This window comes from Bacillus sp. ISL-47, assembly GCF_018613175.1.
In the GTDB taxonomy this organism is placed as follows: Bacteria; Bacillota; Bacilli; order Bacillales; family Cytobacillaceae; genus Cytobacillus.
Genome location: NZ_JAGGQS010000019.1, coordinates 1 through 57050, shown reverse-complemented (window position 1 = coordinate 57050; position 57050 = coordinate 1). Strand labels below are relative to the sequence as shown.

The following is a 57050-nucleotide window of genomic DNA, read 5'->3' as shown; positions in this document are numbered from 1 at the left end:
AAGTTGTGGAAAATTTAGAAAAATTAGAATGTATCATTAAATATATCGGGTTTCGAAGTATTTTTCTACCCTTTTTTATGTGAATTTTCCACTTTTTTAAAAACCTCCTTTAATTGAGTTATATTCCAATCCAATTCCCATATTAAAAATTGCTTTAAAGATCGGTAAAAAGGCTTATATTCTTTAATATGATCTAGATAAACCCTTTGGTTAACCAGGGTGTTGATTTTTGCTGCAGCCATTAGCTTTCCATGGACTTCTGACACTCCTCGTTGTTCTATGCCAGCGGGGTCTCTCATGATTACGCTATTCCCGCAGAATTCTGAATAAGCACTGCATGAAGGAATAATGCATAATTCCACCTTCCGGCTGCAATTCATACAGAGCATAATCAAGCATTTGCAATACCACGGTTTTGCAAAAAAAAAGACCAGGCATTTGCCTGATCACTTATATTTACTGCTCGTTTTTCTTCATCTCATCCAGTACACGGTTGACACGCTTTTCGAGCATTTTCATACCGCTTCCGCCAGCCTGGAAGTGACGAAGGTTGCCGTCCTTATCAAAAACATAATAAGCCGGCACATATTGATTTTCAAAAGCTTCAGTCAGTTTATGTTCACTGTCCACAAAAATAGGCTGTGAAATATTATGCTCTGAAGCTGTTTTCTTAATAACTTCAAGATCTAAGTCGTCCTCGGAGCGAGGCATGTGCACGGCCACTACATTTAATTGGTCTTTATATTGATCACGGAATTCATTTACTTGTGGCATCGCCTCTTTGCACAAATGGCAGCTCACAGACCAGAAATGGATAAGTGTTGGCTTTTCACCAATTAACTGTTCCTTAGTCACTTCTCCATTAAGCCATTCTGTTGCGCCAGCCAGCTCCGGCATGGGTTCACGCAGTTTCATCGCAATTCCTCCTCTTTTGTTTGATTACGTAATTACATTAAAGCTTCTAGTGCAAGAAAAGACCTAACAATCGTTAGGTCTTTCCTATTTAAATTATAAAATTCCAATATTATAAAGTTTTTTGGCCTGGTTTCCAGTTAGCTGGGCAAAGTCCGCCAGTTTGAAGAGCTTGCAGCACACGTAAAGTTTCATCTACGTCACGGCCAATATTGTTGTGGTTAACAACAGAGTACATCAATTCGCCCTCAGGGTTAATGATGTATAGTCCGCGAAGAGCTACACCTTCTTCTTCAATTAAAACACCATAGTCGCGGGATACAACATGATTAGTATCAGCTGCTAATGGATACTTTAATTCTCCAAGACCATTGTCTTTGCGGTCTGTATTAATCCATGCCAAGTGAGTGTGGATTGTATCTGTAGATACACCAATTACTTCTGCATCTAGATCTTCAAACTCATCGTAGCGATCAGACATAGCAGTAATTTCAGTAGGACATACAAAAGTGAAGTCCATTGGGTAGAAGAATAGAACTGTCCACTTATCGTTTTTCATGTTCTCTTCAAGACTTACTTTTCCAAATTCCTTATTAGCCATTACTGCGTCCATTTCGAAACGTGGTGCTTGTTTACCTACCATACGTTCTGGCATGCATAATCCCTCCAATATGTTTTTTAAATGAGAATTTCTTATGTACATTCTCACTTGCCTTTTCCAATCACATAAATAATTATAGTTGTTTCAAATTCCCGAGTCAACATAAATTATAATTATTTTAAAAAGATATCAATTATAATTTACACTTTCAAAAGCCCATTAAATGTTTTGCCCTTATTCTTTCAAATTAAACCTACATTAAGATTGTCCAGTTGGTATATTTTCCATTTAAGTTTAACAAATCTTCACAAAATAATAAAATGAAATGCATTTCGTAAAATTGCTGGAACCCCAGGCGAGGTTGCATATAAAACAGCAGTACGATAAAATAATGACTTTAATCAAACTGAAAGGAAGTGGTGAAGTGGAGAAAATAAATTTCTCGCAGATCAATTGGGAAGCAATTCTAATTGAAGCAGGCATAATCCTGTTTAAACTTGCAGCCATCTATATTGCGTTTCTACTAGTAAAAGCCGCAGGAAACAAAATCATACATAAAAGTTTTGATGGTATTAGCAAAAAGGAAAAAGTGTCTCCAGGCAGATCGAAAACTCTTGAGAGTCTTGCTAAAAATATCTTTTCATACGTACTTATCTTTATTTTTATTGTAACGGTTCTGCAAATATTTGGAATTGAAGCGACTGCTATTCTGGCTGGAGCAGGTGTAGTTGGATTGGCGATTGGATTTGGTGCGCAAGGTCTGGTAAGCGATGTTGTAACAGGTTTTTTCATCCTTTTGGAGAGGCAGATGGATGTTGGTGACTATGTTACCACAGGAAGCTACTCTGGAATTGTAGAACAAATTGGTCTAAAAACAACACAGGTTCGCGGATTTGATGGTACATTGCATTTTATTCCCAACCGTGAAGTAACCAGCCTGAGCAATCACTCACGCGGGAATATGCGAGCTCTCGTTGATATTGGTATTTCCTATAATGACAATATTGACGAAGCTATCGCTGTTCTTCAGAAAACATGCGACAAAATCGCTGCTGAGAACCAGTCGATTGTAGAAGGTCCGAATGTAATTGGCGTGCAAACTTTAGGTTCATCAGATGTCGTATTAAGGGTCATTGCCAAAACGGAAAACATGGAACAGTGGGCTGTTGAGCGGGAGCTTAGAAAAACACTAAAAGAAGCTTTAGACGAACATGGCATTGAGATTCCATTTCCACATCAAGTTCTTATACAGAAGCAAGCAGGTACGGAGCGAGAAAACGGGTAACTTTTAAAAAAAGTAGTGCTGGTTCTGTGAATTCTTTGAAAAAAGGATTCATAGAATCAGCCTTTTTGTTAAATATGGAAGTTCATCTCGGATGTTTCTCTTTGCAGAAATAATTTCTGCTTTAAACAATCAGATTTTGTCTTCTAAATTATACTGCCAACGTTTTAGCAAGTTTATTTGTTATTTTTACCATTTTATTCGCTAATTTTGTACTTTTCGTTGCTAAAATGCCGGATTTGTTAGCTAAAATTCTAGATTTATTTGATAGTTTTCATTGTTATTCGCTAAGTTCACAATTAAGGACGTTTCTCCTGCCGAAATAGGGATGCCTGCAGCAGGCATCCCCTATCGATTATCCTTTATATTTCAAATAAGATGCAATAAACTCGATTGCTTTTTCGATCGCCTGTTCATTTGGATTTAACTTGGAATGGTGAAGCCCATATTCCGAATCGACTCCAAGCCAAAACATAAATCCTGGAATTTCTTCGAGCATATAGCCGAAATCCTCTCCAGTCATTGCTTCCCGGCATTCAATAACATTCATGTCAGTATTGGCGCGGGTAAAATCCATGAATTCTCTCGTTAAGCTTTCCTCATTGTATACTTGGTGATACATGCTGCCAAAATCAATTGCAGTTTCACACTCATACCCTACCTCAATACCTTTTATAAGAGCCTGTACTCTGCTTTTTACTTTTTCCATGGATTCAGGTGACAAAGTACGGATGGTTCCTTCAAGTCTTGCTCTTTCAGCGATTATATTTTGTACAGTACCGCCCGTGATTTTTCCAATTGTAATGACTGCACTGTCAAGCGGGTCCACATTTCTCGAAACAACTGACTGCAGCTGGCTAACCAAGGCGCAGGCTGCTACGACCATATCGTTTGTATGATGCGGATATGCTGCATGGCCGCCCTTTCCTTTTAAATCGATAAATAGTTCGGATGTATTGGCGAACAGCAACCCCTCTCTTAAGGCAATCGTTCCTACAGGATACTCTGGAGCAATATGCAAAGCGAAAACCATGTCAGGCTTCCACTCCTGCATAATATTCGTTTTCAGCATAGGCTCTGCACCGCCAGGCCCTTCTTCCGCCGGCTGAAAAACAAATAGCAAGTCATCGTTGATACGGTCCTTTGTAAATCTAGTGATCAGCCCTAAAGCAATCGTCATATGGAAATCATGTCCGCAGGCATGCATTTGCTCACTATGCTCCGATTTGAAAGGTAAGCCCGTTTCTTCAACAATTGGCAGTCCATCAATATCAGCTCGGTATCCAATCATCTTAGAGGGATTTTTGCCGCTTATTTTTACAAAAATACCTGTTTTCCATGTCTTAATTTCCATGTTTTCTTGCGGGAGAGAATATAAATAGTTTAATAAAAATTGCTGTGTTTTAAATTCCTGAAACCCCAATTCGGGTATTTTATGTAGTTCACGTCGTATCTCCGTAAAAGGATTTATCGCACCCATGCCAGCTTCCCCCTTCTTCTATTCAAGAAAAAGCGCGGATATGAGATCCACGCTTTTTTGAGTTATGCCATTATAGTTGACGAAGTTCCTGCTTGATTTCTGTTTTGGACTTTGTCTTTTCATCAATTTCTTTAATAACGCGTGCCGGTGTTCCTGCAACAACTGTATATGGAGCTACATCATCAATAACAATTGCGCCTGCAGCAACAACAGCCCCCTTACCTACAGTTACTCCCTCAAGAACAACTGCGTTAGCACCGATAACAACATCGTCTTCAACGACAACAGGCTTTGCTGAAGGAGGCTCGATCACGCCTGCCAATACTGTCCCTGCTCCAATGTGACAATTTTTCCCAACAGTAGCTCTACCGCCAAGAACAACGTTCATATCGATCATTGTGCCTTCGCCGACTACAGCTCCGATATTAATGGATGCACCCATCATAATCACCGCATTATCGCCAATTTCAACCTGATCGCGGATAATCGCACCCGGCTCAATGCGCGCTTTAATATTTTTCATATCAAGCAAAGGAATTGCAGAGTTTCTGCGGTCGTTTTCAATCACATACTCTTCAATTTTTGATTGGCTGGATTCAATTGCCTGGCTAATTTCAGCCCATTCTCCAAATACAACCCCAGTATTTCCGTTTAAAAAAGTTTTAGCAGAAGGCCCGAAGTCAATCCCTTCTAAATCACCCTTTACATAAACCTTTACAGGTGTTGATTTTGTACTGTTTTGGATAAATGAAATAATTTCGTTAGCATCCATCATTTTCATATTAAAAGTCCTCCTCTATGTATAACTTTACAACTAGCATTACTTTAACAAACAAAAGCATTGAAAACAAGAAAAATAACATGGAATTTCGGTGTAACTACTATAGTAATCCTAACTATGCACTAATTCAGGCACATAGTTTGTACTAGGTACGTGTCAGCCATTTCAATTATTGCCTTTCCTCTTCAATATGCTCTTTGATTAATTCGACAAATGCCTGCACCTGTTTCAGCTGGAAGGCAGATTCATAGCCTAGCAGCCATGTATCACGCTTGATGGGCATATTATTTTCATCCAGCAAGGGAATCTTAAAAATATTTTTTTCTGCTCCATTCAAGGTAATAGCCGGAAGGATCGCATAGCCAATTCCATTAAAAGTCATCTGTTTGCATGTCTCGATTTGATCGACCACAATCGTTCGTTTCGGAGAAGTTTTAAACTGCCTTAACCACCAGTCCTGTATTTCCTGGTAGTAGTTTGAATCACTCTTAAACTGAATAAAGGGACGGTCCGTTTCAAGAACCTGTTCAGGCCTTGTAATTTCTGTATCTACAAGGTATAGGCTATCCTTGAATAGAGGGATCTTAATTCCCTTCCAGTCAGGCGTGCCGCGGATGATTCCTATATGCACCTGATCATCATAAAGAGATTTTAAGATTTCACTGCTCCAGCCGGTTATCAGAGAAATTTTCGCTTGTGGATAGCGACTGACGAATTTCTTAAGTACCTGCGGCAGCCAATTTTGGCCTACGATTGAAGCAACGGCTATTTTCAAGGTTCCATGAACTTCTGAATTAAGGGCTGTGATTGATTCCCTCACTTTTTCTTCCTTGGTAAGGACTTCATTGACAAATTGTATGACAAGTTCACCGGCTGGAGTAAGGGATAAGCCTTTCTGGGACCGGATGAAAAGCCTGCTTCCCCATTCTTTTTCAATATTCACGAGCCGCTGGGAAAGAGCCGGCTGGGAAACAAATAATCTTTCAGCCGCTTTTCTCATATTCATTTCCTGAGCCAATACTGATAAAAGGTGAAACTCAGTAAGTGAAGACATTTCTATCCCCCTTCATAACTTTTTCTTATAGTATATCTTAATTTTAATCGAATTTCATTATCAAAAGAACCCGAATAAAATAATATCAGGAACAGGAGGTGGAGGAAAAATGGAGCTTTTCATTTTTACCATAATTGGATTTATTGCGACATTTATTGGTACATTGGCAGGCAGCGGAGGATTGATTGGCATGCCCTCATTATTAATGCTGGGTGTACCAATCCATACGGCGATAGCTTCAGCTAAGTTCTCTAATATTTTCAGCTCATTTTCCAGCTTCCTTGTACTCCTTAAGGAAAAAAAGATCACTTTTGCATCTGCTGCCAAGACTGCTCCCTTTGCATGGAGTGGAGGAATTTCAGGAGGGCTGCTGGCAAATACGATTTCAGAAAAAACGATGACACTCATTGCTGTGACATTGCTTTGTTTTGCTCTCATTCTTACCATTATAAAAAAACCATCCGAAAAGGCAGGGGCTGAAAATACAAAAGGTACCTACCCTTACCTGTATGGAATCGGCGTCTATGACGGCATGTTCGGCCCTGGGCAAGGAACATTGCTGATGTTGATGTACTTAAATAGGGGCTTTTCCTACTTAAAAGCTGTGGCCTTTACCCGTTTCCAAACCTTTGTCAGCTGTTCAGGGTCCATTTTTTCATATGTAGCTGCCGGCAATTTCAATATCTGCATTGCCATTTTCCTTGCCATCGGATCCATCATTGGGGCCCAAACAGCAGTCAGATTGGCAAACAAAGTATCTGTTGGAATACTCAAAATGCTTTTGCATACCATTACAATCCTTTTAATCATCCAGCTTTTAATAAAAATCTTCTAAAACAAAAAGCCCTGCAGCAGCAGAGCTTTTTGAGGCAGAGAAGCATATTCTAAGCAGCTGTTTTCTTTTCGTTTTTTGGCAGCGCAATGACCAATATAAAACTAATAACAGCAAACAATAAAACAGCATAGTAAACCGAGTGCAGCGAGAATGTCAGCCCATTTTGCAGAACCTCTTTAACTCCCTCATCCATACTATTTCTTGCTTGTTCATTTAAAAGCACATTCGCAGAATCAAGAGATAATTCAGCATCAATATTTTCACCATTTTTCTGGATAAATGACTTTATCTGGCTATTCAAAATTCCACCTAATAATGCTGCTCCAATGGTGTTGCCAAGATTTCTCATAAACATATTGGCGGCAGTGGCTATCCCCCTTTGCTTCCATTCAACCGTGCTTTGAATGGAGACAATGAAGGCAGTACTGGTTAAGCCCATACCTGCACCGACAAGAAAGCTGCCGGCTGCTGCCCATATCGGCCCTGCTTCAGGAGTAAGCGTAACAAATACAATGCTGCCTAAAATAAGAAATACCCCGCCCAATATTGACGTAGTTCTGAAACCAATCTTCAACAGCAGTTTCCCTGCAGCTGCTGCAGCTATGGGCCAGCCGATTGACATTGTTGTCAGTGTGAAACCAGCCACAATTGGCGACCTTTCCATAACGCCCTGGACGAACGCGGGCAGGAAACTGGATATTCCGATCAGCATAACACCAGTCGTCAAAGAGGCCAGGTTTGCAATCAGAATCGGCTTTTCTTTCCAAATGTTAAAAGGCATCATCGGTTCAGCCGCTTTTTTCTCCTGCAGGATAAATAATATAAATGAAATAACACTCACAGAAATCAGGCTGATTGCTTCAATTGAATTCCACGCCCAATTTGTACCTCCTTCTACAAGGACAAACATCAGCGAAGATATTGAAACAGTTAAAAGTACAGCCCCAGCATAGTCGATTTGATGCTTCTTTCTTTCAACGTTTTCATGCAGGAAGAGCCATAAGCCTGCAATAGCCATAATGCCAAGCGGTATGTTAACCCAAAATACATAACGCCAGCTTACATACTCAACAAGAAGGCCTCCGATTGCCGGGCCCATAATGGCTGAAATTCCCCAGACACTTGATAGATAGCCCTGCACCTGCGCCCTTTCCTCTTTTGTGTAAATATCTCCAACAATTGTAGTAGCAATCGGCATCACCGCACCTGCACCAAATCCCTGGATCAGGCGGAATATAATAAGCATGGTCATGGACTCGGCGAACCCGCATAAAATAGAGCCAATTAAAAAGATAATAATTCCAAACGTCAGAACAGGCTTACGCCCAAATAAGTCAGATAGCTTTCCGTAAATTAAAACAGTAACAGCATTCATTAGCAAGTATGCTGAAAATACCCAGCTGTATAAAGCAAATCCGCCCAAGTCACCCACAATAGCAGGCATAGCCGTTGATACGATGGTCGCCTCAATTGCACCCATGAACATGGCCAGCATAACTGAAGCAAGTACAAAAGGTTTTTTCGTTACTTTTTTCTTTCCGTCAGGCATTTTTTTATGTATGACCTGGCCCAAACATTTTCCCCTCCAACATGATAAGCAGAACGCCAAATGAGACTACATGCTGCCTGCAGTTAAAACAAATGCGTTTTCTTATCATTAAAAATAAAGCAAGCTCCCTCTATACGGGAGCTGAATAATTTTTATTTTTTATTTAATCTTCTGAGATGCTTATTCAACTGATCCAGTACAGTTCTTCGAGTTAGTATCCCCTCAAAATAGCCTTCCTTGTTTTCTACGCACAAAAAAGGATGATCAACTAAAAGAGCGATAGATTGCTGAATAGAGGCATCAATGTCAAGACGTGGAATCGTACGGTTCATAGACTCTTCCACTCGTTTTTTCTCCAGCATTTCAAATTCAATCCGCTCGAGGCCAAGAATTGAATCCATGATGATTGGAGTACTGATTAAACCTTGAAGTTTATAATGCGGATCAAGAACTGGAATGGCTGTATAGCCGCTTTTTGTCAATACCAAAAGCGCGTGCTCCAGGTTATTTCCTACCTGTACATGTGCTACCCGCTCTGAAGGAATCATGAAATCACTAATGTTAAATTCTAAAAATTCCTCGCTATGAAGACTAATCATCGCCGAAAACTCCCCAAAAAATAGTTATGAATCCTTTTTATTTTATCACAGTCTCCGGCAATATGCCCCCTTTTTACATAATCATCCTTTGCTGGTTTGAATGTCCTTAACCTCATAATGGCAATTGGGGCAGCGAAAGATTACATTCTGATTTGACTGGGCTGTCAGAACTCCATCAATTTCTTTTTCTGCCATACAGCTTGGACACTTAACAGTTGGCATCATCGTATCACCTCTTGGTCATATCCTGTTCTATATCTCAGCAGGGTATGTATGTTTTACTTTTTGCCTTTGTTTTCTTCAAGAATCTTTTTCATGTCTTCAAGTATTTTCCGGATCATGACTACTTCTTTTTTTGTATAGATTAAATCAGCAAGCATAAGAAGCACTGTAAAAAAAAGGCAGAATCATAAGCAAACTATACATATAGCACCTCTTGCCATTTGTTTTAGTTATTATATCATTCCCTAAAATTTTCCGGCAAAGATTTAGTAAAGAGCAAATTAAAAAGGAGCCCCTAAAAAGGCCCCTTATGTATGTGGAGAATTATTGAATCAAGTCGAAAATTTCGATGGTGATCATATCAATGTTGTCAAATTGATATCTTTTTGGCTTCTCTTTATCGTTATATACTTCCAATTCAAATGTTTCATTCTTTGGATGATAGGTAACCTGGCATTTCCTTTCGCCATTTACCTCAAAAAATCTCTGCATCGGCTCTCCGTTAGTTGATTGCTCCTGCAAGCTTTTTAAGCGTGTTAATATACCTTGAAGCTGTGACATGCTCTCTCTCCTTTCAAAACAAAACCCATAATCATACATTAAGGTTTCTCTTTTGGCATGTTTCTATCCTTACGAATTGAATTCAGAATATTCAACCTTGGCGCTTTACATACCAATATTAACAGAATAAAATAATGTCATGCGTTTGTACAAGCAAAAGCTTTATAAAGGGTGTGATTTTTTTTGAAAAAACCTGAAAAACTAGCTGAAAACCTTTATTTAATTGATGATCTTGATCTTTCATTGGAAAAACGTACCGGTACATATGTTTTAACCGAAGAAAAATTAACCTTGATTGAAACGTCTGCTAGCCCCTCAGTTCCCTACATTCTGGAAGGTCTGAAGCAGCTCCAATTCAAACCAGAGGAAGTAGCCTATATCATCGTTACTCATATTCATTTGGATCATGCAGGAGGTGCAGGCCTGCTCCTTACCCACTGTCCAAACGCTAAGTTGATTGTTCATCCAAAAGGGGCCAGGCATTTGTCTGACCCTTCCCGCCTAATTGCCGGCGCGAGGGCTGTTTACGGTGATAAATTTGATGAACTCTTCAATCCGATACTCCCTGTTCCGGAAGAAAAAATAATGATTAAAGAACATGAAGAAGAGCTTTCCATTGGAGCCGGATGCACCCTGAAATTTTTTAACTCCCCTGGCCATGCCAACCACCATTTCAGCATTTTCCACACGGCATTAAATGGGATGTTTACCGGGGATACTGCGGGTGTAACCTATCCTCAATTAGCAATGGAAGGCATTGAACTATATTTGCCATCAACTTCACCAAATCAATTTGATCCTGAAAAAATGCTGAACTCTATTTCAATGTATGAAAAAATGGATTTAGATTATATCTTTTTTGGACATTACGGGATAAGCCGAGATCCTAAGGAGGTATACAAGCAAATCCGGGAGTGGCTTGAAGTTTTTCTTGCGGCAGGCAAGATAGGGATGGCTGAAGGAAGTTCCTTTGAACAGCAAATGAATGCAGCAAGAGACATACTTGCCAGCCAAGTTAAGGAATATCTTGATGAGAAAGGCATACCCAATGACCATTCCGTCTATGAAATCCTTTCCGTTGACATGGAAGTATGCTCAATGGGGCTAATAGATTATCTTCAAAAGCAAAATGATTGATTACTCAAGAAAATTGAATTAAGATGATAATTACTAAACCAGGGGAGGATGTTAAGTTGGAGGAAATAATCTTGTATACACAGCCGGACTGCCCACCCTGTGAAATAACTAAAATGTTCTTAAAAGAGTATGGATTTTCTTTCACAATAAAAGATATAAAAAAAGATGCAGCTGCTCACAGAGAGTTGACCAAGCAATATAATTCCTTCTCCACCCCAACTATTGTTATCGGGGACATGGTCATTACAGGATTTGACCTGGAGAAACTCAAATCAGTTCTGCAAATTAAAGAATAAAAACAGAGCTTAAAAGCATACCATTGCTTTTAAGCTCTGTTCTTTTAATTAGAAGCCAGCTGCCCGTTTATTTCCTGATTTTCAAAAAGGGCCATAACTCCCTGCTTATCGTCTGTAAATAGCATGCTTCCTGACCGGAGGAATGCATCAAAAGGGTTTAATAGAAAGGTGATTTGGTATGCTGGCTTATTAAACCAAACCGGTTCAGCAGCTGTTTTAAATGAAGTTTGTTCCGATTCTTGCTGGGATTTCTCTACTTTTTCTAAGATGTTTTCAGGTACTTTATCACCTAAAAATTGGGCAACTTTCATTTTCCCTTTATTTTTTTCAAGCAATACCCCTTCATAATGGCTTTCATAGCCTACCGGACCTTCTTCGTTTTCCGGAAAATATTCAAATACATAAACCTTTTCTTTCTCTGTTACTATCTTGGTCTCTTCCGAATATGTAAAAAACGGAATATAAAAATTGGCGGCATCCGATCCGTAGATCATATATTTCCCATTTTCTGAAACAAGATTTTCTTCCAGGAATTGCTTTTTAGCTGCTCCCGAAAAATAAGGTGCAAGCAATTCATTAACATCCTCCAGGCTTCGCTCTTCCTCGCTTAATGATACTTGTGCCTGGAATGCATCCTGTAAAAATTTGTATACGTCTTCATTGTTTGAAAAGCCGCTCTCGGCGTTTGGATGGGAAGGCATCACTGCGAATATGGCTGCAAGAGTAAATAAAAATCCTAATAAGTGCTTGTACATTCCACTCTCCCTTTCTTTTATCGGTTCCTATTTGTTTATCCTCAATTTTACCAGCAAATGAATGACCTACCTGCTACTTTCGTTCCCGAAATTCCCTTATGTTTTGACAGGAACATTCTTTTCTTGCTTTAAATTTACCCGTATTGACAAAGAATTAACGTTTTAGGCGACAAAGTGAATTATAAACACCATGTAAATGTTACCAATTCATTTCACAAAAAAAGACCCTCTATTGGGTCTTTTACCAATTCCATGTTAGTGAAAAATAAATAACCATTGGAATAAGGATCAAAAAGAAAATAACATAAGTCAGCATGACAGGGTTTCGCAGATATGCATGTTTCTGCACCTTATCTGGAAGTTCCGTATCGATATCTCCTCTGACGGCTTTTCGTTCTTTTGCAACGAACAAGGTGTAAACCAGGGAATAGACTAATATCCCCATACAGATGAATACTATGATCAACATGTACATACTCATTTTTAATCTCTCCTCAAGGAAAGGTTCTACACTTACAATTCCTCAATAAGAGCCTGTTTATACTTGTTTATTTATCATCCTGCACACTTTATATTCCCTATAATAATCCATCATGCTCGTAAAGATAATTGTATGATAAATCCACAAATAAATAGTCGTCCGCATTTAGTGGAAACGAAAAGGTCCTTATTGTTTCCCCTGTTTCAATATCGGTATACAAATCAGAAAGAATGCCCTTTTTGTTTATTCTCATCTTCATGATATTTTCCAGAAAGTATGGGCGCCAGCTCCAATTTTTCTCGAGATATTCTTTCTGGAGGATCCATCCTCCGTCCTTCTTGAAAATATTTGCTGATTTCTGAAAACCATCTTCATCACAAATATAAAGGCGAAAGGCAGCTCCATCCAAAAGCTGGGCAAGATGTTCCAGACTTTCTTCATAATTGGTTATCTTACGGTTTTTACTTATAAAGTCATTAAGCTTTTCGTTAAACTCGAGTGTCACCTGGTGAAGCGATTCAAGCTTTTTCTTCTCATGGGTAATAAACTGATGGCATTCATTTTTTAGTTTTTCTTTTAGCAGATTTCTCTCGGTAAAATGTTCTGAAGGTTTTTGCAAATAATATCCCTGGTAGTAACGACCGCCATTTTTCCATGCATATTGCAGCTGATAAGTCATTTCTATATTCTCAAAAAGCAAGCTTGCGCCAATTTTTCTTGCAAGCATGGATAATGAATATAGAATATCGTTAAAATTATAAACTGAGGCCGTTGAACGCATTGAAATTAAGTCAACCTTCAATATGTCCGGAGCCAATTGTCCAATCCGGTCAAGATGGCTGCTTTCATTGCCAAGTTTATCTATTGCTAATTTAATTCCATAAGTCCTGTAATAATTTAAAAGATGATCGAGATGATCGATATCTCCTTTGTAATTTCTTTCTGTAATTTCCAGAACAATGCGGTCGAGGCTTATGCCTTTTTTTTCATACTCACGAAGCGTGTTCAGGAACTGTTCTCCATCATTATGCATAAGCAAATCTGCATCCCTGTTTACAAACAGCATAATATCTTTCTCAAGATTAATTGTTTTTTCTAAAGCCTTCCTCAGGATTTCGTAATCAACCTCAAGCCGAAATTCTTCAGGAATGCTTTCATCCTGAAAAAAGGGCCCCAGGCTGACTATACCCGCAGGTCCCCTATACCGTCCCAACACCTCATAACCAATGACACGATGCTCATCCGCACTGAATATTGGCTGGAAATAAGGAAAAACATTATCCAAATCTGTAAGAATATCCAACGCATCCATGTCCATTAGCCTCCCTATGTATATTAATGAATTATTATACCATATTCTCCTTCAGCATTTACTATTCAAAATACAGGTTCCACAAATTGATAAATCCGCTTGGTTTTCCATAAGGTTAACATTATATTGGAGTCCCCCTCTTCACATGCTAATACCAGGACATCAGAGAAAGAGGGTATTTCATGAGGAATTTCCTGTTTGTTTTCCTTCTTATTCCTTTGCTTGGATGCGGTCATTCCGAGCCAGTGAGTCCAACAGGCCAACAGGCTGACATATCCTCAAGTGAAGTGAAAGGCCGAACCCAAACACAGGCAAAGGAAGAACAGCCGCGAGTGCAAAAATTAACAGCCCAAAATACGGATGTGAAAGATACAAAACGGTCTGTCATGCTTGATGTTCCACTTATAAACCAGAATCCGGAATTAAAATACGGATGTGAAGTTACAAGCCTTACCATGGTCCTGCAATATGCAGGTATAAAAATAGGGAAAATGGATTTGTATAATCGTGTAAAAAAAGATAATGATCCGCTTATCCGTTACAAAAATGATATCGTAAAATGGGGAAACCCTGCCGAAGGATTTGTTGGTGATATGACTGGAAAACGTGCAGGTTATGCTGTATTCGATAAACCCATTGAGGAATTGGTAAATAAATACCTGCCTGGAAGAGCGGTTAATTTAACTGGCCAGGATTTTAATTCGGTCTTAAATCACGCTTCAAAAGGTTTTCCTGTAGTAGTCTGGACAACAGGCGATTACAGACTTCCAGACCGCTGGGAATCATGGACCCACGGCAGCCAAACGATTAAAACGCCATTGGACCTGCATGCTGTAGTCTTAGTTGGCTACGATGATAACTATGTTTATTTAAATGATCCGCTTTCCGGCAGAAAACAAGTAAAGGTTTCAAAAGAACGCTTTATTTCATCATGGAAAGCTTTAAGATCCAGAGCTGTCAGCTACCAATAGGATATGTAAACCGGCTGATTTAAATCAGCCGGTCTTAATGCTTTTCTTAAAATGGATATTGATTAAGCCACTGACCTCCATCCATCGTAATACATTCTCCGTTAACATACCCGGCATTCTCTGAGAACAGAAAGAAAGCCAATTCAGCAATTTCTTCAGGCTTGCCCAGTCTGCCAAGAGGTACACTTTGAAGTGTTCTCTTGGCAGCTTCTTCTGATTCCCAAAGTCTGTCTGCTCCGCCAGTTCTTTCTATTGGACCAGGAGCAATGGCATTAACTCTTATTCCGTACCTTCTGCCCCATTCAACAGCTAGAGTTCTTGTCATGGAAAGCACTCCTGCTTTGGCGGCTGCAGAGTGGATGACACCTGGACCGGCATCCCATGCGTATGTAGCAACCATATTTATAATGCTCCCTTTTATTCCATTTTCAATCCAGTATTTACCGACTTCACTTGAACAATAAAAGGTTCCGTTCAGGACAATATTAATAACTGAATTCCAGCCATTGACACTTAATTGCTCTGCAGGACAGATAAAGTTGCCGGCTGCATTATTAACTAAGAAATCAGCCTGTCCGAAGGTATTCAGCGTTTCGTTAAGCATGTGTTTCACATGTTCAATTTCACGTACATCCATTTGGACCGTCAGAACTTGTCCAGGGGATGTTTCAATTTCTGCTTTCGCCGCTTCAAGCCTTTCCGGATTTCGGCCGGTTATAACCACATTAGCTCCGGCTTCCGCAAACCTTTTAGCCATATATTTCCCCATTCCGCTTGAACCACCTGTCACAATAACCGTTTTATTTTTCAAAAGTATTCCCTCCCAGAAACTGAATAGTCATTCAGTTTATATTTTACCATTAATAGAGAGAATTTTCGAATTATTTATCGATTATTTCTTAGGTTTTACAGGAAAAAGAAGTAAATGAAGCAAAAGAGTTATTCCTTCTTTTTAATAGCATAGTTTGATAGTATTAGAAGGTACGGCTAAAAGAAGGCCAAGCCGGGCAATTGCCTTTAAGTTGGTATTTCGGAGCACAAAATTTCAATAGATAGGTTGGTAAATTAAATGCCGAAAAAAGTGTCCAGAAGATCCTTTTTAAAAAGAGCGCTCGGTTTTGCTGCTGCCGCTTTCGGTTTAAGTGCGGGAGGCTACTATTATGCACGTGATATAGAGACCCGGCTTTTGGATATTACAAACCATAAAATCCTTAATAATGCAATTCCGCAAGCTTTCAATAATGTTAAAATTGTCCAATTCAGCGATACACATCTCGGGTTTCATTATGACCTGAACCAGCTGGAAGAATTAATAGAAAAGATAAACAATATTAAGCCAGATATAATTTTTTTTACTGGTGACTTAATGGATGAGCCAAATAAGTATTCAGAAGCCAATCAAATAGCTCCTCTTCTGCAAAATCTAGAAGCACCCCTTGGCAAATTTGCTATTTACGGAAACCATGATCATGGCGGTTATGGATCTGACATCTATAAAACTATTATGGATGAAGCTGGTTTTATCCTCTTACTTAATGAAAATTATAAAATTGACGTTTCAGGAAGCAGCATTCATGTCATCGGCATTGATGATGCCATGCTGGGAAGGCCTGATATTAAGCTGGCTGTGGAAAATATTGAGGAGGACTCCTATAAAATTTTATTGTCACATGCTCCTGATTTGGCTGATGGCGCCTCTTCCTTCGGCATACATCTTCAACTAAGCGGACATAGCCATGGCGGTCAAATAAAAATTCCTTTCTTTGGAGCACTAGTAAAGCCGCCATATGCTGAAAGATATCACGAAGGTTTTTATAAGATCGGCAGCCAGGACCCCCTAACCCTCTATGTTAACAGAGGACTCGGCACTACGAGACTTCCCTTCCGATTTTTATCCCGCCCTGAAATGACAGTATTCACTCTGCACACTGATAAAGGGAACTAAAGAAGAAAAGCAGCTTTTTGGCGGCTTTTCTTTTTTAGTGGGTGCCTCCTCTCCTTATCATATTGTTTACAAGTTCCATGTTCTATTTTCCGAGCATATATTTGATTAGACCTTTAAAGAAGGGAATGATTTTTATTTATCATATTGTAAAGGCAGGTGAGACACTGGCGGTAATCGCAAGAAACTATCGCCGCTCTCTCAGTCAGCTGCTGGCAGCCAACCCTTCCATCGCAAATCCCAACCTTATCTTTCCTGGCCAGCAAATATTAATCCCAGGCCTTCCGAATCCCGATACCATTCCATATACCATCATCGTTTCTCGCGGAAAAAGAAATTTAACTCTTTTAAAAAACGGTGCTGTCCAAAAGGTATATCCAATCGCTGTAGGCAAAATGCTTACCCAAACGCCAATCGGTGAATTTGTAATTGTGAACCGAGAGCCTAACCCCGGTGGCCCTTTTGGTGTGATGTGGCTTTCCTTATCAAAATCCGGCTACGGGATCCATGGGACCAACAATCCTTCATCAATTGGTCAGTATGTTTCCAAGGGCTGTATTCGAATGTATAACGAAAATGTCTTAGAATTAGCCCGAATTGTTCCAAATGGTACGAGGGTACTGATTAGGCAGTAAATATTTTCTTTTATTAATGGCCTTGTTAACTTCCTGCCGGTTTCCACTCTAGGCGCTCGCATTCCAATCATCAGGGTGCCAATATCAACATTTGGCAAATTACATCTTCAAGCTTTCGTCGAAAATAGGCGAAGGCTTTTTAATATTTTGGTTGAAATTCCCTTCCGGTTAATATATCATAATGATATATCACATCGATACATCAACCCGATATATTGGAAAGGGGAATGATTCTTGTCTGTCGAGCACACATTACTTGCTGTTCTCAGTATTTGGCCCAGCACCGGCTATAACATTAAATCCGAATTCGAGCATAAAGCTGCAGGCCTTTATTGGGGGATGAGCTATGGGAGTATTTATCCGAAATTAAAAAAGCTGGAGGAAGATGGATTTATTTATACTCTGGAACAGGAGGAGGAAGGGCGGAAGAAAAAGCTGTATGAACTTACCCCCGAAGGCTGGGAAGAGTTTGAAAATTGGCTAAAAGCTCCACCCTCCTATCCTGTTATAAAAGATGAATTGCTTATGAAGATGTCGACCTGGCATGAGGATATGGATTATGATGACTTAATTAGCCATTTATTAAAAAGGAAAGAACAAACTGAAGACCTTCTCGAGTTCGTAAAAGAATGGCCGAAGAATGGATACTCCTATATAAGCAAGCTCGGTATACTTACGATCCGATTCATCGAAATGAGATTGGAAACAGAATTAAGATGGATTGAAGAATCTTTAGTGATATTAAAAAATGATGACCTTCCCGATGGCCAGGATCCCTATGGAAACACTGAAAAGCTGCTTGAACGGCGGAGAAGGGCAATTGGCGAAAAAAAGGAGAATGATCAATGAAAGCAGGCATTTTTCAACCTCTGAAATTAAGGCCTTTCCGTTCACTATTTGGGGCACAGCTTTTCTCCGATCTCGGAAACTGGCTGGATCTTATCGCTCTGCAGGTTATTGTTGCTTACCATTGGGGCCTGGACGAAACCGCTATCGCTTCAGTCATCATTGTCCTGGGACTGCCTTGGGTGATCATTGGTCCCTTTGCCAGTGTGTTCGTCGATCGATTACCCAAAAAAACTGTCATGATCGTTTGCCTTCTTTTCAGAGTTATATTTGTGGCAGGCTTATTTTTTGCTCCAAACCTTTATGTTTTGCTATTGTTTGTTTTCTTAAAAGGTACCGTGTCTGCCTTGTATGATCCTGCTAGGCAAAGTACCATCAGAATGATCGTCCCTGATAGCCTTCTTTCAGAGGCGGTCACTCTTAGCCAGCTTTCCGTTAACACCATGAAAATAGCAGGGCCTGCTTTGGGAGGAGGAATTATTGCTCTTTTTGGACCGAAAAGCCCCTTCTTATTTGAAGCAGCCGGCTTTTTAATAGCTGTTCTCTTTTTATTGTTTCTTCCTGATTTAAAAGAAATTGAGAGATTGGAGAAATCGGAACTTACAGGCCAACCTGAAAAAAGAAAATATTGGGGTGACTTTTCTGAGGGCATTAAGCATATCGCTCAAACTCCCCTTTTAAAAATATCAATTATTTTATCTTCGGCTGCTTTTTTTATCATCTTTCTATATGATGGGCTTTTTGTATTTATCGCCCAGCATCTGGGATTCAACGAAGGAAATTTCGGACTGCTTATAAGTGCAGTGGGATTTGGAAGTGTTGTGGGCTCACTCATATTGGGCCAGTGGACAAAATGGAACCGAAAACCGATTCATCTGATGGCTTCTTCTGCTGTTATTAGCGGCACCTTAATAATATCGGTTGGGCTGGGAGGCATGGGTATTCTTGAATTTCCCCAGCTAGTTTGGATACTAGGTGCATGTCTGCTTGGCCTGCTCGGTGCGGGTGAATCTGTTCCATATGGCTATGTTCTGCAGTCTGAAACCCCCAAGAACATAATGGGAAGAGTATCTGCTGCCGCTATGTCCTTGCAGACCTTTTCCATGCTGATTGCTCCTGCCGCGGGAGCGCTGCTTGCTAAATGGCTGGGAGTCCCTTTCGTTCTGATAGGAGCGGGGATGGCAACTATTTTATTGGGCTTATTTATGCTTCTGGCCATTATGAGAAAAGGAGCTCTCAGCCAGCCGCCCGAAGAAAAACAATTTCAGGCCTGAATCCTTTTAAAACCAACTGTATGGATACTCATGTTGGTTTTATGGAATAAAAGGGGTATAATAAGACTATACCCCCTTTACAATATGAAAGGAGCCATAAAATTGAATTCGGACAAGAAACAAAATCCCCATCTGCATCCAACGGTTGAAAACCTCTCACAAGCTATCTTCACCGTTAACCGCCATGCAAAAACAGCACCAAACCCTAAGTTTTTATATAAGCTCAAGCATGATGCGCTTCAAAAACTTATTAAAGAAGGGAAAGCCAGCAAGGTAGGCCTACACTACTCAGGCAATCCCAAAAACAGCCAGCAGCAGTCAGATGTGTTAGTGAAATGCGGAAATTATTCATTTCACTTGCCGCCCTCAAAGGAGGATTTTTCAAAACTACCACATCTTGGAAAACTTGATTCTTTTGTAAGAAATCCGAAAGCTTCTCTATCTCTAACCACTGCGAAAAAGCTGCTCATGACATATACGGGCTTAAAAGAACATAACAGCAAACCGCACCAGAAGAAACAGCACTATGAAAAACCTGTCTTTAAGAAGCTGGGCGAAAGTTATTTTTAAAAGCAAAAAGCTGGGGAAACCCAGCTTTTAATTGTATATAATCAATTTTTATAATGCATATTGATCAATAAAGTGAATCAGCTCAGCAATCTCCGGTTTGCTTACTTGTGCATCTGCACCTACCATTTGCCCTTTATGGCGGAGATCCTCCGTTATGAGGGAGGAAAAGATGATAACAGGAATACCGGAAAGCTGTGGATGATCTTTTATTTTCTTAGTAAGATGATGGCCATCCATTTGAGGCATTTCAATATCAGTTATCATTAGATGTACTTCCTTAGTGATATCACAACCAGTTTCTGCGAACGATACCAAATACTTATAAGCATCCTGCCCATTCTCAGAGAATTCAAGATTAGAAAAGCCGGCTTCATTCAAAGTATCATGCAGCAGCTTTCGAAGTAACGGCGAATCCTCTGCAACAACAAGCCTCTTATCAGACCTCTCTCTCTTGCCGAGCTTTTGCACCTTTTGTATGCTGATCCCCGAATCAGGATTAATCTCGGTAACCATTTTTTCAAAATCTAATAGGAGCACCATTTCCCCTTGAAGCATAATCACTCCGATAACTTGGCTGTTTGGCCCTTGATACATTTCAGAAGGCTTTTCAATCTGGTTCCATGAGATTCGATGGATTTGTGAAACATTATGTACATGAAAAACAATTTTTTGCTGATTAAATTCAGTGACTATAAACTTATCCTGCTGCGGATTTCCGGAAGGCTTCATGCCTAATGCAGCAGCTACATCAACAACTGGGAGAATTTCTCCCCTCAATTCCATAATCCCTTCAATGTGTCCATGAGAATGAGGTACCGGAATCACCTGCTCTGGATTAATAATTTCCTTTACTTTAATGACATTTATGCCAAATTTATTTCTGCCTATTGTAAATTCAACAATCTCCAATTCATTCGTTCCGCTCTCCAGTAAAATGCCTTTTTTCTGCTCCATTTCTTTCGCCCTTCCTATTTGTAATAAAAGCATTTTTCTCTATTAATATACCATGAATGGATATTTTTTCTTATAAAATGTTAATAGGTTAATAATACCCCTATGAAGGAAGACCTGTGTTTGCGTCCTTAAACCACAGGAAAAGAAGCTGCCAGGCAGAATTCTCTGTTTAAGCAGCTTCCTTTTTTCTCAGTACGGAGGATCGTTGAAAATATATTAAATCAATCCGGATGAATGGATTACTTAATGTGTTGGAAATTTGCCATCCTCTTTAATTCTGGAGTGAATAATTAATCCTATTAGCGTGAGAATCATTAAAGAGCCAAGAGCCATTCTGCTCGCCAGGTTTCCATAATCAGCAAAGATTAACGTGATGCTTCCATATATAAGCGGTCCAATGATTGAAGATACTTTTCCTGAAAACGCAAAAAGACCAAAAAATTGTCCTCTTTTATGATCAGGAGTCAATTCCACTATATACGTTCTTGTCGTAACCCACATAGATCCCAGAGCAATACCAAACATGCTGCCGGCTATCCAAAACATCAATTCATTTATAGAAGTAACAGCAATAGCAAGCGCAACCAGGAGAAGGACTCCCACATATTTAACAGCTTTGTTAGGCCCTTTCGCCTTTGTGATATATCCAAATACAAAGGAACCAATGATACTGGAAACAGTCGAAACGAGATAAAGCAAAATGAATTTTCCAGTAGTAAAGCCTACAATCGTTTTTGCATACACGGCCATCATGGCTATTGTTGTTGCAATAGCATCATTCAGGAAAAAGTAAGCAATCATAAAAGTAAAAATGGCTTTGTAATCTTTCATTTCTTTAAAAGTCTGCCAAATTTCCTTATAGCCTGATAAAAAGCTTTGTTTTTCTTTTACTTCAAGCGGCTTATCTTTAACAAGGAAAAATAGGGGCAATGAAAATAGAAGAAATAATACAGCTGTTGGTATAAACGCTTCATGAAAACCGTTATCCCCCACAAATAAATATACCGTCAGTCCTACAAGGGTTCCTATATACCCGACTGCAACCCCAAATCCAGAGATTAAAGGTATTTCCTGTTTTGTACCCAAATCTGATATCATCGCATCATAAAAGACCAAGCTTGAATGGTAAAAGAACTTTGCTATTACAAAGCATAAAATGACCAAGGCCAGATAAATTGGGAGCCCAAGGACTTTTCCGCTAAATTGGCTTGATGCAAAGACTCCCATTAAAATAGTTGCCAGTACTGTAATAAGCGTAAAGGCCACTATATATTTCTTCTTTTTTCCCGTCCTGTCTATCATAACTCCAAATAAGGGAGAAAAAAGCACTAGAAAAAAACTTGCCAGTGCATTTGAATAGGAAATGAAGGTACTTGCAATCTGGTTTAAAACTTCATTTTCCCCTATTACTTCCTGGAGATAAAAAGGAAAGAAAATCGTATTTATATTGGATGAAAAAATAGTATTTGCAAAATCATAAAGTGCCCAGGATACTATTGGCATTGTCATATAGAGCCGCAAGGAATTTAATTTCCCCTGTTTACGAAGCTCTGTTTTTTCAACTTCCATCTCATCAGCCCCTTCTGGTAAAAAACACCTTATTCCTTATTCAAGACTGGTCAGGAAAACCCTTTTTATTTTGTTGAATTTAAATAAAATCCTAAAATAAAAAGTTTTGTAAAAGTTAAATGAATATTTCAATAATTAATTTTTATTATGCTATAATAGCAAGTATTATATTTAAGGTGGGTAATAATGAAAAGGAAGGAACAAAAAGAATATACAAAACAATTAATCTTTAAGAGCGCTGTGGAGCTTTTTAAGAAGCAGGGATTCCAAAATACAACTGTCCAGCAAATTACCGACCATGCAGGGGTTGCCAAAGGCACCTTTTTTAATTACTTTCATTCAAAGGAGTCTGTTCTCCATTTAGTGGGAAAATCCCAGCTTAAGCTGATGCATGCGTTTTATAAAGATGTCATGGATAGCAGTGAATCAATAGAAGAAAACCTGCATAAGCTTTTTAAATTTATGGCTATTAATAATGAGGAATTCGGACCGATCCTGCTCTTATCTATTTTTCATATAAGTACGGTAGTAAAGGATTTTCAAATTTCTGAAACCCAGCTGGCCGCGGAATTCAGGTCCATTTTAATAAGCTTGATTGAAGAAGGGAAAAAAAGAGGTGAATTTAACGATCAGGCAAATGCCTCCCAAATTGCCAAAATGATTGTTAATTCGTTCTTCGGCACGTTATTTTATTGGGTGCACCATTCTGAGCAGGAAACGTTGCCTGCCTTGCTGAGCGATGTCATGGCATCCTATATTACAGTTTTGAAATCAAAGTTCAGTTTACCTGACAACCGGTGTTAATTGTCCACACCGGTTGCTTCCATAATTTGCTTTTTATGGTGAAGATCATGCTCAACAAAATCAACAAAATAATCACGGATTGTTAGAGAATGCTTGCCAATCATAAACGAAGTATCCATGTTTTCTTCAGTAAAGTTGTGGAGCATTTTAAGAAACTGTTCTCTAACAGTCAAAAGTTCGCTGATTATCTCAATCTGATCATGCTTTGCGGCGTATTTCTTTGCGGCATCATTGACACTTTGAAAATCCGGAAAGCTTTCAAGTTCCGCACCTTCTTTAAATAGCGGAAACCGTTCCTTTAGTGAATATCTATCCCAAAAGAGTAAATGTGCAACCACCGCTGCAACTGGCCATTTCCCTTCTGAAACAGGCTGCTGCCAGCGTTTCTGTTCAACCTTTTTCAAAGACTCCAGCCATAGAGAAAATGACTCGTAATGTTTTACAATCTCTTCCTTTCGCATGTATATCCTCCCTTTCTTAAAATTATATTCCACACACAGCTAATAAATCCTTTATTGCTTATAACAATAATAAAAGGCTGCATGGCAGGATGCCACACAGCTTTTTAAATAATTATTTTTTAACTACAACAGTACCTGCAATCAAATCATGCAGTGCCTGCTTTTTCTCTGTAAAAGCCGCAATAATGAATCCTATAAATAAAATTCCTGACAGAATAGACATGGCCAGGTACCTTCCCAACGCTCTCCAGAAAGAAATTCGATTACCGTTAAGGTCAGTCACCTTTAAGCCTAATAGCTTTTTTCCCACAGTTCCCTGCCACTTGGATGCATGCAAACCAGCGAAGTAAGCAAGCGCAATCACCAAATTGACCATGATCGTGACACCAGTCGCCCCTAAGTAGGAACCCATGAGGGCAAGCGCCTCAGCGTCAGTCATTTCGGATTCAAGATAAGCAGGGTCGCTCATCATCATATTAAAGGCGTCAGATGCACCAAAGAAAATCATGAAAATAATGATGGTCAAAATAAACAGAGGGATTCCTACTATTATAGAATCAATTAAATAGGCCGCAAAACGAATCCAGAATCCCCCGTATTCCCTCGTGCTTTCATAGGGCTGCTTTTCTAAAGTTGTCTCCACTTCATAACCTCCTGATTTTAATAAATTTCTAATCAAATACTAACTAGCAGTCTCAAAAATTTACTAATCACTATCTACTTATGTTAATGTCTAAATGAATTATATTCAACTATTTGTAAAATTTTACATGGTTTTTAATGAATGGCTCTGTTAAATTTGCCTGTTGATTTCAGCACGAGGCACTCCCTTTCCGCGGGCGGTCCGNNGAGCTCGTGCCTTCCGCTCCAATCAACAGGGTGCAAAAAACAACAATGAGCTTTTCCAGCGCCTAATGATAAATATAATATGGTCTTTTAAATTTTGACTCTGTTGAATTATCTTTAAAACGTTTTCATATTGACTTTTTTGTGAACATACTCACAATTGTATAGACACACTTTAATATGAGGCATACAATAGCTTTGTAAACGGCGAATTCGTTTACATAATAATAAAAAGAGGTGCAATCAGGCATGAAAGGTACAGCAATCCTTTATCATGATGAAAATAAAGTGACGATCATTGAAAATGTTGAGCATTCGGTTTTTGAAGAATTAAAAGAGCAGTGCGGAGACAAACATTGTCAATGCAATCTTGAAAATAAAGTGATTGATTTTGGTGCGGTTTCTCCTATATTCTGGCACGAAGATGAAGTGGACTGGGATTACGGATATTAAAATAGAATATACTGCAAGCAAAGCCCTGATTTTATCGTTCAGGGCTTTTTTAATTTTTGTAATTTGCAATTAGAACAGCGGGCTGCAAAGTGATAGAATATAAATTATGATAACGAGAGGTGAACAACATTGGAACATTTAATTAATGACAAAGTTAAAAACATAGAAGTCTCAGGAATTAGAAAGTTCTTTAACATGGTTGCCGATAAAAAAGATATGATTTCCCTTTCAATCGGTCAGCCCGATTTTCCGACGCCATTGCACGTAAAAGAAGCCGGAAAAAATGCCATCGACCAAAACTTTACATCCTATACGCACAATGCCGGTGACATACGCTTGCGCAAAGCTGCAGCGGCTTTTATAAAAGAAAAGTATAATCTTACATATGCTCCCGAAACAGAGGTCATCGTTACCTCCGGCGCAAGCGAAGCAATCGACATTGCATTCAGAACGATTTTGGAAGAAGGTTCAGAAGTCATATTGCCAGGGCCAGTTTACCCCGGGTATGAACCAATTATCAAGCTATGCGGCGCCATTCCTGTCTTTACGGATATTACGCAAAATAAGTTCAGATTCACTGCTGATATTATAAAAAAGCAGATTACCAAGAAAACCCGCTGCATTGTATTGCCATACCCTTCGAATCCAACAGGAGTTAGCTTAACAATCGAAGAGCTGGAGAAAATTGCATCCCTTGTTAAGGGGCGCGATATCTTTATCCTTGCAGACGAAATCTACAGTGAACTTATTTATGGTCAGGCCCATCACTCGATTGCTTCTATATTGAGGGAACAAACCATTGTCATTAACGGATTATCCAAATCACACTCAATGACAGGGTGGCGCATAGGACTTTTGTTTGCACCAGAAAACGTGGCAAAGCATCTATTGAAAGTCCATCAATATAACGTGACATGTGCAGCTTCTATATCGCAAATGGCTGCCCTTGAAGCATTGACATCAGGGAAGGATGATGCTCTTCCAATGAGACAGGAATATGCTGAGCGCCGCGAATACGTATACGACCGCTTAGTACAAATGGGTTTAGATGTCGTCAAACCAGACGGAGCATTTTACTTTTTCATCAAAATGCCCCCTGTTTCGATGACTTCTTTCGATTTCGCTTTATCACTTGTTGATAAAGCTGGTGTTGCAGTAGTTCCAGGAAGTGCGTTCTCCTCCTATGGTGAAGGCTATTTCCGAATATCATTTGCCTATTCTATGGAAACCCTGAAAGAAGGCATGGATCGGATTGAGAGCTATTTGAAAGGGCTTAAGGAGTAGAGCTATCTGATTGGGCACCTAACCTTCAGCCAAATAAAAAAGGCAAGCATCCCGCTGCTTGCCTTTTTCTGCTTATTGTCCTTTATATTGCCCGTTATTTTTTGGTGCTTTTTCTTTTTTGGCTTTATCTTTATGAATTTTGTTTGTATCCGTGCTGCCGAATTCATGAGAGAATTCCGAGTCGATTACAGCGGAATCGAAGCCTTTTTTATTTTTTTGCTGAGGATCGTTTTTCTTTGTTCTTTTTGCCACAAGCCTAACCCCCTTTTTCATCTTCATTGTTATTTTGAAGTGATTATGGGGGGTTTATGCATTGACGCCTATTGCCAATATTTATATAATGCCTGTGTGCCGCTGCTTTCTTCACCTTTTTCCGCGAGCTCGGCATACATTTTTTTCGCAAGCGCAAGACCAGGTGTCATCATGTCCATTGCTTCTGCTTCTTGCAGGGCAATGTTCATATCCTTGATAAAGTGTTTTATATAAAAGCCCGGTTCAAAATTGCCATCAATCATTCTTGGCGCAAGGTTTGATAATGACCAGCTGCCAGCTGCTCCCGAAGATATGCTCTGCAGAACGGTTTTTGGATCTAAACCGGCTTTTTCGGCGTAAACGACCGCTTCACAGACTCCTATCATGTTTGACGCAATCGCGATTTGGTTGCACATTTTTGTATGCTGCCCGGAGCCAGCTTTACCTTGATATACAATATTTGTTCCAAGGAGATTGAAAATTGGTTCGATTGCAAGGAAGGCTTCCCTGTCTCCGCCAACCATTATCGAAAGTTTGGCTTCTTTAGCTCCAATATCCCCGCCTGAAACAGGAGCATCCAAAGCTTGCATTCCTTTTTTGGCAGCTTCTTCATATAATCTTTTAGCCAGCGTTGGTGTTGAAGTCGTCATGTCAATTACATATGTATTTTCTTTGCCATTCGTTATAATTCCATTTCCGCCAAGATACACTTCTTCCACGTCTGCAGGGTAGCCGACAATGGTAATAATAACATTTGCTTTTTGCGCAACCTCCAGTGGCGTTTCCGCCCATTCAGCACCGCTCTCTAACAAATCAAATGCCTTTTCTTTGGTTCTGGTATAAACAACTAATGGATATCCAGCCTTTAAAAGATGTCTAGCCATGCTCTTGCCCATTACCCCTGTTCCTACAAAGCCTACAACTGTATTTTCTGGTGAAATCATTTGAGTGACCCCTCTCCTTTAAAATATCTGAATTTTTAATATTAATTCTAGCACTTCTTCTATCCTTTTAAAATAAAAAAGGTCTGCACACGACAAAAGACCAGGCAATTGCCTGGTCCATCCCCAATTTTATGCGCGTATTTTATAATACCCAAAATCGGCCAAAGTAAACGCTTTTTTATATAAGCCCCTTTTCTCATAGATTGTTGTTTTTTTGTTAATTAATTCTGCCCATTGATTTCAGCACGGCTTACTCAGCGAACCCGCGGGGACGGTTGCGAGCCTCCTCGGCTCCGCCTGTGGGGTCTCGCACTTCCCTCTCTTCCCGCGCAGGACATTGAATAAACTTCCATGAATAACACCTCGTCGTAAGAAAATGCGAATGTATTCGAGGATCAAGTGCCCTCCGCTACAATCAACTCAGCAGTTAAAAAACGTTTACCTTCAAAAAGCAACAAACTTTATGAAAACGCCTGATAAAAAGAAGCTTATAAATATTTTTGTCGCTCTCTATAGCTGTGAAGAAAAATTATTCAAGAATGCTCGCGCGACCACTTCATCATCATTAATGATTTCTACCGAAACTGCATCTTCATTAACAATCATGTCTTCTATTTCAAAAACATGCAGGTCTTCATTTAAAGGAATGGGATTCATAAAAATAAAGTTTCCCTTTTTATTGTTTACTTCAATATATTCCCCGTCAATGATGGTGTCTTCCCCATAAACGACTTCATCTGTCCCAAGTGCAGCTGCCAGCTTTTCATTATGTATTGATACTTTAACTTTGTATAACTCTTCTTCCGAAAGGATTTTATCATTAATTTTAAAGCGGAATTGCAGCTCGTTGTTTTTGGTCAGCAAGGCTTCAGCGTGGCTGTTGACTATGGACCGCTGCGTGTCCTGCATGCATCCTGAAAGCGTGAAAGTCAACATTGCGGTAAGAAGCAAAGTTAAACTTTTCTTTTTCATGTGAAATTCCTCCTTTTTCATTACCTTTTCCTTTCTCCCCTTACAATAAACCCCAATTCCATTAAAAGAAAAAAACTATTTTAGAGCTTTGCAAAAAACAAAAATAAAAAAAGCCCTGGCTTGGGCTCTTTAATGAAGTACTCGGGTTAAGAAGGAGCTTTGTTTTTCATATAACTCATTTGTATACTTTTCCTTCAAGCTTATATATCGATCATGAAACAGAAAGCTGATTATCACGGTAATCATTTTCCATCTCTCCTTTTATAAGTTATAAGCTTATTATAGGAAAATTATAATCTCTGGATAACAATCATTAGAAGTGAATATGTTCAATCTTAAGTCTGATTTTATGCTTCATCCCGAGGAGGATAAAAAAATAAACCGGCCTTTACCAGGCCGGCTTAAAAAGGGGGGAAAATGAGAATGATCAGCTTACTTAAGTCTTACCTAAGTGCTTACTTCTTATTTACCCCGGAAACGTAATTTAAAACTTTTATTTTATTTCAGTTTTATTACAAATTAGTTGCTTCCTTTACAGCTTTTACTACTTCTTCGGCTGTATTCATGTGAAGCGCTTTTTCTGCTAGTGCTTCCATATCCTTTTTGTTGAGGTGGCTGATTTGGGAACGCGCTTTTAAAATTGAAGTAGCACTCATTGAGAATTCATCTAGCCCCAACCCTAAAAGCAATGGGATCGCAGTTTCGTCTCCAGCCATTTCCCCGCACATGCCTGCCCATTTTCCTTCTTTATGAGCTGCGTCGATTACCATTTTAACTAATCGCAGAATCGCTGGATTATATGGCTGATAAAGGTATGATACTCGCTCATTCATCCGGTCTGCAGCCATGGTGTATTGAATCAAATCATTTGTTCCAACACTGAAGAAATCGACTTCTTTTGCAAATTGCTCAGCCATAACGGCAGTTGAAGGGATCTCGACCATAATTCCTATTTCAATATGGTCTGCAACCTTTGTTCCTTCGCTTACAAGCTTTTGCTTTTCTTCTTCAAGGATTGCCTTGCCTTGTCGGAATTCATCAAGTGTAGCAATCATCGGGAACATAATTTTCAAATTCCCGTGAGAGCTGGCTCTTAACAAAGCCCTTAATTGAGTCCGGAAAATATCCTGTTCCTCAAGACATAAGCGGATTGCACGGAAACCAAGGAAAGGGTTCATTTCCTTTGGAAGATTTAAATATGGAAGCTCTTTGTCTCCGCCAATATCCAATGTACGGACAACAACTGGTTTCCCTTCCATTCCTTCAAGGACAGCTTTATAGGATTCGAACTGCTCCTCTTCAGTAGGAAGCTGGTCTCTTCCCATATATAAAAATTCCGTACGGTAAAGGCCGATGCCTTCTCCGCCATTTTCAATTACACCTTTAAGATCTTTAGGAGTACCAATGTTAGCTGCCAATTCAACATGGTGGCCATCAGCAGAAACTGATTTTTCATTAACCAGCTTGGCCCACTCAGCCTTTTGCTCCTCGAACATGCGGTGTTCTTCTTTATACTCGGCTACAGCCTCCGGGGTAGGATTAATATGTACAAGGCCTTTTAATCCATCCACAATGACTAAGTCGCCATTTTTAATTTGCTTCGTTGATTCCTTTGTGCCTACAACGGCTGGAATTTCCATGGAACGCGCCATGATGGCAGAGTGAGAAGTTCTGCCTCCGATATCAGTTGTAAACCCTTTAACAAATTGGCGGTTTAACTGAGCCGTATCGGAAGGAGTCAAGTCTTCAGCAATGATGATCACTTCTTCCGCAATCATGCTTGGATTGGCAATCTGGACGCCAAGCAAATGGGAAAGTACACGTTTGGTTACGTCACGGATATCCGCAGCACGTTCCTTCATGTATTCATTGTCCATTTGTTCAAACATGGTTATAAACATATCTGCTGTATCTTTTAATGCAGATTCTGCATTAACTTTGTCTGTCTTAATTTTATCTTCAATAGGCGAGATTAGTTCCGGATCACTCAGGACAAGCAGGTGAGCATCGAAAATAGCCGCTTTATCGGCGCCAAGTTCTTTATGGGCGTTATCGCGGATTACTTCCAGTTCACCTTTTGATGCAGTTAGTGCAGCCTGGAAGCGTTCAACCTCCTGTGCAGCATCTTCTACTGTTTTTTTTCCAAAAGATAGATCCGGTTCAACCAAACGGTATGCTTTAGCTATAGCGATACCGCTTGATGCCGCAATTCCATTTAAAAAGCTCATTATTCAGCCAAACCTTCTTTTTTCAATGTGTTTTCAAGGCTGTTAAGTGCATCCTGCTCATCGTTACCTTCTGCAATGATTGTGATATCAGCACCTTGTCCAACGCCTAAAGACATAACACCCATGATTGATTTCAAGTTTACTTTCTTTTCTTTGTACTCAAGGTGAATTTCAGAATCGAACTTGCTTGCAGCTTGTACAAGCATTGTAGCCGGACGAGCGTGAATTCCTGTTTCTGCAGTTACTTTGAATTGTTTTTGAACCATATTGGATCAATCTCCTTCTTATAAAAATAAATTTTAATTAAGTTAAGATGTGCAAGGCGTTGCCCCACTAACTTAAAAAGCGCGGAACCGGAAAAATATTTGTGAAAACAGCAGCAGGAAGAAAATATTAAAATCATGCCGGGATGTTTCTATCCTATATGCTGTTTTATTTTTTCCAATGGCCATTTATTCATGTATATAGGTTGTTCAAAAAGTCCAGAAAAAATAGCAGTCAAATCTCTTCATCGGCTTGCTTCTCGCTTCTTGGAAAAGAAAAGCTTTTCTGCGATGTTTACTCGGAGAAGCTTGCGCTTCTTGATCTTCTCAGCTCATTTTGTCCTCTTACTTGAACGCTTCCTATTTGTAATCGGGAATTTTCCCGGCAAATATTTAAGTCATCAGACAACTTACATCTCAGACAAAAGAATAGCATTTCACATACATTTAGACAATGAAAAAACTCTAATTTTTCGCGTTTGTTCACACTTTTTTCAGTTAAACGCTTTCATTTTCCAATCATTTCATTTCTTTTTGTGTATACCTTAGTTGGCTAAATCCATTAAATCCTATTTAGTTTCTTTTCACCATAATAGGGCGATACTTATTCCGCTTCCGCAAAATTTTCGCTTTTTCCTTATAGTGCAGAATGTTGTAGCTTACTCTCATTTTTGAAACAGTTCCTTTCAGGGCTGTTGAATGATCTTGTTCTTGGCCGGTATAAATATTAACAAGATCGGCAACCGAGCGTGCCAGCATTTCGATCACATTTTTTAAGTCTTCCGGGTTATAAGCAATATTATCTTCCATCAACTGTTCCAATATATCATCCGATAGGCATTTCACTCTGTTCGCTCTTTCTTTTTCCAGATTCATTTTTCATCCCGCCCCTTTTTAATTGATGCTTCAAATATATGCGGGGGAATAGAATGAAATGCTGTAAGAGAGAGTGTTCTTCCTTTTACTATTACTTTCCTTCAGGTAAAAATTGCGCATCTTGATTAAAGAAGGTTTTATAAGCAAAAAGAATAAAGATAATCACGGATAGCCCTACACTTCCTAAAATGCCAAGTAAGATAACGATTTGATATTCAATTGCCAATAATGGACTCACTCCTGAAAGGATTTGCCCTGTCATCATTCCAGGCAAAAAAATAATGCCCATCCCAAGCATATTATTGATAGTCGGCAAAACAGCTGAATCAAAGGCATGATTAACATATGGCTTTACCGCTGCTTTTGGATTAGCACCAAGCATTAATGCACCTTCAATCATATCCCGCTGGTTTTTAAAGGACTGCAAAAGTTCCTTTACACTTAGTGTGATACCGGTCATTGAATTGCCAATAATCATACCGGCAATTGGTATAAAGTATCGCGGGTCATACCATGGTTCAAAGTTGATAACTACAAAGTTAAAAAAGAGAAGGCAAAACTTTGTGCCAGTAACCATGGAAATAGCTATTGTTTTTTTCAGGCTGCCTGGAAGGGGCGTACCTGCCTGCTTATAGATGGTACAAATCGCAAAACCTTCCATAATAATGATTACAGCCATGGTTAATGCCGGGTTGGAAAAATCAAAAAGATAGGTTAGAACATAACCCGCAATCACAAGCTGGAGCGTCATACGGAAGGCAGCAATTATGAGTACTTTTTCACGTGCTATTCCTCTCATCTTAAAAATAAAAATGAGAAAAAGGACGAAGATATAAGCTGAAATTAGCCTCCAAAGTTCTATATCTATGATCCCGCTGTTTTCCATAGCTGCCCCTCCTATTTAAAATTTTTCATTCCTGCAGCTGAGCCAGATCGATCATGTCCTCCCCAAAATGATCGATTGCTTTCTTTGAGTGGGTAATCATAATAATAGAAGCCTGTTTTTTCTTAACTTCTGTAATAAAGTTCCCCAAAACCTTTAATTCTGTTTCTTCATCCAATGCTGAAGTCGGCTCATCCAGCAGGTAAGTTTCAGCTTCCAGCAGGAGAACCCTTGCTAATGCCAATCGCTGTTTCTCCCCGCCTGAAAGATTACCGGAATCTTCATTAAGTTCCTTTTCCAGATGCATTTTATGTATAGCCTGCTCAAGGATCTCATCCCCCACCGAATCCTTTTCAGTCAACTTAAAACCAATATGCAGATTTTCTTTAATCGTGCCGGGAAAAATTAATGGAGTTTGCGATAGCATTATTACCTTTCTTCTAAGCTGGATGGAATCTATATCTTCTAATGATGTACCTTTGTAATAAATCTCACCTTTATCAGGCGACAGCATTTTATTCATCATTTTTAGCAATGTGGACTTACCGGCACCGCTCTCACCCATAATACAAGTTACCCTTCCAGCGTAGACCTCAAGGTTAGGAAGGGTAAGGATGTCACCATAGCGCAGTTTCTTTATTGCAAATAACAAATTTCCAGTCATAGACATCTCCTTTTCCACTCCCCTTTACCCAATATAATATCCACTTAATCACAATAGCTATGTATCATGATGCCTATCAAAAAAACAAAACCTATTCCCATCATGAGAAAAGGCTTTACTGGATACTATTTTTTATGTATTTTCTCTGTGAAGCTGTTTTTTTGTTTAGCACGCTTCTCTTGAACATTTTTTTTCTTTATTTCTATGAGTTCTTTTTTCTTTTTGTCGACTTCCTGCTTATATTCAATGAAATTCTCAAAGCCTTCAGAAGGGCTGTAACGGACCTGCTCATAAACAGCTACAATCTTGTCATATTCCTTTAACCCAATTCTCCCCATCCATTCAGATAAGCTTTCAAACTCATACCGGCCAAGCTGAAGCTTCGCCGCAAGTTTTTCCATTTGATAAATTTCCTTCCGAATACGATTTTCAGGTGAACTGTTTTTAAATCTTCTGAAAGGCGAAGACCCTCTATTTAAAGCTGTATTGCTAATCCTATAGGAACTGGCATCCATCCCCTTCCGTTCGGGTCTAACAAGCTTATTCTTTTTGTAAATATAAATAAACAAACATACTAACACAGCACAAAACAAAGCCGTTAATAATATAGCTGGATCAAAAAAGTGCTCATTTTCCCCAAGTTCAACCACTTCTTCAGGGAGCTCACTTTTTTGCTCGTTTTCATTTTCAGGAAATAGTTTCATTTCTTCTGTCCAGTCTTTCTTCTCTGCCCAAATAAACAATGGAGAAGCGATGAACGCAGCGGCTGACGCAATTATTTTTAAAATGCCAAAAAATATTGCTTTAAAAATGCTCATGCCGGAAGCAATCAATAATCCGGCAGCTCCAATTAGGCCTGAAAAGGAAATGAAATACAGTAAGAGTTTTTTCTTTTCCTCATTTTCTGCATCTGAATCAAGAAGACGCTTTATAAAACCGCCTGCAACAAGGAAAAACAGCTTAAGAAGCATCAATCCAACAATCTCTTCAGTATAAATTCCGGATAAGATTGCAGAAAAAACAAGCAGGAAAGTGCCCGTAAAAATGGTTAGGAGAGCCCATCCACCTTCTGGCTTTTTGTCGTGTTCATTAAAGTTAACAAGCGTTCTCCAAAAAACAAAAAAACTTAACAAAACCATAAATGGGACAGAAAAAGAGAGAAGTCTTCCCGTTATAAATATATATGGCATGACAGTTACAATAAAAAGAATCCTTGCCTTTTCCTTAAACCTGTAAAGAAGGGAAGCAAACAATAATGCTGCAGGGAAAACAAGAATAAAATAATTTAATAAAGGCACTTCTGTCTCTTTAGCCATATAAAAAGGAAATAGCAGCAGCGCTCCAAAAAGGATTTCTATCCCGAGAAGATAAGTCACTTCAAACAGTTTTTTCATCGTCCGGCCACTTCTGTTATCTTCAATTGGAGGGGCTGGATCACGGCATCTTTGTCAGAAAGATACAATTCATATAATAATGCCCCTTTTCGGTTAATCAAATTGAACACCTTTATAGTACTGGGTTTGCTTTGACCAGCATGAATAAAGTAAGGCTGAACGGCTAGTTTCCTTCCATAAAATGAAAGCATTTTTTCATATGGGTACAAAGATGAATGGTTATCAACAAGTGCCAATGTTTCAAGTACCTTTTGAAGATGCTCTTTACCTGAACCAGCAGGAATAAAATAAAAAGGAGTGCTGCCGGCAACACGAATATTTATACATAGAGAAAAAGGAATTTCTTGTTTCACCCAGTAATAAGCCATATCTGCTGCCCCGCTGATCAATTCTTCAAGATGGCCGGAGATTGAATGCCCCTCCGAAACATTCAAAGAGATATTCCAGCCTGTTTCTGCCACTCTATCAAAAATTTTTGTTTGCAAGTTTTGTTTTCTTGCACTGGCCTTCCAATGGATCCTATTAAAGCTGTCAGTGGATACATACTGCCTGATTCCTGCAGGTGAAAGACGATCCTCAAAGAGTGAGTAGGCTGCCTGGGAAATACCCTGGCGATCCTTAAAGAAGGACAGTTTATTTTTAACAGGAAGCCGTACCGGGTATACTAGAGCTTCTTGCTTTATCTGTGCTCTGTATTCAAGAATTGTCTCTCCAAACCCTAAAAAATGGGGAACATACAGTTCCAGTCTTCTAATTTTCGCAACTCCCCTTTTTCTCGCAGCAAAGGGTATGGTTACTATTTTTTGTTCATTATAATTTAAGGTGAAAGGTATATTTAATTCGTATCTTCCCAGCCTTTCTGCCAATTCATAATTTAGCGGTGCAACACTATCATCAAAAAAGACCTTAAGTTCGCCTCTTAAGATGGGCAGCCCTTTGTTTTCAAACTTCAAGGTCCAATTGCCCTCTTCATTAGGAAAAAATTTAAGTCTTTTTTTAGGGTTCTGCATTACAAGATTTTTCCCCAGATTCTTCATATAAAATGAATTAGCAGAAATTAGCAGAAGAAATATAACGGCAGCCAGGAAAACCTGCCAGGATTTAAAATAAAAGCTAGCCAGTAATAAAAAGATTCCCAATATGCCTGTAAGAGACAATGAGTTGTCTTCTACACTAAACTTTTTCCACTCCATACTAGAAAGCACCTGACTCTACAGGAACCGGTACTGACTCTAACACATCCTGGAGGACGGACTCTGGAGTTTTTGTCATGGATGCTTCGGTTGAAAGAAAAATCCTGTGACCAAGCACATACGGTACCATAAATTTAATATCATTTGGCACTACATAATTTCTGCCTTCCAAAAACGCCTTCCCCTGAGAGGCTTTCATCAAAGCCAGCGTTCCCCTCGGGCTTACACCCAACTCAATATCGGCATGCTCACGCGTTTTCCGGACTAGTTCAAGCAGATAGGACTCAACGGGCTCATTCATGCCGACTTTGCCGGCAGTTTCTTTCAGTTTGTCTATTTCATCTGCCGTTAGAACTGCGTTGACCTTAACGGATGCTGTCCCTGTTTTATACATTTTCAGCATAGTTCTTTCCTCTGCGAGACTTGGATAATCAATTGCCAGCTTCATAAAAAATCGATCAAGCTGTGCAACTGGAAGAGGAAAAGTTCCCTGCTGAGATTCAAACGGATTTTGGGTTGCGATGACCATAAATGGAGTACTCAGGGAAATAGTATGGCCATCAATGGTTACCTGTCGTTCCTCCATCACTTCCAAAAGACTCGACTGAGTTCTGGGAGTTGCACGATTAATTTCATCTGCCAAAACAATATTAGCGACAATCGGCCCCTGGTGGAATTCAAATTCCTGCTTTTTGGGATTGAAGAATTGGATGCCAGTCACATCACTTGGCAGAACATCCGGTGTAAACTGGATGCGCGAAAACTTCCCATTAATGGACTGGGCAAAAGATTTGGCAAGCATCGTCTTACCTGTTCCAGGAACACTTTCCAATAAAATATGCCCATTAAACAGCAAAGAAATAGCCAGCAGCTCTGCCTGTTGTTCCTTCCCTGCTATTACTTTATTTATCTCTTTTTTTAGTTTGTCCAAATATTCCATCATTTCCCCCTGTAATCTATCCTTATTAGTTGTTTCAAAAGTAATTTTTTAATTGCATTATTTCTCTTAAGTGGTATGATTTTACTAAATAATTTCTCTTATTACAATAATTTCATTATTTGAAACAGGTGATTGCTAATGAGATATAAAAGGGAAGAAGCCTTCCGATTCCAATTTCGGACTCCGCTGGAAGGTAAAGTGAAAATTGTTCATATCAATGGGAAGAAACAAGAAACCCCAAGTTTTCCTGCAGCCATTATGGATATCAGCCCGAACGGAACCAAGTTTAAATCTCCTATGGACCTATCCATTGGTGAAAACCAATACCTCATAGAAATTAGTTTTAACTTAAATGCAAACACAATCAGAATGCTTGGTGAGCCAGTCTGGAAAAAGGCTGCCGGCTCCGAAGCTATTTATGGTTTTAGCGGTCTTGAGGATGAACAAACCCGCCGAGAGATTATCCAGACATTGAAAGAATACTCAAAAAAATTATACCACGATTTAAAAACGAAACAGTAAAATGCCACCAGACTAAATATCATCCAAATCAAAAATACGCCCTGTTTATTCGCCATGGCGTATTTTTATCTTCTATACAGCTTTTAAATTTTTCAGGATGTTCCAAACAAATAAGAAGATTCCAACAGCCGTAATGGTAGCGCCGATTGCAGTTCCCGGCAGAAAGGCATTATTTCCTGATACAAGAACCATTGCAAGTGAAAGCATCATAATTGGAAGCCCGATATTGTGGAGCCAAAAATGCCATTTTCCTGCATTGTTTTCAGCTAAAACTGGAAACAAATAATAGAGGATACCTGCTAGAGTCAGAGATGTCCAGCCAAGTAAATTAATATGGACATGGACAGGCGCTAATAAATAGGAATGAGTACTCGACATATAATACCCCAGCAGGACACCAACCGCAAAATACACAGATGAAATCTTAATCATGGTAACTCCCATACGATCCCCTCCCTCCTCTAAATGCATGAAAGCATTTAAAGGATATGAGTAAAAGGAACCATTTAGAACAGGGTGCTTGTTACTATTTTCATCATTTTAATGTTTTTTAACATTATCTTTACAACAGAATTATAACCTCTTAAAGAAGATTGTTTACTCTTGTTAAAAAGGCAGGAGGAGAGCAGATGTTTTTTCAAATTCTTTTATGCATTCTTTTTATTGGTGCAGTTTTTCTGCTAAATATTGTCTTGCTGCGCAAGTAGCCTGTTCAATGTTCATAAATCATTTTTTTCGTCATTCCACCATCAACTGTGATATTTTCTCCTGTTATAAAATCACTTTCTGGATCAGCTAAAAACAAACAGGTTCTGGCTATGTCTTCAGGCTTCCCTACTCTATTGGCAAGATGCTGTTTATGATCAATCTCCCTAAGCTCTTCATAATCTTCTGTTTCAATCCATCCGGGACTAATGCAATTTACCCGGATTCCTTTTTCTGCAAGTGTTCTTGCCAAAGCATGCGTAATGGCCGATACCCCGCCCTTTGAAGCAGAATAGGCTTCCGTATTGCTTTCTGACATCTCTGCTCTTGTGGAAGAAATGTTGATAATACTTGAGCCTGCATTCATTTTTTTTGCTGCTTCCCTGCTGCACAGAAAGACACTTCTAAGATTTGTATTGATTACTTCATCCCACATCTCTACTGTCATATCAAAAAAAGAATAAAACTTCGAAATTCCTGCATTGTTTATTAGGATATCAATCGAACCAAAAGCTTCACGCGACTTAGCCATCAATCTGGATATTTCAGTTTCATCTTTTACATCAGCTTTAATGAAAAGGCTAGAAATTCCTTGCTGCTTCATACTTTCTTCAAGCTTTCTCCCTTTCTCCTCATTGATATCTGCAATGACGACATTCGCCTCTTTTTTGGCAAACGCTTCGGCAATCCCTTGGCCGATCCCATTTGCAGCCCCGGTCACAATGACGGTCTTCCCTTTAAAATTGCTCATTATGCCACTTCTCCTTCATGTTCATTTATATTGCATTTATACCCCAAAATAACAACCCTCTATTCCATTATCAATAAAGGAATAAATAAAAGGCACTTGAGATGCTCAAGTGCCTTTTCAGTACAGTTTTTATTTAGCAAATTGATGTTTTCCAATAACGGTCGTTACTTCTCGGGAAAAAATCCATTTGCTTGTGCTGGTTTGCGGATTGTAAAAGAATAAGGATCCTTTTCCCTTCCCTCTGAAAGCAAGCGCCTCATTCACCGCTTTCATTGCTTGACTGTCAGCTGGGCGGTTGATCTCCCCGTTAGCTACCGGTGTAAAAGCATAATAGCCATTTGAAACCTGGTAGATTACTTCTTTAACAGTGTCAGGAAAATCAGGTGAATCCACTCTGTTTAACACAACTGTCGCAACAGCAACCTTGCCTGCATACGGCTCTCCTTTTGCTTCAGCATGAACAAGCTGTGCCATCAGATTTTTTTCAGCCTGTGTAATTGTCGCCGGAAGCTTAATAGACTGGCCTGGATAAATCATATGGGAGTTCAGTTTGTTAAGAGTCATTACCTTAGAAATTGGCACACCATAATGGCTGCTTATTTTCCATAGAGTATCCCCCTTAGTTACGTTATGTACACTTGCAAAAGCCTCTCCCTGGAATGCAAATAGACTTGTGCCCACAAGCAATGCAGCGGCCGCTTTTTTTAATTGTTTCTTCATATGTATTCCTCCTGATAGAATTCTATACTATCAGGCTACCAGCTAACAAACCCTATATCATTAGGTAATTAATGGTCCCGTTTGCAGAACCTTCAAACATCTGGAAAAATATATTCATTACCCGTTTTAAAACATTTCCAAACATTAAGGTTTAACTGCGCGGAGATTCTAAATATTGGTACACTACATGACCGCCTCTTTGGGCTATTCCGCGGAAATGCTTGAAATCCTCCCGCTTTACGAGCACACTCCGAAATGGAAGAAAATCCTCTTTGGAAACATGAAATTCCAAAATGACTCCTTCTTTTAATTGGTCTAAAACTTCCTGTACATGTTCTTCTTTCATGACATTAACTCCTTCTGTCTCTTTCTATTTTTATATGATATATAATTTGATTTGATTTTTAAAGGGAGCAAAATGAATTCATTAATGACCTGTTTTTTTCTGAATATTTAATAATTTTAATGTACAAAAATTATGAATCTGGTATAATATTACCAACCTGACAACTGAATTTGTTTTTTCAGAAAACAATACACCAAATAAATTCAAAATTCTTTACGCTTTTTACAATATAGTGCAAACTGATATTAATCAGCTAAAGAAGTGGACAAAAAAAGGAGAGATGGTCTTTGAAGAAAGCAGAGGTTGGCAATATTATCGAATTTCGAGATGGATTACAGGGGATTGTGGAGAAAGTAAATGAAAATTCCGTGATAGTAGACTTAACTTATATGGACAACTACCGTGATCTCGATTTAGATCAAAGAACGGTTATAAATCATAAAAACTATAGAGTTGTAAAGGAATCTGCCGTATAAAAACAAAAAATGAAAGCGCATTCCTCGAGAAGCATATTCAAAAAAAAGCAGCTGGCTTGCTGCTTTTTTTATTTTTGCATTGAGCCTGATTCAAGGGTTTGTATCCCCTTTACCTCTTTTTTTGCAATAAAAGCCATAGCCTTGGCTACCTGCTTTGCTTCAATTGGTTTAACTTTTAGGCTCTTTTGGTATAGATTGTTGTTTTTGGACTATAAAGCTTGGCCATTGATTTCCGCTCCAGTCNNCTGCGGGGTCTCCCGCTCCCTCTCTTTCCGCAGGATATTGAATAAGCTTCCTCGAATAAGCACCTCGTCGTAGGTAAAACTAGTTTGTTAGCAACAAACTTTTCGAAAACAGCCAAATTTTAACATACCCCCTCTTAGGAGAGGATTCAGAGGCATTGAAAGCCACTCTGCTGTTCTACTATTGAGAAACGGGAAATCATGAGGACAAAAGGCCCCCCAAGCGGGTGGCCTTTTATGACTATTCCTTTTCTCCTGAAAGTTCTTTCAATGATTTCACTTTTCCGTGAGGATGCTGATCTTGTTTCCTCACAGTCCAGGCACGTTCCTTCTCTCTTTTAGATTTTGTCATTAAGTGATTCCCCCCTTTCTCATAACTATAGGATAAGCATTAAGAGGATATTTTATATTTACAGGTCTCAAGAAATCTTTTCCTTACTTTTTATTATCTATTTTTGTTAAAATAGGGTTTGGCTATTTTTTGCTTGAAAGGGGTTATAACATTGAAAAATATTGCCTCAGATATTCGTTTTATGGGCGGATTATTTATAGCGCATCTGCTTATGTATTTTACATTTCAGGATAAATCTATTTTTTGGTATATATTTTCTGCCTCGCTTTTATTCCTTATTAGCTATTCCATTATAATGGAAGAACTTGAGGATAAGGCTTCATTTGGAACTATTATTACATATGGAGCTTTTTCAGGCGGCTTTTTGTATGTGTTTTTTTGGCTGGGATACAGCTTAATTGACTTGCTTAATTTGCCCTTTTTAAATCAAGTTAACACGCTTTATGGACATTTTTCACCTTCACTTCTTTGGCATTATATTGTATTGATATTGATCATTATTCCCGGTGAGGAAATCTTTTGGAGAGGGTTTGTACAAAAAAGATTAATGAAGCATACAAATATTGCACTCTCCATTGTTTTTTCGACCGTACTCTATGCTTCCGTCCATTTTTATTCAGGATACTGGATGCTCGCTTTCGCCGCGCTTATTGCAGGTCTATTTTGGGGATGGCTATATGCCTGGAAGAGAAGCATTCCGCTTGTGATTGTGTCCCATCTTATTTTCGACTTATTTATGTTTGTAATTTTGCCGTTTAAATAAATATATTGACTATAGGGACAACCTAGTTTGCGGGTTGTTTTTTAAATGAAACAGCTCCTGTTGAGTCTTGTCGATACTTAGCATAAATGGTAATGTACTAATTAATAGGAATATTTATGTAACCCTTTATTTCCCTTTCCGTCTAATTATGTAGAAGTGCTTCAAGTGAACAATGGGAGGAACACAAAATGAGATTAATGGTTAAATTTATGTTATTGTCAGTATTTATTCTGGCCATTCTGGCTGGCTGTGGTACTGAGCAAAATGCCAAGGATGGAGCTGAACCTGTACAAAATGAGGTTAAAGAAACAAGTGGACAGGACCAAACTGAAGAAGAGGATGCAACCGAAGAGGACACATCTGCAGAAGGCGATAGCGTTATTAGAATTCTCGAGCAGAATATGAGCTATACAGTCAATGGTGAAAAAAAGGAAGATACAGCCTTCCTTAAGCATAGTGACAATCAGAACTACTCTATGTATGTTCTTCCTGGTTATGAACTGACAGCAGAGGAGCCATATAAAGATGTCCTATACTTTACGGAAAATGACCAAGTGTACATGCGCATAGAGCTTCTTCCTGACGATGCCGACTGGAGCATGATTGAAGAAAATACAAAAGCACAATTAGGTGCTGTAAGCGAAGACGTGCAAAGTGAAAAAGCGCCCGCCGATGAATTTTTTAAAGGCGCAACAGTCATGAAGGCAGAACAAAATGGCGAGAAAGTTAAAGCGTATCTTATTAAAAAGGATGAGCTTGCCCTTAAGCTGACCCTTTTTACAAAAGAAGAAGCTGACCATGAAGAGGCTTTCCTTCAAATGGCAAAGACAATTATGAAAGAAGAACCGATAAAATAAGAGACAGATGTAGAGATCCGGACAAAGCCGGATCTCTTTTAAATTTAACTTTGTTAAAGCTCACGGTTGATTTAAGCGCCATGTTGTTTGGAGCAGAAATCAACATTTTTCATTCCCATTAAATGGCTTCATCCATAAAAGAACAATGAAGGTTAAACTGACATAGCCAAATATAGGATATAAGTAAGATAGCAATGTTCCATAATTAATCAGACTTATAAAGTAGCAAATAACAAAAATGGCGCTGACAATTACAATACTCGGCAGAGAAATATACTTTTTGATTTGTCTTTCGATCCCGAAAACATTACCAATTACGGATGTGAAAATTTCACCATAAATCACAAAAACAAATATCCAATAAATAGAGGATGCCAATGTTTTTACAATAGCGGCCATCGGGATGTCATAAGCTTCGATGTTCGGGAGCATGACAAGAGTTAAATGGCTTGAAATAAGGATTAGGGTTAAGGCTGCTCCCCCAAGATATCCACCCCATTTAATGGTTCGGTCATCATTTATTTCTGACGCGACAGGGACTAAAACAGCCTGGGCAAGTGTCAGATTTAACGCCGTATAAGAAAAAGGCGCGACAACCGCTTTCCATCCATCTTCAGCAAAAGGGATAAACATGACTTGTTCCGTAAAATTCGGAAGCTTCATACTGATAAACATCAAAATAAAACTAAAGGCGATCATCATCGGAACCACAAAGGTGTTCACCGCAAATAATCCGCGTATGCCCACTATCATTGTAATGATCGTTAACCCTATTGTAATGAAAAGGCCTGCTATTTTGCTGATTCCAATCTGCTCTTCAAAAACTGCTCCAGCTCCAGAAAGCATCACGGCACAAACGCCCAAAAGCATAAATAACATCAATATATTAATGGCAGATCCAAAAAACTTGCCAAAAAGGTATTCATTTAATTCCTGATATGACGCAGCCTTTATACGGGCGGAGATTCGCATTAATTTTGATCCCAGAAAAATAAAAATATAGCCGCTCATTAAGATGCCTACTAAGCCGATAAAACCAAATCGGGAAAAAAACTCCACAATCTCTCTTCCAGTTGCAAAGCCCGCTCCCACCACGGTTCCCACGTAAACGGCAGCAATCTGAAAAGCCGCCCCCCAGTTTGTTCTCACTCAATCTCCTCCTTCACTTCCAATATATGAAGGGCGGGACAAACAAAGACGAGCTTTTTCCAATAAATGCTGAAAACCCTGTCTAGTAAGGAAAAAACTTTCTAAAAAATACCAGTAAAAAATACTTGAAAGTCAAAAAAGGTCAAAATATAATAAAGTTACAAGGTCAAAGATAGTCAAAGTCAAACACCAATAAATTTATGGAGGTATGCTAAATATGCTTTGTCAAAAATGTCAAACACATGAAGCTAATGTACAATTGAGACTTAATGTAAATGGAAATGAACGCAATTTAAACCTTTGCCATAGCTGTTTCCAAAACGAAAAGCAAAAAAGCCTTACTTCCTTTGGGCCGGCTATAAATGGCTTTTCAGGTTTTGGCCAAATACCTTTAGAGGATTTCTTGAAAAAGATGGCTTCCTCTCAAGGAAATGAAAATTTCTCACACAGTCCTTTAAAAGAAGCTCCTAACAAATCTCGCGGAAACGGCGGGTTCATAGACCAATTTGGCAGAAATCTGACTCAGCTTGCCAAGGCAGGCTTACTAGATCCAGTTATAGGAAGAGAAGAAGAAGTTAATCGTGTTATTGAAATATTAAATAGAAGAAGCAAGAATAATCCTGTATTAATTGGGGAGCCCGGTGTTGGTAAAACTGCGATCGCTGAAGGGCTGGCAACGAAAATTTCTGAAGGTGGCGTCCCAAAAAAGCTTCTAAATAAGGAAGTCTATTTGCTTGATGTTGCATCTCTTGTTGCGAACACAGGAATCCGGGGCCAATTTGAAGAACGCATGAAGCAATTGATCTCTGAACTGCAGGCACATAAGAACATCATTCTATTTATCGATGAAATCCATTTGCTTGTCGGAGCAGGCTCAGCGGAAGGTTCAATGGATGCAGGCAATATTTTAAAACCTGCTCTTGCAAGAGGCGAGCTTCAAGTTGTCGGTGCAACTACTTTAAAAGAATACCGTCAAATTGAAAAGGACCCTGCACTAGAACGCAGATTCCAGCCGGTCCATGTACTGGAGCCAACTGCTAATGAAGCGATTGAAATCCTAATGGGACTTAAGAAAAAATATGAAGATTACCATGAGGTTTCTTTTACGGATGAAGCGATTAAGGCTTGTGTGCAATTATCAAGCCGCTATATTCAGGATCGATTCCTTCCTGACAAAGCGATCGATTTAATGGACGAAGCAGGTTCAAAAAGAAATCTTGAATCAGGCTATACGGCAGGTGAAGACATTGAAAAGCGTCTTGAAGACATCAGCAGGCAGAAAGAACATGTTTTGAAAGAAGAAAAATATGAAGAGGCGGCAAAACTTCGTGAAGAAGAATTAAAGCTTCAAAAGGCCTTAAACGGAGAAATGAAGACTGAACGGCCGGTTATTGAAGTTAGCCACATTCAGGAGATTATTGAAAAGAAAACCGGCATCCCTGTCGGCAAGCTTATAGAAGATGAGCAGGAAAAAATGCAAAACCTTGAAGCAAATCTGGCAGAAAAGGTAATTGGACAGCAAGAAGCAGTGCAAAAGGTGTCCAAAGCCATTCGCCGAAGCCGTGCAGGACTAAAATCAAAGCATCGTCCAATTGGTTCATTCCTTTTCGTAGGGCCTACAGGTGTCGGTAAAACCGAACTAACTAAAACCCTTGCTGAGGAGCTATTCGGCTCCAAGGATAGCATGATCAGATTGGATATGAGTGAATATATGGAAAAACACAGTGTTTCCAAAATTATTGGGTCACCTCCGGGATATGTAGGACACGAGGAAGCTGGACAGCTAACAGAAAAGGTCCGCAGAAATCCATACAGCATTATCTTGCTTGATGAGATTGAAAAAGCTCACCCTGATGTACAGCACATGTTCCTGCAAATCCTTGAAGATGGACGCCTGACAGATAGCCAGGGCCGCACTGTTAGTTTTAAGGATACAGTTATTATCATGACGAGCAACGCCGGTGTTGGGCATAAAGAAATCCACGTAGGCTTTGGGACTACTGATGCTGTAAAAGAATCAGGCATTCTCGACTCACTTGGAAGTTTCTTTAAACCTGAATTCCTGAATCGTTTTGATAGTATTATCGAATTCAAAGCATTAGAAAAAGAACATCTTTTGAAAATTGTGGACTTAATGCTAAATGAGCTTCAGGAAACATTAAAAGAACAGAAAATTGAGCTGACAGTAACACCAGAAGCTAAGGAGAAATTAGCCGAAGATGGATACCACCCTGCTTTTGGTGCACGCCCTTTAAGAAGGGTGATCCAAGATGAGCTTGAAGACAAAATTGCCGATTTCATTATTGACCATGGCGGAAACAGCAAGCTTGAAGCTGTTATTGAAAACGAGAAAATTACGATTACAGCTTATGAATCAGTAAAATAAGAGGCGGGATTCATTTCCCGCCTCTTTTTTACATTTTATAGACTTTTATCATCCACTGTATTCAGCCAATTTTCTATTTCGCCAATAACGGACTCGACACAGCCCTCTTCAAATGGGGAAATCAGGTTAGCTTCTTTTACAAGCCCTGTGAATGGCTTGCTTCCGCCAAGCTGGCATAGTTTTAAATAATCCTTCCACGCCTCTTCCTGATTCTCTCTGGAACGCTTCCAGAATTGGAATGCACAAATTTGTGCAAGTGTATAATCGATATAATAAAACGGTGAATTATAGATATGGCCCTGACGCTGCCAGAAACCGCCATTTTCCAAGTATTCATTTCCGTCATAATCTTTGTGCGGCAAGTATTTCTTTTCGATCTCTCGCCATGCCTGTTTTCTTTCCTGTGGTGTTGCTTCCGGATTTTCATAAACCCAATGCTGGAATTCATCTACTGAAACTCCATATGGCAAGAATAATAGACCGCCGCTCAAATGTGAAAACTTATACTTCTCCGTATCTCCTTTAAAGAAGCCTTCCATCCATGGCCAAGTGAAAAACTCCATGCTCATGGAATGGATCTCGGCAGCTTCATAAGTCGGCCAATTATATTCAGGTATCTCAAAATGACTGCTTGAATAAACTTGGAAAGCATGTCCTGCTTCATGAGTAAGAACATCAATATCTCCTGAAGTCCCATTAAAGTTAGAGAATATGAATGGAGATTTATAGTTTTCAATATAAGTGCAATAGCCGCCCCCTGCCTTGCCTTTCTTGGCAACCAGGTCCATAAGGTTATTTTCTCTCATATATGAGAAAAATTCGCTTGTCTCTTTGGAGAGCTCATCATACATTTTTTGGCCATTTTCAATGATCCAGTCAGGATCTCCTTTAGGTACAGCATTGCCTGTTTTGAATTCAAAACCTTCATCATAGTATTTCAGCTTTTCAACACCAATACGTTGTCTCTGGCGCTCTTTTAGATTAGTGGCAATCGGAACGATAAAATCTTCCACCTGCTTGCGGAATTTGGCAACCATCTCAGCATTATAATCTGTACGATACATACGGAAGTAAGCCAGCTCAACAAAATTCTTATACCCTAGTTTGTGGGCGATCTCTGTTCTAACTTTAACAAGCTCATCATAAATACGGTCAAGCTCACTCTCGTTTTCTGCTAAAAAACCAAATCGTGCTTCACTGGCTTTTTTGCGCATTTCCCGATCAGTAGACTCAGTAAAAGGCTCTAATTGGGCAAGTGTGCGTTCTTCACCCTCAAAATCAATTTTTGCTGAAGCAATTAATTTTGTATATTCGGATGAAAGTTTATTTTCCTTTTGCAATAGAGGTACAATTTCTGAAGAAAACACCTTCAGTTGTGCCTCAGCAAGCGCAAATAGCTGATTCCCCCATTTCTCTTCAAGCTCAGTCCGGAACTTGGAATTAATCAATGCCTGGTAATATTTCGTAACAAACCCTTCCACTTCAGGCTGAATTTCATCCATATAATCCTGCTCAGCTTTATAAAATTCATCATTTGTATCGACAGAATGACGGATATAGCAAAGATTAAACATCGTACCGATATCATTGCGGATATCATTAATTTCGTTCATCGCATAGTTTTGTTCTTCTACAGTCGCCGCACCCTCAAACTTTTCAAGCGCTGCTTCAAATTCTCCCTTTACTTTCTCTAAATTCGGCCGATCATATGTATATTCTTCGAACCTCATTTTTTTGCCCCCCTTATATGTATGTAAAGACATTTAAAAACCTCTAAACTAATTCGACAATATTTGGTTAATTCCTCCTGAAATAAAATATTCCGCAGATATTAAAATAAGGCTATGTTAAACTTGCCTTTTGATTTCCGCTCCAGAAGGTCGAGACTCTACTCGATAAGAGCGAGATTCCTCGAAAATGCCAATCAACATAGTGTTAAAAATCAACAATGATAATTAACATGCAAAATAAAAAACAGCCAAGTTTTTGGCTGTTTTTCTTATTGGCCATCATCTGTTTTTTTCTCATTGGAAATCGATAACCCTAGTTTCTTTAATAATTCGATGGCAGTGTCTTTTTCCTTTTCATTGAGCTCGGACATCAATGTATGAATATGTTTTTCGTGATCAGGAAAAATGCCTTCAATAAATTTTTTTCCTTCGTCCGTTATTTGGGCAAAAGTCACCCTTCTGTCATTTGGACAGGCTACCCGTTTTAAATAACCTTTTTGTTCAAGCTTGTCCACAACATAAGTGATGCTGCCGCTTGCCAAGAGGATTTTCCCCCCAATTTGCTGCAACGGCTGGTCTCCTTTATGGTAAAGAAGCTCTAAAACAGCAAATTCTGTCGGATTTAACCCATAGGTGTGTATAAGTTTATTTACATTTTCATTTATTGCCCTGTAAGCTCTAGAGAGGACAATAAATAACTTCAACGATTGGTCAATCTGTTCAGAACCCATTATATCCAATCCCTTTGCCATTTTATTAGTAGTATTTTCATTATTATAGTTCTAAATAATTATAGGTAACAGGAAGAAAGCTGTCAATTTACTAAAGCTATGCCTACTCCCCCGCCAGCACTTTCCAGTTATGATTTAATGTCGGTGTTATTTCTTTCTTTTCTAAAAAATAGTTGGCAAGCAGCTCTGCCATATCCGTTTGTAATTCTTTAACTACTGGTTTGTCCTTGAACATGGTATAGCCGCCTCCTCCGGCAGCCCGGTAATTATTCATAACTACATCATACTTCGTATCTTCTTCAACAGGTCGGCCTTTATACTGAAGTTCTCTGATCCGGTCACCTGCCGCACGCGAGACATCAATCACATATTGAATCCCTTCCCACATATCATAATTATAATGCTGTGGCTTAGGAAATGAAAAGTCGGGATTTACGATAATTTGACCGTCTTCATCCAACTCAAAATAGGAAGCTGAACGCTCCAAAGCATCTTTAATATCCTTACCAGAAACTCTGAGTACACTCAAAGAGTTGGGATAAATATAGTTGGTGACAATCTCCCTCATCGTTACTTGATGGCTAAGCCCTGGTGCACCCTCATGAAACAAAGCAGTACAGGAAATATCTGCTCCTGCCGCTTCCATTTGGACCTTATTAATAAACTCTATAAGCGTATGCTCCTTTAACCGGGCCTGGAATATATCATTAATAAGCATATCCCCATTAATTTTTCCGATTACTGTTTCCAGCCATTTTTGCGTTTTGGATTCATAGTAGCCGGCTAGTTGAAGGATCTCCTCATCTGGCACAGCTTCATTTGCTGAAATTAGGGTTGATCGTTTCTCTTCAATAAGCCAGTCATTGTGTTTCTTTTTGAACTTAACAGTAACCTTCGCAAGAGCCTGGCCATTAAACCCAGGCTGGACAACTGCGACTCCGTTAATTTTTTCCCCTTCAAGAAAACGGTGCTGATGCCCAGTGATCAGCACATCAATCCCCGGCACTTCTGTACAAATCCGGTACGCTTCATTTTCTCCTGTTTGCTCTTCCGTCTTCACACCAGTGCTTAGATCCCTTTCAAACCCTCCATGATAAGATACAATAATCAGGTCCGGCTTTTCTTCTTCTTGAACATATGGGATCCATCTTTTCAAACTGGACACAGCTGATTCAAATGTTATATTTTCAATATGCTGCTTCTTCTCCCAATTTGGTATATATTGGGTTGTTACCCCAATAACTGCTGCTTTTAAGCCACTTTCAAATGTTTTTATTTTATAAGGCAGGCCAAAATAGGTTTCCTTTGTGGAGCTGTATAGAATATTGGCTGCCAGCCAGGGGAAATTGGATTCACTTACTGCTCTCGCGAGTATGCTCTTGCCATAATTAAATTCATGGTTACCAATGACAGCTGCATCATATTCCAGCTTATTTAATATTTGAATCATGGGGTTTTTTTGGCTGCTTAAGTAACGGGAATAATAATAAGTTAATGGTGTGCCCTGGATTAAATCTCCATTATCTATAAGGATTGAGATCTCGCACTGTTCCCTTTCTTTCTTTATAAGTGCTGCAAGCTTGCCCAATCCATGCTCTGCATTCTCTCCCGTACCATACAAATAAGGGTAGATATGGCCATGTATATCACTTGTAGCTAAAATAGACAGCATAATTTCAGCTTTCATCAAACCCCTCCTTACATATTAAAATATCATTATGAAGTCAGAAATAAACCTCTATCGGCACAAAATGGTATAATATTGATATTGCAGGATAGATGCAGACAAATCAACCTTAAAACTTTGGAGTTAAAAAAATGAAGAGTCGATACGGAAATTTATTTATATATGTAATTGTTGTTATTATCCCCACATTAATTGGCAGCTTTTTTTTCTTTATGGACGCTGTGAAGCAAAATGATGAAGATAGGCTTGAAGAAGCAAGATGGATTGGCTCCATTCATCAGAGGAGCTGGGACCAGTTTATTTCCGAGACAGTTACTACACTTGAGATGTTATCGCTGACTGCAGGCACAGTAAATACTAAACCTGAGAAACTGGAGCCTCTCCTGCAGCAGGCCCATCAAATGGATCCCCGATATGGTGGACTTTACCTTTTAAACACCAATGGAAGAGTGTTAACAGGATCAAACCAATTTTTAACGGACTCTTATTTATCTGATAAAGAATATATTAAAGAGGTTTCCAGAACGAAAGACATTGTTATTTCAAATAGCCAGGAAACTTTAATAAATGGACAAACAGTCATTGGCATCGGAAAGCCTGTAATAAATGAAGATGGTGAGCTTTTATCTATTATTGTCGCACATATGAGGGTAGACTACGTTCAAAATATCATGAGGCTGCTAACACCTGATGCAAAATTATCCGTACTGAATTCTGATGGGAAAACCATTATGGATATTAATATGGATGGAGAGTCCTCTTTTTCGAACCATAACAGCATTTCCATTCCGATAGAGAGGCTTCCATGGAGTGTGAAGGTTAAATTGCCAGCTAGAGATAGCTGGGAAATTATTAAGGAAGCAGTCCAATTTATACTGGTTATGTTAATAATCAGCCATATCCTGTTTCTCTTTATAAAATATTTAAAGCTGAAAAAGCAGGCTCAAAATGAAAAAAAAGAAAATGAGCTGCAAAAGCTTGAGCTGGTAGGCACATTGGCAGCCAGCACAGCCCATGAAATCAGAAATCCATTAACCGGGATAAAAGGGCTTATCCAGCTCTTAAGTGAGAAGTACACGAGCACGCAGGACCAATATTATTTTTCAGTAATTAACGATGAAATCAGCAGAATCAATGAAATTGTCAGTGAGTTTTTAATCCTTGGAAAACCGACAGCCCAAAAAACGGAAACACTTGACCTTCGGAATATCATAAAAGATTTAGAACCATTGATCATCTCTGAAGCAAACTTACACAATGTTTATTTCCAAACTTCTTTGCCGGATGACCCTCTGATGGTAAATTGTACGAAAGATCAAATGAAACAGGTTATACTGAATATTACAAAAAACGCTTTTGAATCAATGGAAAACGGCGGAGAACTGGTCATTAAACTGAACAGGCTTCCAACAAAGTGCCAACTGAAGATTATCGACACTGGTTCCGGAATTCCGGAGAATGAGATTGAAAAAATATTTAATCCGTTTTATACCTCGAAAGATACGGGAACCGGACTAGGGCTTGTTGTATGCAGGCGAATTCTCCAGTCTTTCGGAGGGGATATCTATATAACAAGCAAGGAAAACAAGGGAACACATGTCGATATCTTCTTGCCCCTGTACTCAAATAATGGGTAATGAAAAAAAGTTTAAAAAAGGTGCCTTCACAATTGTGATTGGCACCTTCTTTCTATCCGGCTTAATAGATCGATACTTTTCTATCAATCCTATTCTTTATGTCCTTAAGCATCAGCAAGAGATTTTCGTCTCTGTCCTCTGGTGCTATTTTTTTATAAAGAACTGAATAAAGTGTCACATCTCTTAATCTCAAAAATAAAGGCAGCTGGACTTCCCAATTCTCTGGAAGAGGGTTTTTCTCCTGATAACCCTTTAAAAAAGAATCTAGAAACAACTTGCCAAAAGCTTTCCTTTCCTCCACATTTTCTTCTTTGAAACGATATAAAAGGGTGTAATACAAAGGGATGGCAATATCAGAAGTGAACCAATGATAACAGCAGTCATCAAAATCAAAAATATGTATATCAGTTCCATCATAAAAAAAGTTTCCTGAATGGACATCTGTATGAATAAGGCCAAAGTTGTCCTTGTTTTTCGGAAGTACCAGCAGCTGCTTAAGAAGCTCTTTAGTATTATTTATAACCAATTTATCTGTTTCAGGGACATATTTCTCAACATCAAGAAGGTCCTCTTCATTCCATTGCGTACGGCGGGCTGATCTATATGGCGGATGATAGGTTTTTGTTGCTTTATGCATTTTTCCTATAGCCCTTCCCCAGGCTTCAAAAAGTTTCTCATTAAATTCGGGTGATGTGACTCTGATTGGCTTTCCTGGTGCTTTAGTAAAAACACTGGCATAAAAGAAGGAACCATCCTCTGCAGATACCGACTCTACAATTTTTTTATTATCTGATGGAAAAAACTTCGGAACATTTACGCCCTGCTGATTTAAGTAATTTACCCAGTCTGCTTCTGCTAACAGCTCCTCATGCTTGCGGTGAGAAGAGTGGGTAATCCTCAAAATATAAGGTTCTTCATTTCTATAAACCTCGTATACATAGTTTTCGAAATCACCAAGTTTTTTGTAATCCTTTTTATCTAATGAATAGGTAAGAAGAATCTTGCTAAGAATATCCCCAGTCATTAAATCCTCTACAGCTTTTTCCATCTAACCCCCTGCTTTCTTTTCAAACTATAAATATTCTAAATAATCCTAATTATATATTGCAAAGGCTCTTTTCGTATAGATGGTTGTTTTTGGACTATAAAGCTTGCCCGTTGATTTCCGCTCCAGTCACTCAAGCTGCCGCGGGGAGGAACAGAGCTCCTCGGCTTTTCACGCCCGCTTGGTCTCCCGCTCCCTCTCTTCTTGCAGGACACTGAATCAGCTGCTTCGAATAAACAAGAAAATGCGAATGCATTTTCGAGGATCAAGTGCCTTCCTCTCCAATCAACTCAGTAATTAAAACTAGTTTGTAAGCAACAAACTTTGTGAAAACAGCCATTACAAAAGATAAAATCAAAATAGCTATTTTTAAAGATTAAAGAATGAGGTACACTATATTTAGTTTCACGAAATTTTGTACAATTATTTAAAAAATAGGCTCTGTTAAACTTGCCTGTTGATTTCCACTCCAATCAACAATGAGCTTTACACAGCCTAAATATAAAGGAGTCCTGTCCTATGAGTACTTCCGCTGTTTCAGCACGTCCCTCTGCTCAGCCGCAGCAGGAAACGGCATATCGAATTCTATTTATCATCGGGCTTTGCCACCTTTTAAATGACTCAATCCAATCCGTTATTCCAGCCATGTTTCCCATATTGGAAAAATCAATGGGACTAACATTTTCTCAACTTGGGATGATTGCCTTTTCTTTAAATATGGTATCCTCCATTATGCAGCCAGTTATAGGAATAGCTACTGATAAAAAACCTGTACCCTTCGCTTTGCCAATCGGATTAACCTTTACTTTGTTTGGCGTTTTAGGGTTGGCATTTGCACCTAAGTATGAATGGGTTGTTATTTCCGTCTTGTTCATCGGGTTGGGTTCAGCAGTCTTTCATCCTGAAGGTTCAAGAGTAGCTTATATGGCAGCCGGCCCGCGCAGAGGCCTTGCACAATCCATCTATCAGGTTGGCGGAAATACCGGACAGGCTCTTGCACCTGTTATAACTGCGCTCATCCTTGTACCTCTTGGTCAAATGGGAGCCGCCTGGTTTACCATCGTTGCAGCCATTGCGGTAGGATTACTAATTTATATTGCATTCTGGTATACAGGGCGCCTTAAGCTTGAACGATCAACATTGAGCAAGAAAAACCCATCAGCTGCCAATTCAAACAAGAAGGTCTCTAAAGCTGTATGGGGAGCATTGGTACTCATTCTCTTTTTGATATTTGCCCGCTCCTGGTATATTTCAGGGATGACAAATTTCTATGCCTTTTATGCGATTGAAAAATATTCGTTTTCCATTGGGCAATCACAGCTCTTTTTATTCGCATTTTTAGTTTCAGGAGCGCTGGGAACCTTTTTCGGGGGTCCACTTGCAGATCGATTCGGCAAGAAGACAGTGATCTTTTTATCCATGATTCTCACTGTACCTCTCTCAATCCTGATTCCTTTTGTTCCATCTGCAGCTGCATTTATTTTACTGATACTCGGCGGGTTCGTTTTAATGTCCAGCTTTTCTGTCACGGTAGTCTATGCACAGGAATTGATCCCCGGTAAAATTGGCACCATGGCAGGCCTGACAGTTGGCCTGGCATTTGGAATGGGTGCAATCGGCTCCATTGTTCTAGGATATATTGCAGACACTTTTGGGCTCACTTATATGATCATATTCACCGGCTTTCTGCCTGTTTTGGGAATATTGACTTTATTGCTTCCTTCAGACAAAATCGTTTCTGATTGGAACTCATAAAATAGTAAAGGAGGGAACGTGTCCCTCCTTTTTATATTTCTTTTATTCTTTTGTATAACTCTTCTTTTTCCTCTTCTGATAGAAGATTTTCGGCCATAGGGAACAGGACACTTTCTTCCTTGGCAAAGTGCTGTGTCAGGGTATAGTATGCATTCTTAATCAGTCCTGCATTATAGGCCATTTCTTGTTCAGTCAGGTTTTCACATTTTTCCGCAGCTTCCATGTAAGCTTTTATATAACCTTTAGCCTGGTCATGCTCATACTCCATAACAGCTATAGGCCCAGTTCCTTTCCCGAGGTACTGCTCCATCATACGAAAGAGCACTCCTTCTTCCCTGGCTGAATGAGGGTCAAGTTCTTCTGTAAAAGTTTGTACTTTTACAATCAACTCTTTAAAAAGACCCTTGTCAGGAACTTCTTCAATTTTTAAGGAAAGCTGAAGCAATTCCTCAAGCATATTCAGCAGTGGAGGATGCTCCTCTTTTAACTGTTTTAAACCTTTACTAAGAATAACAGGACCGTTTCCCATCATTGCGCTCATACAGCCTTCCATTCTAATAACCCCTCCTAAGTTTGATACATACAGTATAAAAGGCAATAAAAGTTTATGTTGTGATAGCCATCACAGGGAATAAAAATATCGGTTCTAAGTTTTCTAAAAATTTTAACAATTTAAGTGCAATATTTTACTTTGATGCCATATAATAAAAATAAGATATTAGTTGTAACAGGTCTCATACTTAGCTATATACTTTCGTTGATTTACGGAAGCTAAACACCCCTAAACAATTGATTAAAAAATCGTTAGGAGGGATTTTATATGTATCAGCCAAACTATATTGATTTTTACCAAAAGTCGCTTATTCCAGCCGAATCATCTGACCCACCCCTTTCAGCTGGCCATACCCATTGGCTTATCGCGCTTGAAGGTCAGCTGAAGGAAGAAGAAAAAGAATTCTACTGCTGGAAGGTTACAGTCTATCCATCCAATTCCGAAGGCAGTTTTTCCTGGAACCAGGAACTATATGCTTCACCGCTGTACGAATGCATCCATCAAGCATTCAATCATGCCAAAGAACTCGAGAGCAATGTTAAAGACGCACAGCTAGGTTTTTTAAAAAGAAAAGAGAAAATTAGCTAACCTCTATATTAATTCCCCTTCATGCTTTATCTTTTTTTACCTTCAAATGTGAAATAACATACATATAGGTATTAACTACCTCTTCTATTGAAAATTTTCCTGACTGACAAATATATTATATTAGCGAAAGATTGATCGAATTATGGGCAGATATATTAATACGTTTGCCTTCAAAAAGCAACAAACTTTCCAAAACAGCCTTAACATAGCAAAAAAAGAGCCTAGATTTTCTCTAAGCTCTCAAGATTATAGGGGGTCAACTGTAAAAGTTCGACCATTTTTAGTTTAACAGTTTCTAATAGAAAAATTAAGATACTAAAGCACTATTACTTAAAAGCTTTAACGCGGTAATATGAATAATCCTTTTGCGAAGTCAAAAATAATACTACTTTCATACAATAGGTAGCAGTACTCCCCAACCGCTTAGCTTTATTAGTTGATCAGGCGTCCAAGTATTGGCTCCCATGCTAAAAGAATTTCTTCATTGCTTACACCCAACTTTTATAACGTTATATGGTGTATTTTAAAGCTTTAATAGTTTGGATATAGCTTGTTAACATTTTGTTAATAAATTGGGGCTACAATAATCATGTACCGAAGAAAGATCCCTTTTTATTTACCCCCCCTTTTAACCGGCCTTTATGAAGGGTCGGTTTTTTATATTCTTTTTAATAGGCTGTTTTCGTAAAGTTTGTTGCTTTTTAAACAAGTATTGTAGAGAGGTTGATTTCCGCTCCAGGCTGCTCAGCGAACGCGGGGTGGGCGGTGAGCCTCCTCGGCGCGCTGCGCCTATGGGGTCTCACCTGTCCCACTCCTCCCGCAGGACTTCGAATAAGCTGCTTTGCACTGAATATGGTCGTCATAGAGCTCTTATGAAGACGATATTGCAGAGTTGGCCCTGAATATGGTCGTCATAGAGTGCTTATGAAGACGATATTGTAGATTTGGCCCTGAATATGGTCGCCATAGAGCTCTTATGA

At 39.1% G+C, this 57050-nt stretch carries 61 protein-coding genes; 21 read left to right on the top strand and 40 right to left on the bottom strand.

What is annotated here, in order from left to right:
- Positions 1-65 precede the first annotated feature (65 nt).
- The 3 genes from J7I93_RS06610 to J7I93_RS06600 all read right to left on the bottom strand — a co-directional run bounded on the left by J7I93_RS06610 (position 66) and on the right by J7I93_RS06600 (position 1567).
- Positions 66-299, bottom strand: coding sequence for a hypothetical protein (locus J7I93_RS06610; protein WP_214724513.1), 234 nt, complete (start codon positions 297-299; stop codon positions 66-68).
- Between the two features lie 157 nt (positions 300-456).
- Positions 457-915, bottom strand: a complete 459-nt coding sequence (locus J7I93_RS06605) for a TlpA family protein disulfide reductase (RefSeq protein ID WP_214724511.1) — start codon at positions 913-915, stop codon at positions 457-459.
- Positions 916-1024: 109 nt separating this feature from the next.
- A complete protein-coding gene (locus J7I93_RS06600) occupies positions 1025-1567 on the bottom strand; it encodes a peroxiredoxin (RefSeq protein WP_214724509.1) in 543 nt (180 codons plus the stop codon).
- A gap of 337 nt (positions 1568-1904) precedes the next feature.
- Here J7I93_RS06600 and J7I93_RS06595 point away from each other — a divergent pair, with 337 nt between their 5' ends.
- Positions 1905-2798, top strand: a complete 894-nt coding sequence (locus J7I93_RS06595; RefSeq protein ID WP_251025756.1) for a mechanosensitive ion channel family protein — start codon at positions 1905-1907, stop codon at positions 2796-2798.
- 352 nt (positions 2799-3150) lie between these two features.
- Here J7I93_RS06595 and J7I93_RS06590 read toward each other — a convergent pair whose 3' ends face one another.
- From J7I93_RS06590 to J7I93_RS06580, 3 genes are all read right to left on the bottom strand, one after another.
- A complete protein-coding gene (locus tag J7I93_RS06590) occupies positions 3151-4275 on the bottom strand; it encodes an N-acetyldiaminopimelate deacetylase (RefSeq protein ID WP_214724507.1) in 1125 nt (374 codons plus the stop codon).
- A 70-nt stretch (positions 4276-4345) separates the two neighbouring features.
- Positions 4346-5056 (bottom strand): 2,3,4,5-tetrahydropyridine-2,6-dicarboxylate N-acetyltransferase, encoded by a 711-nt coding sequence (gene dapD / locus J7I93_RS06585; RefSeq protein WP_214724505.1) that lies wholly within the window; start codon positions 5054-5056, stop codon positions 4346-4348.
- 169 nt (positions 5057-5225) lie between these two features.
- The gene (locus J7I93_RS06580; RefSeq protein WP_214724503.1) at positions 5226-6110 is read right to left on the bottom strand and encodes a transcriptional regulator CcpC; all 885 of its coding nucleotides are present in this window, start codon (positions 6108-6110) and stop codon (positions 5226-5228) included.
- A gap of 109 nt (positions 6111-6219) precedes the next feature.
- Here J7I93_RS06580 and J7I93_RS06575 point away from each other — a divergent pair, with 109 nt between their 5' ends.
- The gene (locus J7I93_RS06575; RefSeq protein ID WP_214724502.1) at positions 6220-6945 is read left to right on the top strand and encodes a sulfite exporter TauE/SafE family protein; all 726 of its coding nucleotides are present in this window, start codon (positions 6220-6222) and stop codon (positions 6943-6945) included.
- A gap of 49 nt (positions 6946-6994) precedes the next feature.
- On the opposite strand, the gene J7I93_RS06570 is transcribed toward J7I93_RS06575, so the two are convergent.
- From J7I93_RS06570 to J7I93_RS06555, 4 genes are all read right to left on the bottom strand, one after another.
- Complete coding sequence (locus J7I93_RS06570) at positions 6995-8494, bottom strand: MDR family MFS transporter (RefSeq protein WP_214724807.1); 1500 nt, start codon at positions 8492-8494, stop codon at positions 6995-6997.
- 152 nt (positions 8495-8646) lie between these two features.
- Positions 8647-9093, bottom strand: coding sequence for a cyclic-di-AMP-binding protein CbpB (cbpB, locus tag J7I93_RS06565; protein ID WP_214724500.1), 447 nt, complete (start codon positions 9091-9093; stop codon positions 8647-8649).
- Between the two features lie 81 nt (positions 9094-9174).
- On the bottom strand, positions 9175-9318 hold the full coding sequence (locus J7I93_RS06560; RefSeq protein WP_181396122.1) for a hypothetical protein: 144 nt from the start codon (positions 9316-9318) through the stop codon (positions 9175-9177).
- A 321-nt stretch (positions 9319-9639) separates the two neighbouring features.
- Entirely contained in the window at positions 9640-9876 is a 237-nt protein-coding gene (locus J7I93_RS06555; RefSeq protein ID WP_214724498.1) for a YkuJ family protein, read from the bottom strand.
- A gap of 183 nt (positions 9877-10059) precedes the next feature.
- Between J7I93_RS06555 and J7I93_RS06550 the strand changes: the two genes are divergently transcribed.
- Positions 10060-11013, top strand: coding sequence for an MBL fold metallo-hydrolase (locus J7I93_RS06550; RefSeq protein WP_214724496.1), 954 nt, complete (start codon positions 10060-10062; stop codon positions 11011-11013).
- 56 nt (positions 11014-11069) lie between these two features.
- Positions 11070-11309: a glutaredoxin family protein gene (locus J7I93_RS06545; protein WP_214724494.1), complete on the top strand. Its 240-nt coding sequence runs from the start codon at positions 11070-11072 to the stop codon at positions 11307-11309.
- Positions 11310-11353: 44 nt separating this feature from the next.
- Here the strand turns inward: J7I93_RS06545 and J7I93_RS06540 are convergent, their stop codons facing one another.
- The 3 genes from J7I93_RS06540 to J7I93_RS06530 form a co-directional block, all read right to left on the bottom strand.
- On the bottom strand, positions 11354-12064 hold the full coding sequence (locus J7I93_RS06540) for a DUF3993 domain-containing protein (RefSeq protein ID WP_214724492.1): 711 nt from the start codon (positions 12062-12064) through the stop codon (positions 11354-11356).
- Between the two features lie 241 nt (positions 12065-12305).
- A complete protein-coding gene (locus J7I93_RS06535; RefSeq protein ID WP_214724490.1) occupies positions 12306-12545 on the bottom strand; it encodes a hypothetical protein in 240 nt (79 codons plus the stop codon).
- Between the two features lie 97 nt (positions 12546-12642).
- Positions 12643-13857 (bottom strand): EAL domain-containing protein, encoded by a 1215-nt coding sequence (locus J7I93_RS06530; RefSeq protein ID WP_214724488.1) that lies wholly within the window; start codon positions 13855-13857, stop codon positions 12643-12645.
- A gap of 182 nt (positions 13858-14039) precedes the next feature.
- Between J7I93_RS06530 and J7I93_RS06525 the strand changes: the two genes are divergently transcribed.
- Positions 14040-14828, top strand: a complete 789-nt coding sequence (locus tag J7I93_RS06525) for a C39 family peptidase (protein WP_214724487.1) — start codon at positions 14040-14042, stop codon at positions 14826-14828.
- Between the two features lie 46 nt (positions 14829-14874).
- On the opposite strand, the gene fadH is transcribed toward J7I93_RS06525, so the two are convergent.
- Complete coding sequence (gene fadH, locus J7I93_RS06520) at positions 14875-15639, bottom strand: 2,4-dienoyl-CoA reductase (protein WP_214724485.1); 765 nt, start codon at positions 15637-15639, stop codon at positions 14875-14877.
- Positions 15640-15897: 258 nt separating this feature from the next.
- On the opposite strand from fadH, the gene J7I93_RS06515 reads away from it, so the two are divergent.
- The 5 genes from J7I93_RS06515 (at position 15898) to J7I93_RS06495 (ending at position 20095) form a co-directional block, all read left to right on the top strand.
- A complete protein-coding gene (locus J7I93_RS06515; protein ID WP_214724483.1) occupies positions 15898-16773 on the top strand; it encodes a metallophosphoesterase in 876 nt (291 codons plus the stop codon).
- Positions 16774-16898: 125 nt separating this feature from the next.
- Positions 16899-17405 (top strand): L,D-transpeptidase family protein, encoded by a 507-nt coding sequence (locus tag J7I93_RS06510; protein WP_214724481.1) that lies wholly within the window; start codon positions 16899-16901, stop codon positions 17403-17405.
- A 234-nt stretch (positions 17406-17639) separates the two neighbouring features.
- Positions 17640-18254, top strand: a complete 615-nt coding sequence (locus tag J7I93_RS06505) for a PadR family transcriptional regulator (RefSeq protein WP_214724479.1) — start codon at positions 17640-17642, stop codon at positions 18252-18254.
- Positions 18251-19525: an MFS transporter gene (locus tag J7I93_RS06500; RefSeq protein ID WP_214724477.1), complete on the top strand. Its 1275-nt coding sequence runs from the start codon at positions 18251-18253 to the stop codon at positions 19523-19525. The genes J7I93_RS06505 and J7I93_RS06500 overlap by 4 nt, the downstream gene beginning before the upstream one ends.
- An 84-nt stretch (positions 19526-19609) precedes the next feature.
- Positions 19610-20095, top strand: coding sequence for a YkyB family protein (locus tag J7I93_RS06495; protein WP_483297127.1), 486 nt, complete (start codon positions 19610-19612; stop codon positions 20093-20095).
- 48 nt (positions 20096-20143) lie between these two features.
- On the opposite strand, the gene J7I93_RS06490 is transcribed toward J7I93_RS06495, so the two are convergent.
- Entirely contained in the window at positions 20144-21049 is a 906-nt protein-coding gene (locus tag J7I93_RS06490) for a chemotaxis protein (RefSeq protein WP_214724474.1), read from the bottom strand.
- Positions 21050-21292: 243 nt separating this feature from the next.
- Positions 21293-22618, bottom strand: a complete 1326-nt coding sequence (locus J7I93_RS06485; RefSeq protein WP_214724472.1) for an MFS transporter — start codon at positions 22616-22618, stop codon at positions 21293-21295.
- Between the two features lie 186 nt (positions 22619-22804).
- On the opposite strand from J7I93_RS06485, the gene J7I93_RS06480 reads away from it, so the two are divergent.
- Complete coding sequence (locus J7I93_RS06480) at positions 22805-23422, top strand: TetR/AcrR family transcriptional regulator (protein ID WP_214724470.1); 618 nt, start codon at positions 22805-22807, stop codon at positions 23420-23422.
- Here J7I93_RS06480 and J7I93_RS06475 read toward each other — a convergent pair.
- Both J7I93_RS06475 and J7I93_RS06470 read right to left on the bottom strand, forming a co-directional pair.
- The gene (locus tag J7I93_RS06475) at positions 23419-23883 is read right to left on the bottom strand and encodes a DinB family protein (RefSeq protein ID WP_214724468.1); all 465 of its coding nucleotides are present in this window, start codon (positions 23881-23883) and stop codon (positions 23419-23421) included. The two genes, J7I93_RS06480 and J7I93_RS06475, sit on opposite strands and share 4 nt — an antisense overlap.
- Before the next feature lie 112 nt (positions 23884-23995).
- A complete protein-coding gene (locus tag J7I93_RS06470; RefSeq protein ID WP_214724466.1) occupies positions 23996-24526 on the bottom strand; it encodes an RDD family protein in 531 nt (176 codons plus the stop codon).
- 452 nt (positions 24527-24978) lie between these two features.
- On the opposite strand from J7I93_RS06470, the gene J7I93_RS06465 reads away from it, so the two are divergent.
- Both J7I93_RS06465 and J7I93_RS06460 read left to right on the top strand, forming a co-directional pair.
- A complete protein-coding gene (locus J7I93_RS06465; protein WP_214724464.1) occupies positions 24979-25182 on the top strand; it encodes a hypothetical protein in 204 nt (67 codons plus the stop codon).
- Positions 25183-25311: 129 nt separating this feature from the next.
- Positions 25312-26466, top strand: a complete 1155-nt coding sequence (locus J7I93_RS06460; protein WP_214724462.1) for an aminotransferase A — start codon at positions 25312-25314, stop codon at positions 26464-26466.
- A gap of 72 nt (positions 26467-26538) precedes the next feature.
- Here J7I93_RS06460 and J7I93_RS06455 read toward each other — a convergent pair whose 3' ends face one another.
- The 11 genes from J7I93_RS06455 to J7I93_RS06405 form a co-directional block, all read right to left on the bottom strand.
- On the bottom strand, positions 26539-26718 hold the full coding sequence (locus J7I93_RS06455; RefSeq protein ID WP_214724460.1) for a hypothetical protein: 180 nt from the start codon (positions 26716-26718) through the stop codon (positions 26539-26541).
- 68 nt (positions 26719-26786) lie between these two features.
- Positions 26787-27662, bottom strand: coding sequence for an NAD(P)-dependent oxidoreductase (locus J7I93_RS06450; protein ID WP_214724458.1), 876 nt, complete (start codon positions 27660-27662; stop codon positions 26787-26789).
- Positions 27663-28172: 510 nt separating this feature from the next.
- Positions 28173-28634 (bottom strand): hypothetical protein, encoded by a 462-nt coding sequence (locus J7I93_RS06445; protein WP_214724456.1) that lies wholly within the window; start codon positions 28632-28634, stop codon positions 28173-28175.
- A gap of 512 nt (positions 28635-29146) precedes the next feature.
- Entirely contained in the window at positions 29147-30862 is a 1716-nt protein-coding gene (gene ptsP, locus J7I93_RS06440; RefSeq protein ID WP_214724454.1) for a phosphoenolpyruvate--protein phosphotransferase, read from the bottom strand.
- A complete protein-coding gene (locus J7I93_RS06435) occupies positions 30862-31128 on the bottom strand; it encodes a phosphocarrier protein HPr (protein ID WP_214724452.1) in 267 nt (88 codons plus the stop codon). The genes ptsP and J7I93_RS06435 overlap by 1 nt, the downstream gene beginning before the upstream one ends.
- Positions 31129-31698: 570 nt before the next feature.
- The gene (locus tag J7I93_RS06430) at positions 31699-32001 is read right to left on the bottom strand and encodes a hypothetical protein (RefSeq protein ID WP_214724450.1); all 303 of its coding nucleotides are present in this window, start codon (positions 31999-32001) and stop codon (positions 31699-31701) included.
- Between the two features lie 91 nt (positions 32002-32092).
- A complete protein-coding gene (locus J7I93_RS06425; protein ID WP_214724448.1) occupies positions 32093-32887 on the bottom strand; it encodes an ABC transporter permease in 795 nt (264 codons plus the stop codon).
- Between the two features lie 25 nt (positions 32888-32912).
- The gene (locus tag J7I93_RS06420) at positions 32913-33548 is read right to left on the bottom strand and encodes an ABC transporter ATP-binding protein (RefSeq protein ID WP_214724446.1); all 636 of its coding nucleotides are present in this window, start codon (positions 33546-33548) and stop codon (positions 32913-32915) included.
- A gap of 125 nt (positions 33549-33673) precedes the next feature.
- The gene (locus J7I93_RS06415) at positions 33674-34942 is read right to left on the bottom strand and encodes a hypothetical protein (protein WP_214724444.1); all 1269 of its coding nucleotides are present in this window, start codon (positions 34940-34942) and stop codon (positions 33674-33676) included.
- On the bottom strand, positions 34939-36135 hold the full coding sequence (locus J7I93_RS06410; protein WP_214724442.1) for a DUF58 domain-containing protein: 1197 nt from the start codon (positions 36133-36135) through the stop codon (positions 34939-34941). The genes J7I93_RS06415 and J7I93_RS06410 overlap by 4 nt, the downstream gene beginning before the upstream one ends.
- Position 36136: 1 nt before the next feature.
- The gene (locus J7I93_RS06405; protein WP_214724805.1) at positions 36137-37075 is read right to left on the bottom strand and encodes an AAA family ATPase; all 939 of its coding nucleotides are present in this window, start codon (positions 37073-37075) and stop codon (positions 36137-36139) included.
- A 138-nt stretch (positions 37076-37213) separates the two neighbouring features.
- On the opposite strand from J7I93_RS06405, the gene J7I93_RS06400 reads away from it, so the two are divergent.
- Entirely contained in the window at positions 37214-37597 is a 384-nt protein-coding gene (locus tag J7I93_RS06400) for a PilZ domain-containing protein (RefSeq protein ID WP_214724439.1), read from the top strand.
- A 72-nt stretch (positions 37598-37669) separates the two neighbouring features.
- Here the strand turns inward: J7I93_RS06400 and J7I93_RS06395 are convergent, their stop codons facing one another.
- The 4 genes from J7I93_RS06395 to J7I93_RS06380 all read right to left on the bottom strand — a co-directional run bounded on the left by J7I93_RS06395 (position 37670) and on the right by J7I93_RS06380 (position 40119).
- The gene (locus tag J7I93_RS06395) at positions 37670-38041 is read right to left on the bottom strand and encodes a cytochrome-c oxidase (RefSeq protein ID WP_214724437.1); all 372 of its coding nucleotides are present in this window, start codon (positions 38039-38041) and stop codon (positions 37670-37672) included.
- 268 nt (positions 38042-38309) lie between these two features.
- Entirely contained in the window at positions 38310-39053 is a 744-nt protein-coding gene (locus J7I93_RS06390) for an SDR family oxidoreductase (RefSeq protein WP_214724435.1), read from the bottom strand.
- Between the two features lie 129 nt (positions 39054-39182).
- Positions 39183-39773: a cell wall hydrolase gene (locus J7I93_RS06385; protein ID WP_214724433.1), complete on the bottom strand. Its 591-nt coding sequence runs from the start codon at positions 39771-39773 to the stop codon at positions 39183-39185.
- Between the two features lie 151 nt (positions 39774-39924).
- Positions 39925-40119 (bottom strand): hypothetical protein, encoded by a 195-nt coding sequence (locus J7I93_RS06380; protein ID WP_214724431.1) that lies wholly within the window; start codon positions 40117-40119, stop codon positions 39925-39927.
- 287 nt (positions 40120-40406) lie between these two features.
- Here J7I93_RS06380 and J7I93_RS06375 point away from each other — a divergent pair, with 287 nt between their 5' ends.
- Positions 40407-40595 carry a YkvS family protein gene (locus J7I93_RS06375; protein WP_214724429.1) on the top strand — a complete coding sequence of 63 codons (189 nt, stop codon included), beginning with the start codon at positions 40407-40409 and terminating at the stop codon, positions 40593-40595.
- 483 nt (positions 40596-41078) lie between these two features.
- On the opposite strand, the gene J7I93_RS25125 is transcribed toward J7I93_RS06375, so the two are convergent.
- Entirely contained in the window at positions 41079-41189 is a 111-nt protein-coding gene (locus tag J7I93_RS25125) for a DUF6254 family protein (RefSeq protein WP_019381647.1), read from the bottom strand.
- 151 nt (positions 41190-41340) lie between these two features.
- Here J7I93_RS25125 and J7I93_RS06370 point away from each other — a divergent pair, with 151 nt between their 5' ends.
- A complete protein-coding gene (locus J7I93_RS06370; protein WP_214724427.1) occupies positions 41341-41952 on the top strand; it encodes a CPBP family intramembrane glutamic endopeptidase in 612 nt (203 codons plus the stop codon).
- Positions 41953-42140: 188 nt separating this feature from the next.
- Positions 42141-42809, top strand: a complete 669-nt coding sequence (locus J7I93_RS06365; protein ID WP_214724425.1) for a hypothetical protein — start codon at positions 42141-42143, stop codon at positions 42807-42809.
- Between the two features lie 99 nt (positions 42810-42908).
- Here J7I93_RS06365 and J7I93_RS06360 read toward each other — a convergent pair whose 3' ends face one another.
- The gene (locus tag J7I93_RS06360; RefSeq protein ID WP_214724423.1) at positions 42909-43958 is read right to left on the bottom strand and encodes a YkvI family membrane protein; all 1050 of its coding nucleotides are present in this window, start codon (positions 43956-43958) and stop codon (positions 42909-42911) included.
- A gap of 217 nt (positions 43959-44175) precedes the next feature.
- Here J7I93_RS06360 and J7I93_RS06355 point away from each other — a divergent pair, with 217 nt between their 5' ends.
- A complete protein-coding gene (locus J7I93_RS06355; protein WP_214724421.1) occupies positions 44176-46344 on the top strand; it encodes an ATP-dependent Clp protease ATP-binding subunit in 2169 nt (722 codons plus the stop codon).
- Between the two features lie 35 nt (positions 46345-46379).
- On the opposite strand, the gene J7I93_RS06350 is transcribed toward J7I93_RS06355, so the two are convergent.
- The 3 genes from J7I93_RS06350 to J7I93_RS06340 all read right to left on the bottom strand — a co-directional run bounded on the left by J7I93_RS06350 (position 46380) and on the right by J7I93_RS06340 (position 50492).
- Complete coding sequence (locus J7I93_RS06350; RefSeq protein WP_214724419.1) at positions 46380-48074, bottom strand: M3 family oligoendopeptidase; 1695 nt, start codon at positions 48072-48074, stop codon at positions 46380-46382.
- Between the two features lie 269 nt (positions 48075-48343).
- On the bottom strand, positions 48344-48805 hold the full coding sequence (locus tag J7I93_RS06345; RefSeq protein ID WP_214724417.1) for a MarR family winged helix-turn-helix transcriptional regulator: 462 nt from the start codon (positions 48803-48805) through the stop codon (positions 48344-48346).
- A gap of 103 nt (positions 48806-48908) precedes the next feature.
- Complete coding sequence (locus J7I93_RS06340) at positions 48909-50492, bottom strand: bifunctional metallophosphatase/5'-nucleotidase (protein ID WP_214724415.1); 1584 nt, start codon at positions 50490-50492, stop codon at positions 48909-48911.
- A gap of 131 nt (positions 50493-50623) precedes the next feature.
- On the opposite strand from J7I93_RS06340, the gene J7I93_RS06335 reads away from it, so the two are divergent.
- The gene (locus J7I93_RS06335; RefSeq protein WP_214724413.1) at positions 50624-52129 is read left to right on the top strand and encodes an ATP-binding protein; all 1506 of its coding nucleotides are present in this window, start codon (positions 50624-50626) and stop codon (positions 52127-52129) included.
- Positions 52130-52190: 61 nt separating this feature from the next.
- Here J7I93_RS06335 and J7I93_RS06330 read toward each other — a convergent pair whose 3' ends face one another.
- Positions 52191-53177, bottom strand: a complete 987-nt coding sequence (locus tag J7I93_RS06330; RefSeq protein WP_214724411.1) for a phosphotransferase enzyme family protein — start codon at positions 53175-53177, stop codon at positions 52191-52193.
- A 516-nt stretch (positions 53178-53693) separates the two neighbouring features.
- Between J7I93_RS06330 and J7I93_RS06325 the strand changes: the two genes are divergently transcribed.
- A complete protein-coding gene (locus J7I93_RS06325) occupies positions 53694-54929 on the top strand; it encodes an MFS transporter (RefSeq protein ID WP_214724409.1) in 1236 nt (411 codons plus the stop codon).
- Positions 54930-54960: 31 nt separating this feature from the next.
- Here the strand turns inward: J7I93_RS06325 and J7I93_RS06320 are convergent, their stop codons facing one another.
- On the bottom strand, positions 54961-55482 hold the full coding sequence (locus J7I93_RS06320; RefSeq protein WP_214724408.1) for a hemerythrin domain-containing protein: 522 nt from the start codon (positions 55480-55482) through the stop codon (positions 54961-54963).
- 267 nt (positions 55483-55749) lie between these two features.
- Between J7I93_RS06320 and J7I93_RS06315 the strand changes: the two genes are divergently transcribed.
- Positions 55750-56070: a hypothetical protein gene (locus J7I93_RS06315; RefSeq protein WP_214724406.1), complete on the top strand. Its 321-nt coding sequence runs from the start codon at positions 55750-55752 to the stop codon at positions 56068-56070.
- Positions 56071-57050: the final 980 nt, after the last annotated feature.

Excerpts from the sequence above, each read along its gene's own strand:
- J7I93_RS06610 (WP_214724513.1), bottom strand. The coding sequence starts at position 299 with ATGAGAGACCCCGCTGGCATAGAACAACGAGGAGTGTCAGAAGTCCAT.
- J7I93_RS06605 (WP_214724511.1), bottom strand. The coding sequence starts at position 915 with ATGAAACTGCGTGAACCCATGCCGGAGCTGGCTGGCGCAACAGAATGG.
- J7I93_RS06600 (WP_214724509.1), bottom strand. The coding sequence starts at position 1,567 with ATGCCAGAACGTATGGTAGGTAAACAAGCACCACGTTTCGAAATGGAC.
- J7I93_RS06595 (WP_251025756.1), top strand. The coding sequence starts at position 1,905 with ATGACTTTAATCAAACTGAAAGGAAGTGGTGAAGTGGAGAAAATAAAT.
- J7I93_RS06590 (WP_214724507.1), bottom strand. The coding sequence starts at position 4,275 with ATGGGTGCGATAAATCCTTTTACGGAGATACGACGTGAACTACATAAA.
- dapD (WP_214724505.1), bottom strand. The coding sequence starts at position 5,056 with ATGAAAATGATGGATGCTAACGAAATTATTTCATTTATCCAAAACAGT.
- J7I93_RS06580 (WP_214724503.1), bottom strand. The coding sequence starts at position 6,110 with ATGTCTTCACTTACTGAGTTTCACCTTTTATCAGTATTGGCTCAGGAA.
- J7I93_RS06575 (WP_214724502.1), top strand. The coding sequence starts at position 6,220 with ATGGAGCTTTTCATTTTTACCATAATTGGATTTATTGCGACATTTATT.
- J7I93_RS06570 (WP_214724807.1), bottom strand. The coding sequence starts at position 8,494 with ATGCCTGACGGAAAGAAAAAAGTAACGAAAAAACCTTTTGTACTTGCT.
- cbpB (WP_214724500.1), bottom strand. The coding sequence starts at position 9,093 with ATGATTAGTCTTCATAGCGAGGAATTTTTAGAATTTAACATTAGTGAT.
- J7I93_RS06560 (WP_181396122.1), bottom strand. The coding sequence starts at position 9,318 with ATGATGCCAACTGTTAAGTGTCCAAGCTGTATGGCAGAAAAAGAAATT.
- J7I93_RS06555 (WP_214724498.1), bottom strand. The coding sequence starts at position 9,876 with ATGTCACAGCTTCAAGGTATATTAACACGCTTAAAAAGCTTGCAGGAG.
- J7I93_RS06540 (WP_214724492.1), bottom strand. The coding sequence starts at position 12,064 with ATGTACAAGCACTTATTAGGATTTTTATTTACTCTTGCAGCCATATTC.
- J7I93_RS06535 (WP_214724490.1), bottom strand. The coding sequence starts at position 12,545 with ATGAGTATGTACATGTTGATCATAGTATTCATCTGTATGGGGATATTA.
- J7I93_RS06530 (WP_214724488.1), bottom strand. The coding sequence starts at position 13,857 with ATGGATGCGTTGGATATTCTTACAGATTTGGATAATGTTTTTCCTTAT.
- J7I93_RS06525 (WP_214724487.1), top strand. The coding sequence starts at position 14,040 with ATGAGGAATTTCCTGTTTGTTTTCCTTCTTATTCCTTTGCTTGGATGC.
- J7I93_RS06515 (WP_214724483.1), top strand. The coding sequence starts at position 15,898 with ATGCCGAAAAAAGTGTCCAGAAGATCCTTTTTAAAAAGAGCGCTCGGT.
- J7I93_RS06510 (WP_214724481.1), top strand. The coding sequence starts at position 16,899 with ATGATTTTTATTTATCATATTGTAAAGGCAGGTGAGACACTGGCGGTA.
- J7I93_RS06500 (WP_214724477.1), top strand. The coding sequence starts at position 18,251 with ATGAAAGCAGGCATTTTTCAACCTCTGAAATTAAGGCCTTTCCGTTCA.
- J7I93_RS06495 (WP_483297127.1), top strand. The coding sequence starts at position 19,610 with ATGAAAGGAGCCATAAAATTGAATTCGGACAAGAAACAAAATCCCCAT.
- J7I93_RS06490 (WP_214724474.1), bottom strand. The coding sequence starts at position 21,049 with ATGGAGCAGAAAAAAGGCATTTTACTGGAGAGCGGAACGAATGAATTG.
- J7I93_RS06485 (WP_214724472.1), bottom strand. The coding sequence starts at position 22,618 with ATGGAAGTTGAAAAAACAGAGCTTCGTAAACAGGGGAAATTAAATTCC.
- J7I93_RS06480 (WP_214724470.1), top strand. The coding sequence starts at position 22,805 with ATGAAAAGGAAGGAACAAAAAGAATATACAAAACAATTAATCTTTAAG.
- J7I93_RS06475 (WP_214724468.1), bottom strand. The coding sequence starts at position 23,883 with ATGCGAAAGGAAGAGATTGTAAAACATTACGAGTCATTTTCTCTATGG.
- J7I93_RS06465 (WP_214724464.1), top strand. The coding sequence starts at position 24,979 with ATGAAAGGTACAGCAATCCTTTATCATGATGAAAATAAAGTGACGATC.
- J7I93_RS06450 (WP_214724458.1), bottom strand. The coding sequence starts at position 27,662 with ATGATTTCACCAGAAAATACAGTTGTAGGCTTTGTAGGAACAGGGGTA.
- J7I93_RS06445 (WP_214724456.1), bottom strand. The coding sequence starts at position 28,634 with ATGAAAAAGAAAAGTTTAACTTTGCTTCTTACCGCAATGTTGACTTTC.
- ptsP (WP_214724454.1), bottom strand. The coding sequence starts at position 30,862 with ATGAGCTTTTTAAATGGAATTGCGGCATCAAGCGGTATCGCTATAGCT.
- J7I93_RS06435 (WP_214724452.1), bottom strand. The coding sequence starts at position 31,128 with ATGGTTCAAAAACAATTCAAAGTAACTGCAGAAACAGGAATTCACGCT.
- J7I93_RS06430 (WP_214724450.1), bottom strand. The coding sequence starts at position 32,001 with ATGAATCTGGAAAAAGAAAGAGCGAACAGAGTGAAATGCCTATCGGAT.
- J7I93_RS06425 (WP_214724448.1), bottom strand. The coding sequence starts at position 32,887 with ATGGAAAACAGCGGGATCATAGATATAGAACTTTGGAGGCTAATTTCA.
- J7I93_RS06420 (WP_214724446.1), bottom strand. The coding sequence starts at position 33,548 with ATGACTGGAAATTTGTTATTTGCAATAAAGAAACTGCGCTATGGTGAC.
- J7I93_RS06415 (WP_214724444.1), bottom strand. The coding sequence starts at position 34,942 with ATGAAAAAACTGTTTGAAGTGACTTATCTTCTCGGGATAGAAATCCTT.
- J7I93_RS06410 (WP_214724442.1), bottom strand. The coding sequence starts at position 36,135 with ATGGAGTGGAAAAAGTTTAGTGTAGAAGACAACTCATTGTCTCTTACA.
- J7I93_RS06405 (WP_214724805.1), bottom strand. The coding sequence starts at position 37,075 with ATGGAATATTTGGACAAACTAAAAAAAGAGATAAATAAAGTAATAGCA.
- J7I93_RS06400 (WP_214724439.1), top strand. The coding sequence starts at position 37,214 with ATGAGATATAAAAGGGAAGAAGCCTTCCGATTCCAATTTCGGACTCCG.
- J7I93_RS06395 (WP_214724437.1), bottom strand. The coding sequence starts at position 38,041 with ATGGGAGTTACCATGATTAAGATTTCATCTGTGTATTTTGCGGTTGGT.
- J7I93_RS06390 (WP_214724435.1), bottom strand. The coding sequence starts at position 39,053 with ATGAGCAATTTTAAAGGGAAGACCGTCATTGTGACCGGGGCTGCAAAT.
- J7I93_RS06385 (WP_214724433.1), bottom strand. The coding sequence starts at position 39,773 with ATGAAGAAACAATTAAAAAAAGCGGCCGCTGCATTGCTTGTGGGCACA.
- J7I93_RS06380 (WP_214724431.1), bottom strand. The coding sequence starts at position 40,119 with ATGAAAGAAGAACATGTACAGGAAGTTTTAGACCAATTAAAAGAAGGA.
- J7I93_RS25125 (WP_019381647.1), bottom strand. The coding sequence starts at position 41,189 with ATGACAAAATCTAAAAGAGAGAAGGAACGTGCCTGGACTGTGAGGAAA.
- J7I93_RS06365 (WP_214724425.1), top strand. The coding sequence starts at position 42,141 with ATGAGATTAATGGTTAAATTTATGTTATTGTCAGTATTTATTCTGGCC.
- J7I93_RS06355 (WP_214724421.1), top strand. The coding sequence starts at position 44,176 with ATGCTTTGTCAAAAATGTCAAACACATGAAGCTAATGTACAATTGAGA.
- J7I93_RS06350 (WP_214724419.1), bottom strand. The coding sequence starts at position 48,074 with ATGAGGTTCGAAGAATATACATATGATCGGCCGAATTTAGAGAAAGTA.
- J7I93_RS06345 (WP_214724417.1), bottom strand. The coding sequence starts at position 48,805 with ATGGGTTCTGAACAGATTGACCAATCGTTGAAGTTATTTATTGTCCTC.
- J7I93_RS06340 (WP_214724415.1), bottom strand. The coding sequence starts at position 50,492 with ATGAAAGCTGAAATTATGCTGTCTATTTTAGCTACAAGTGATATACAT.
- J7I93_RS06335 (WP_214724413.1), top strand. The coding sequence starts at position 50,624 with ATGAAGAGTCGATACGGAAATTTATTTATATATGTAATTGTTGTTATT.
- J7I93_RS06330 (WP_214724411.1), bottom strand. The coding sequence starts at position 53,177 with ATGGAAAAAGCTGTAGAGGATTTAATGACTGGGGATATTCTTAGCAAG.
- J7I93_RS06325 (WP_214724409.1), top strand. The coding sequence starts at position 53,694 with ATGAGTACTTCCGCTGTTTCAGCACGTCCCTCTGCTCAGCCGCAGCAG.
- J7I93_RS06320 (WP_214724408.1), bottom strand. The coding sequence starts at position 55,482 with ATGGAAGGCTGTATGAGCGCAATGATGGGAAACGGTCCTGTTATTCTT.
- J7I93_RS06315 (WP_214724406.1), top strand. The coding sequence starts at position 55,750 with ATGTATCAGCCAAACTATATTGATTTTTACCAAAAGTCGCTTATTCCA.